This is a genomic window from Bacillus sp. AFS012607 (genome assembly GCF_002558005.1).
GTDB lineage: Bacteria > Bacillota > Bacilli > Bacillales > Bacillaceae_G > Bacillus_A > Bacillus_A thuringiensis_S.
The window spans coordinates 403,698-461,368 of sequence record NZ_NTVM01000002.1; the positions used below are offsets into that span (position 1 = coordinate 403,698).

Below are 57,671 nucleotides of genomic sequence, written 5' to 3' on the forward strand. Positions count from 1 at the left end.
TCATGAAGTTGATGCATAACTGGAAAAGCATCATACATTTTTCTCGCATGCTTAGCATCTTTCCGCCAATCAACCCCGTTAAATGTAACTTGAGAAATCTTCTGCCCAGCGCCGAAACATTCAAATACTGTACAACCTTTATAACCTTTTCCTCTAAGATTTTTATGTATACTACATTTAAAATCTGATTGTAAGTTGGAACATGGTTTACCACCATCTTTATTCACTGCAAAATCTACCGATGCTGCGAACGGTAATGCAACGCAACATAGACCGAAGCATTTTTCGCAGTTTGCTTTTAAATGATCATTATGATTAGTCAAAATCTATACCCCCTGTTGTCTTTTGACTATTTCATAATATTCCAACTGTAATAAATAATCAATTTTAAAATAAACCGGCATCTTTCGTTTCAATTCATAACTTTATCATTCGATTTCCTTTCAATTGAAAAGGACTATTTTTATTTAATGAATTATAATTAAATTATAAATTTTCTAACTAAAAGGAGACTTATTATGGCACTACAAATGAAAACAAACTGTCAAATTTGCAATCAATCGCTCGAACAAGATTCTGAAGCATACATTTGTGTATATGAATGTACATTTTGCGCACCATGTACAGAAGAAAGACACAACGTTTGTCCAAACTGCGGCGGCGAATTAGTACGTAGACCGAAAAAGAAACAATAAAAAGCAAAGCGATATCGCTTTGCTTTTTATTGTTTTCTGAGTATATGAAATTATATCGAACACAACTTAAACATTTAAAAACTTCACACAAACAGGCTCTGGCACAGCAACATCAGATTGTAAAAGTGTTAACTTTCCTGTAGATTCATCTCTTGAAAATAGCACAAGATTATGTGACTTTTCATTTGTAGCAACAAGAAACTTTTCAGTGGGATCTAATACAAAGTCCCTCGGCCAATTTCCTTCTGTAGATGTATGTTCAACAAATGTAAGCTGACCTGAATTTTGATCTACGCTATAAATAGCGATACTATTATGACCACGATTACCTGCATATACAAAACGGCCGTCAGAAGAAATATGGATAGCACTTCCTTGACTATTTTCATCAAAGTGTTCTGGAAGAGTAGAAATATACTGTACTTCTGTAAAGGATCCTTCTTCCGAGTTATATGTTAGCGCAATAACCTCTGAACTAAGCTCCGTCATTACATAAGCGTATTTTCCATTTGGATGAAAAGTAATGTGTCTTGGACCACTCCCTGGATTTACAGATAAACTATTCACTTCTGTTAATGTACTATCTTTTATTTCATACGTAATTAACTTATCAATTCCTAAATCAACACCTATCACATATTTTTCATCAGGAGTATATCCCGCGTAATGTGCATGTGGTTTTTCTTGTCTTTCTTTATTTGGACCTGAACCTTCATGCGCCATAATAGATGAAGCAGGATTTACAGTTCCATTTTCTTCATTTATTTCAAAAGACTCAATCGTTCCTTTATGGTAATTTGCTGTAACTACCGTATGATTCCCACTATCAACGCTCACATGACAAGGAGAAGCCCCTTCTACTACTTGTCTGTTTTCTGCCTTTAACTCTCCAGTTTTACTATCAATTGAATAGGCAGCTACACCACCAGATTCTCCTTCCTTAACAACGGAATAGAGATACTCATTATTTCGGTTAATCGTTACATATGTAGGGTTATCCAGCTTAGCGGCAAGTGTTACATTACTAATTTTTTTTGCTTCTGTGTCTAAAGTAATCTTATATATTCCTTCACTATTTTCTTTTGTGTAAGTTCCAACATATCCAATAAACTCTTTGTTATCCTTCATTTTTATAACCCTCTCTCCCTATATTTTTCGTTCATCATACTTCTTAAAATATTTTATGTTGAAAGAGTATCCTAAAAAATCGGAGTACCTCTTTATACGTTACCATATTTTCTTGATAAATAGCTTTTAAACCCACTTTTTTTGGTACGCTGCTATACTTTCATATTCTTCTTCCAATTGACGAGACAGACGAATATAGATTGGTGTTAAATCTTTATATTTTTCCACACTTTCCATGTTTGGCCCATGATGAAAATCTGCCCCTACCATTTCAGAAACTACGCATAATGTATCTATTTCACCTAAACTATATAAACCGAGGATTGCAGCACCTAAGCAAGAGCTTTCGAAACTTTCAGGAACATATACGTCTTGATGGAAAATATCTGCCATCATCTGTCTCCAAAGTTCCGATCTTGCAAAACCGCCTGTTGCTTGAATTTTTTTTGGTTCGCCAATTAGCTCTTTTAAAGCGAGAAGAACGGTATATAAATTATAAATTACTCCTTCTAAAACAGCACGGATAAGATGTTCTTTCTTATGATGCAATCCGAGTCCAAAGAAAGATCCCCGTGCATTTGCATTCCATAAAGGAGCTCTTTCCCCTGCTAAATACGGATGAAACAATAAACCGTCAGATCCAGGATTCACATTTGCTGCTATTTCAGTAAGTACTTCATATGGATCTTTTCCTAAACGCTTCGCAAGTTCAATCTCTGAAGTGCCCAATTGGTCACGAGCCCATCTGAAAATCATACCACCGTTATTAACTGGACCACCGATTACCCAATGGTCTTCAGTTAACGCATAACAAAAAATTCTACCTTTTGGATCTGTTACAGGACGATTTGTTACAGCACGTATCGCACCGCTTGTACCAATTGTAACAGCCACAACGCCAGGGTCTATTGCATTTACACCTAAATTAGATAGTACTCCATCACTCGCTCCTACTACAAAAGGCGTAGAAACAAGTACATTCATCTCTTTGGCAAGCTCTTCATCTAATCCTGTTAAACTGTGCGTTGTTGGAACAAGTTTAGAAAGCTTGTCATCTGTAATTCCCGCAACATGTAAAGCCTCTTCATCCCATTTTAAAGATTTCAAATTAAACATCCCTGTCGCTGATGCTATAGAATGATCAATTACATATTCTTTATATAACTTGTAGAAAACATATTCTTTAATAGAAATGAATTTATAACTTCTTGCGAACAATTCTACCCGCTCATTCTGTAACCAAACTAATTTCGAAAGTGGTGACATCGGATGAATAGGTGTCCCAGTACGTAAATAAATTTCATGACCATTCATATCATTCTTTATTTTCTCCGCCCAGCTTGCACTTCTATTATCTGCCCACGTGATACATTTCGTTAACGGATTTCCATCTTCGTCTACAGCGATAACGCTATGCATTGCCGAACTGAAAGAAACACAGAGAATATCAACCGCTTGTATATTACTTGATTGCACAACTTCTTTAATCGTATGTATCACCGCTTGAAAGATTTCTTCTGGATCTTGTTCTGCTATTTCAGGCGTAGGAGAATATAAAGGATATTCAATTCCATGACTTGCAATAACAGATCCATCAATTGAAAACAAAACCGATTTTGTACTAGTTGTCCCAATATCTACACCGATCATATATTTCGATCTCACTATGTAACCCCTTTCAGAATATACCATTAAAAAAGAACACTCTCAATTCTTTACTAATTATGCATACATACTTGGGAGCACCATGGTTTATACGAAAAAAGACTCTCCCTTATGAGAATTACGTGCTAACTAACTTTACTCTCATAAGGGGGCCTTTTCATATCTATTGTACTAATTTGAAAATGAATCGTTTCTATATGATATTGCTGTTTTCACGTAATAAGATGTCAAAATCAAGATTAAGTTTATAGGATGAAGTCACATAGAGATTGACCCTCTCGTAAAAAAGCAATTAGTGAACATTTCACTTCATTATAATTTAGGCGCTTTCGCCCAATCAGCAGCAAATTTCTCAATACCTTGGTCTGTTAATGGGTGCATAGCAAGTTGTTCAATTACTTTATAAGGAATTGTTGCAATGTGAGCACCTGCCATCGCTACACGAGTTACATGATCTGGATGTCTAACAGAAGCCGCAATAATTTGTGTATCTAGTTGATGAACATCGAATAATTCAGCAATTTTAGCAACTAATAATACGCCATCTTCAGAAATATCATCTAAGCGTCCTAAAAATGGAGAAACGTACGTTGCACCTGCTCGAGCAGCTAAAAGTGCTTGGTTCACCGTGAAAATAAGTGTAACATTCGTTTTCACACCTTTTTCAGTAAGGTAGCGACAAGCTTCTAATCCAGCTAACGTCATCGGAAGTTTAATTGTAACTTTTTCATCGCCACCGTTAATTTTAATCAGTTCTTCTGCTTGGGCGATCATCTCTTCAGCTGTAACAGCATCTGGCGTTACTTCTGCCGAAACAGATTCAACTTTAGGAACTGCCTGACAAATTTCTGCAATACGGTCTTCAAATTTAATGCCCTCTTTTGCTACTAAAGAAGGATTCGTTGTAACACCAGCTAAAACTCCAAGTTTATATGCTTTTTTTATATCCTCAAGATTTGCAGTATCAATAAAAAATTTCATGATTAATTCCCTCCAGTTTTTAAACGTTGATGAGTTACATGTTTAATATGCTTATCCCGTAAAAGCCCGATTGGTGTGGAATGAAGCCCCTACTTATTAAAGTTTCACTTTATTTCTTTTCTACTGCATGTCCGCCAAATTCATTGCGCAGAGCTGCTACAACTTTTCCTGTAAATGTATCATTGTCTAATGAGCGGTAGCGCATTAATAGAGACATTGCGATAACAGGAGTTGCTGTTTGAAGGTCTAATGCTGTTTCTACTGTCCATTTTCCTTCACCAGAAGAATGCATAACACCCTTAATCTCATCCAATTTTGCATCTTTAGAAAATGCATTTTCTGTTAATTCCATTAACCAAGAACGAATGACTGAACCGTTGTTCCATACTCTTGATACTTTTTCATAATCGTAGTCAAATTCACTTTTCTCTAGAATCTCAAATCCTTCACCAATAGCAGCCATCATACCGTATTCAATTCCGTTATGAACCATTTTTAAGAAGTGACCACTACCAGCTTTTCCAGCATATAAGAATCCATTTTCTACAGCAGTATCGCGGAAGATAGGTTCAACGATGTCCCAAGCTTCTTGATCTCCTCCGATCATGTAACAAGCACCATTACGAGCGCCTTCCATTCCGCCAGAAGTTCCTGCATCCATAAAGTGAATGCCATCTTTCTTTAATTGCTCATATCGGCGGATAGACTCTTTATAATGTGAATTACCAGCTTCAATTAAAATATCTCCTTTTGATAAAAGTGGTGTAACCTCATCAATAACAGAATCAACAACAGCGTGTGGTACCATTACCCAAAGAATTCTTGGTGATTGTAATGACTGAACAAGTTCACTTAAACTAGATGTACCCGTTGCCCCGTACTCTTTCATTTCTTCTACTGCGCTCGTATTTAAATCAAATGCTACTACTTCATGTTTATGATCCATTAAATTTTTCCCTAAATTTAATCCCATTTTACCTAACCCAATTAATCCTACTTGCATAATATAATTCCTCCTCAAATCATCTTTTATTAAAAATCCATATCACTACAATCTGGAATACCTTTCAGCACTGAAATGTTAGTATGTACAGAAAGGTATTCACAGTCATAGCTTAAGAATTCAACACATTTTTTGTAATTTGAACAACATTTTCTGTCGTAAATCCAAATAGATTCATGACTTCAGCTCCAGTTCCTGAAGCTCCAAATGTTTCAATTGATAGTACTTTTCCTTCTTGTCCTACATAACGTTCCCAACCTAGAGATACACCCATCTCAAGAGATACTCGTTTCGTTACAGAAGACGGAAGAACGGATTCTTTATATTCGTTCGATTGGCGATCGAATAACTCCCAGCTCGGCATTGCAACGATGCAAACAGAAACTTGTTCTTCTTCTAATTTTGCTTTCGCACTAGCAGCTAAGGATACTTCAGAACCTGTCGCAATTAAAATTACATCCGGATTTTCATTTGTTTGTGTTAATACGTAAGCTCCTTTAGAGAGATTCTCTATGTTCGCTTTCGTTTCATTAAACACCGGTAAATTTTGACGGCTCAGTACTAAAACGACTGGACCATCCGTTTGCTGTAAAGCATACGCCCAAGCACTTGCTGTTTCATTTGCATCTGACGGACGGATAACTGTTAGACCAGGAATTGCTCGAAGCGCTGCCAATTGTTCAATTGGTTCATGCGTTGGACCATCTTCTCCTACAGCAATCGAATCATGTGTAAATACGTAAGTAACAGGTAACTTTTGCAGTGCAGCCAGTCGAATCGATGGACGAAGGTAATCATTAAATACAAAGAATGTACTTACGAAAGGTTTTACTCCTCCATGGAGAGCCAGTCCATTCGCTGCCGCGCCCATTGCATGTTCACGTACACCGAAGTATATATTTCGTCCAGCATATGATTCTACTGCATATACTGCTTCACCTTTTATATCTGTCATCGTAGAATGAGAAAGATCCGCACTTCCACCGAAAATAGAAGGAATCGATTTCACATAATGATTAATAGCTTCCCCACTTGCAACACGAGTGGAAATTGTTTTTTCAGTATCAAAAGATAGAATGTCTTTCGCTTCAATTAAAACCTCACCTGTAATCGCTTTTTCTAATTCATCTGCTAGTGCAGGGTTTGACTCTCTGTATACGTTAAATTGCTCATTCCATTCGTTCTCTTTTTCAATACCTTTTTGTTTCAGTTCATTAAAATGAGCTGTTACTTCTTCAGGCACAAAGAAGTCTTCCTCATAGTGCCAACCATACACTTATTTTGTCGCTGTCGCTTCTTCTACTCCAAGCGGATTACCATGTGCTTTATTCGTTCCAGCAACTTTTGGACTTCCATAACCTATAATGGTTCTAATTTCTATAAGAGTAGGTTGATCCGTATTTTCTTTCGCTAATGTAATGGCTTTTGTAATAGCATCGACATCGGTTCCATCTTCAACTCTTACATATTGCCAATGTACAGATTCTGCCCTTTTCTGAATATCTTCAGAGAAAGCAATGCCTAATTCACCATCAAGTGAAATTTCATTTGAATCATACAGTACAATTAACTTGCCAAGTTTCATATGTCCTGCCATTGACATCGCTTCATAAGCGACACCCTCCATTAAGTCACCATCTCCGACTAAAGCATACGTATTGTGATCTATAATAGAGTGACCATCCTTATTAAACTTCGCTGCTAAATGAGCTTCTGCCATTGCCATTCCGACAGCATTAGCAATCCCTTGTCCTAACGGGCCTGTAGTCGCTTCAACTCCAGGAGTATGACCAAACTCAGGATGTCCTGGTGTTTTACTATTTAACTTTCTGAAGTTTTTCAAGTCATCAATTGAAACGTCATATCCAGCTAAATGAAGTAGGCTATATAACAGACTAGATCCATGTCCTGCCGATAAAACGAAACGATCACGGTTAAACCATTCTGGGTGATTAGGATTGTAATTTAAATGATTCGCCCATAATGCATAAGCCATTGGTGCTGCTCCCATCGGAAGACCTGGATGACCTGAGTTTGCCGCATTAATAGCATCAATCGATAACGTACGAAGTGTATTCACTGCTAATTGATTTATGTTTTGTGCCATAGTAATCGTCCCCCTAAATGCTTTCATGAAAGAAAGTACTTATTTTTCCGTCTCTTGATCTAACCACCATTTAAATCCACTTTCTTGCAACAGTTCATTAGACGCTTCTGGACCATATGAACCAGACTCATATTCATGAAGCGGTAATAAGTTTTCCTCGAACGCTTCAAGAATTGGTTGTACCCATTCCCATGACAATTCAACTTCTCTCCAATGTGCAAAGAATGTAGCGTCTCCACTCACCGCATCATGAATGAGTCTTTCATACGCTTCAGGTACTCCCACATCCACTTGCTCGCAAGTAAAGTTAATACGCATCGGTTCAATCTCTCCATTTTTCAATGGATTTTTACTATTTAACTGTAATGAAACATTCTCACCTGGGCTAATTTCAATTATTAATAAGTTAGGTGCTGCATTTGGATTATTATCTTGATATTGCTGTTTTAACGTATTTTTAAATTCAATTACAATACGAGTAGACTTTTCTTTCATTCGTTTTCCTGTTCGTATATAGAAGGGAACGCCAGTCCAAAATGGATTATCGATCCACAAACGAGCAGCAACAAATGTGTCTATGTTAGAAGAAGGATTTACTCCTGGCTCCTCTTTATACGCTACAACTTGCCCGCCTTTTATCTCTCCTGAAGAGTATTGACCGCGAATGATATGGCTTTGAACGTCTTCTTTTTTCACTTTACGAAGCGTCTCCATTACTTTTCGTTTTTCCTCTCGAATTTCACACGCATTAACCTTTTCCGGCAGATTCATAGCAGTCATCATTAATATTTGTAACATATGATTTTGAACCATATCTCGAATGGCTCCTGCATGATCATAATATCCGGCTCTTTCTTCAACCCCAACTGTTTCACTAGCTGTAATTTGTACATTTGCTATATGTTCTTTGTTCCAAATCGATTGGAGAACAGGATTTGCAAATTCTAGTGCTTCAAGGTTTTGAATCATCGGTTTACCTAAATAGTGATCAATACGGTATATCTCGTCTTCTTCAAACGTGCGACTAAGCTTATCATTAAGCTCACGAGCAGATGTAAGGTCGTGCCCAAACGGTTTCTCAATCATCAGGCGTTTCCATCCATCTGTTTTATCAAGTCCGCTTTCCTTAATATTTAAAGCAATGGTCTCGAAAAATTCAGGAGCAACTGAAAGATAGAACATTCTATTACCTTTTATATGTAGTTCCTCTTCCCTTTCACGAACGACTTGTAATAACCTCTCATAGTCTTCCGGTTTACTCACATCTAATGGACAATAGCGAAAATTATCTAAAAAACCTTCGAGTTCCGGAGTACCTTCTTCCCTCTGACGAGAAAACGTCTCTATTGATTCTTTTATTCTTTTTTGAAAATCTATATGAGATACTTCACGTCTTCCAAGCCCGATAACAGATATTTGCTTTGGAAGCTGTTGATCTCTATATAAGTTATATAGCGCGGGGTAAATTTTGCGTTTTGCTAAGTCCCCTGTCGCTCCAAATAAAACAAAGGTCATTGATTCCAAGTTCAGTCCCCCTCGTGATGTATAGTCATTGTCACTATAGTAAAAATGCATTGTACAGAAGCTACTATCATTGTTGATTCACTCTTGCTTCTTAACTTCAAATTTTTTATATTTGTCGCTTTCTCATTGTCCCCAATATTAATAGTGGCAATTCAAAGCATTTTTACCACATACTACTTAATTACTATAACTTATATAAAATAATTTAATTATTAAAAGTAATTAAGTTATTTTATATCTATCATATTAACTACATAAATTATCATCGTCAAGAAAAGTGTCTCGGATTAAAGATTCTTCATTCCCTAATATCTTTTAGTACTCATGTATTTATTAGAAAAAGATTAGATCTATGTTCATTACATGAAATGAATAATAAAAAGGCCAAAATGAACATATTCTTGTTCGTTTTGGCCTTTTTATTATTGCTTCAGATGATTCTTAACTGCTCTTATAACCAATTCGTGATCTTCTTCTGGTGGTAATCCCGAAACTGTTATCATTCCAATAACCCCTACGTCTTTTATTCTGATAGGAAAGCAGCCACCAAACGCAGCATATTCCGAAGTATCTAAAAGATATTTTTCATTATATGAGATTCCAGTTATTTCACTTTGTATCTGCATATAATACGAGCTATGATCATGCAGAGAAACGACTCGTTTTTTACGCTCAATCCATTTCGTATTTTCCTCATTTGTCCCTGTCATTTTGAAATGAAACAATTGCACACCGTTTTTCGTTATATCAACAGCAATCAATTTCCCCTCTTTCTTCGCTGTTTCAACGATAAATAAACCTAGTTGCAGTGCATCTTCATTTGTAAAAGAGGAAAATTGAAGTGTTTCCTCCTCTATTAAAATTCGTTTACTTATTTCATTCAAATTTGAAGTACTCATATCTTTAACCTCCATAATTGTTTTATGCCACACCGACATTTTTTCGAAATTATTAGGCCATATAGTACAACCTTTCAATCAATCTGATTCTAAATAAACTACTGTAACATCTTTGGTGACTAGTACCGTAAAGCTTGTTTTCTTCTTACTGGTGCTATTATGAATGATATTCAAAGTTATAAAAAGTACTATTCTAGTTACCCTTATCTTACAGAGACTATTATGAAATATATTTAACATCTTAAAAATGTATGTACTAAAGAATAATATTTTTAATCACTAGCTTTTTTGATCAATCATTATAATCCAATTTCATCAAAATTTTTATCAATTATTACACTATCCAACAATAGGAGGAAACAAAGATGGATGAAAATATATCCAAAAGCTGAAAAGCAGTTGAATCCCTTGAAGGAATAGTTGTAATTCACTACATATAGAAATAGACATACAAAAACGCTATCCTTTCCTATAATTCTAAAGAAAGAATAGCGTATTTTTTCAAAAATGAGTTCTTTTATTGAGAAACTTTGATTCTATATCATACATAAAAGAGCAACTAGTGCTAAAACAGCTGGAAGTCCTTGTTTCACAATAATTGATTTATTAGATGTGAAACCTCCGAAAATAGCTGCTATCACCACACAAATCACGAAAAATAATTGGACCATATAACCAATTGGATTGAGCCCAAGTACAAGTCCCCAAATGAGACCAGCCGCTAAAAATCCATTATATAAACCTTGGTTTGCAAACATAATGGCTACGTTTCGATCTCCTTCTAAATGCTTCGGTAATTTGAAAGCACGTTTCGCTACTTTTGAATCAATAAAAAACATTTCAAGGATCATGATAAACAAATGTTCTAATGCTACGATCCCGACTAAAATAGCTGCGATTATTTCCACACTATTCTGCCCCCTACACTCTCTATTCTTTAATATTCTCTACATTTTTTTGTATCTGTAATAGAACATGAATAAGTATTTTGCGTTCTTCTCCACTGATATTTACGAACATTTCCTTCATAAAATGTTCCTTTTCTTTCTTGTCAAAATATTAATTGATGTATCAATTATTGATACATCAATTAATATACATCTCTCTTTTTATTTTTGCAAGTTTTTTTGCTCAATTGGTTTTATTTTGTTCCAGCAACTTTAAACCAATTCAAAACATCAGTTCGTATTTCTAGAAATCATAATTACTTTAAGTTCATTCTGACAATCATATTTAACTAAATATATAAAAGAATTGAGTTATATCTCCATCAATTTATAAAAATTATTTTTTTCTAAAAACAGATACTTTACGTTTTTTATAGTAATAAAAATCATTTTTTGTTTCAGAGGCAATCCATTTTGTTAGCTTGATGGGCATAGGATAGCACCATATGACGAACCAATTATCTTTCAAGAAGACGGCTAGAAATCTGGATTTGGTACAGGAGTTGCCTACTTCCCCGATCCAGATGGTACTAATTTAGAGCTAATTGCTCCAAAAGGGCCATTCAGACATGAATAGTTAAAATAAATTAATACCGAAACAAGCCACCTTCTGCCTGGAAGATGGCTTGTTTGTCGGCAAGTTGATAGAATGACTAAAAAAGGACAAACTCTCCAATGTGAGAAGTTTGTCCAAAAAGTTTTTCATGTTAACTATTTTTACACTAATACCAATAATAGTGAATTAGAATAATGACTTAATACTTGCTAAGACAGTAAGTACACCTACAATAATAACAAATACGTTGCTCATTTTCCCTTTGTATTTAGCTAGTACTGGCACTTTTTGAATCGCATACATCGGTAATAGACATAAGATAGCAGCAACTAAAGGACCGCTTAGAGAATCAATAAGTCCAAGAATACTTGGATTTGTATAAGCAACAAACCAACATGATAATACAACAAAAGTAAGGACGATTGTCTTAATTGTTTTTTCTTCAATATCTTTTCCACGTGATTTACCGAACTTAATAATCATGTCACGCATTACTTCAAATGCTCCGATATAATGGCCAAGGAAAGACTTTGTAATAGCCACAAAAGCAATAATTGGAGCTGCAATCGTGATTACAGGTGAATTAAGTTCATTCGCAAGATATGAAAGGATTGATAAGTTTTGCTCTTTTGCCATTTTTAAATCCTCTGGAGTTAAGCTCAGTGCACTACTCCAAACGAAGAACATAACAACAGCGAATGTCATGATATAACAAACCTTTTGTATTTGCGCACATTTAGCATCAGTGGCTTCGATTCCATACGTAGCTCTCTGTTTCACAACAAATGATGAAATCATAGGTGAATGATTAAATGAGAATACGATGATTGGTAGAATCATCAATATCGTCCCAAAATAGCCTGTTCCTGTTGAAGCAGTTGAAACAGCTGAAAAACTAAGCATTGACGTATTCCACTGTGGAATTAAAGATATTGCGATAAAAAGTAGAGAAACTATGAAAGGATACACTAACATACTCATTACCTTTACAGTAATATCTTGACCAAAATTTAGTATAGCGATAAGACCAAGAACTAATACAAGTGATAAAATAGCCCTTGGAGGTTCTGGCATGTGCAATTGATGCACGATAAAACTACTTGCAGTATTTGTAAGCGCAACCGAATACATTAGTACGATTGTATAAATTGAACTGAAATATACGATGTTAAAAATGATACTCGCTTTATTTCCGAAATACTCTCTAATTGTACCTGTGATCCCCTCATCAGCAGAATTAGAAGCGTATATCATTTTAGCAAGCGCCCTATGTGAGTAGTACATAACTGGATATGCAAGTAATGTAATTAGTAGTAAAGATAATAAACCACCTGAACCTGCATTAATCGGTAAAAAGAGCACCCCTGCTCCAATTGCAGTTCCAAATAGACTGAGTGCCCATGTAGTATCCTGCTTATGCCACTTTTTCGGATCTGCATATTGCTCATTTTTTCGTGCGGTATTTTCAGCTTGAACTTCTATTTTCTTTGCAGTATTCCCGTTCATATAATAACTCCCCCTTGTATCTATTCCTACATCTCTCTTTGCACCTAACAAATATTCCCTTTTCGGAAAATGAATTCCTTACAAGTTGCCCCACTTTGTATGTCCTTCATCATAATGAATCCAAATTGAAACATTCGCTAGTTAGCGTCCTAATATAATTGTTAGCGTTCACAAAAAAGTTTACTCGTAATATCCGCTCTTTATATAAAGACCTCTTAAGAGAACAATATAGAATAGACTTCATAAATACGTTGCAACATTTCTAATAACAGTGTATTACTTTAATGGTTTCTCTTTTTTTACTTTTAACAGTAATTTTAGCTAAACCGGCCTCTCTTAATTTGCGAGGCATTTCTTTCTCAATTCTATACATTACTTTAATAACTTCGGCAGCACTGATGATATTGCTTACACAAGCCACTGAAGCACTTTACATACATTTCGCCTCTAATCACACACCTTTCTTACTAGTAATCGCATTTTTTATATTTTCTCCAGAGATAATAAAATTTCTCTCGACGCCCTCATTATAACGTGTATATTTATAAAATTAATATTTTTATATTTTCAGAAATATTAAAGGTGAATAATTTTATATGGATAATATTTTACAGTTAGCATGTAGCCATTGTTTTTATCGCTTAAAGCTGAATTAGTTAGTAAAAAAATACAATAATACATTGTTTTTCTAGGTTACTCATTATAAAGATACTTATATCCCCTTTATCAAAAAATTTCATTTTAAACATAAAAGATATTCTAATAAATAATTAATGTAGGTAAAAAGAAAAAATTCCAAAATAAAAAAAACCAAATTTTAGGATATATATTATTAATATTGAATTCATATACATTTTAAAAAGATACACTGAGTAAAAAAACAAAAAAGCTGCCCAATATGGACAGCTCATTTACATAATTATCATTATCAAGGATGCACAAACAAATCACTTCAATGTTATCTTAATTGTAGTTTGTTCGACTCTTCTTCAGGAATATCTCTATGTTTATAATGAATCGTTTTTAGATCATTTCCTTTTATGCGAAAAGTAATTGTGTCCTCTCCATAAGGCGGGTTGTGTGCACCCTCAAAAGTTTGAATTTGAACAGTTACATAAAAAGTATAGTTTGTTGTATCTTTTTTTATTTCAAGTATTTTTTCACAACCTCGATACCAAAGTTTTGGTTCCTTATAATAGTTTTCAACCTCTTTACTTATTGGCTCCAATAAGAGCTCAATTACTACTTCTTTTAAAAGCTGTTTTGATACAGTTATTCTGCTGATTTTCTTTCTTTTTACATCTATAATTCTCCAAAAATCCCCGCTCTTTTCAACGGTATAAAGAACATTCGTACCGTCCGCTTTCAAAAGATGAAAATAACCTTTATTTCCCTTAATATATAATCGTGGTTCATTAATCCACTCACCTTCTGTTTGCACTATTCCTAAAAACAACTGAGTAAGTGGTGTTATCTTATAATCTAATTGGTTAAATTCACCAAACGAATAAAGTTTATAACCAGTTAAATCTATGCCAAAATTTCTGTTTATATCATTTTCCTTTTTTACAATTGCTTGAGCAGAAATGCAGGGTAATAAAAAAATAAACAGACATATGATGCTAACCATTGTTAATCTTATTTTCATAACATCCATCCCCTCTTTTATTAAGATGCAACAAAAGAAAGGATATTATTGATTAGGGTATAAGCTAAAAAATTAAACTCCCCCATTAACTAGCTCGTTTATCGAGTTTAATTTTGAAGAAAGTCCGATAAACCATTCTTCGTCTCCTGTTAATAATGCAAGGTCTATAAGGTAAAGAATTTGTTCCTTATTTATTGCCTTTGATTCAGGGAGTTTTTTTACATGTTTACTTAAAAAGGACATTGTTTTATTTATTGTATCTCTGTTGTCACATTTCACAACATTAACCTTAACTACTTCCCCTACATTATCAAATGATTCAATATAACCAAGTATTAATTCACCCTCTACTGATATTCCTCGAACCCAATCGCCTACTTTTAAAACAGGATTATGCTTTGACATCATACTCTTTCACCTTCCTACAAATTATTTTTAGTGACGATAAACAACATAAAAAAATAAATTTAACTGTAATATTTTTCATTACATTTATGTGTTAAGAACTCACGGCTATATAATAATTAAGCCGCTTAACGCTCTTGATTAATAAGGTCAACAACTTCTTTCATTGTATAATTCTTTAAGTATTCACCTAGATGTTCTTCAGCACCTAAGAAAATAGCAAAAAGAACTTTTCGCATGTTCGAACCTACAACACACTGATCGTTTGATTCCGGACACTTCGGCTGCAAAGCACCTTCAGAGGTTATCTGATAAATATGCCAAAGATTAACTTCACCTAAATCGCGAGCGAAAATAAAGCCTCCACCAGTTCCCTCTTTTGATTGTATAAACTTATGTTTTTTTAACAAACTTAGTACTTTACGAATACGTACTGGATGTACACCTGCACTTTCTGAAATAGCATTACTTGTTGACATCCGGTCTGGCTGTAAAGCTAAATAAGTTAAACTGTGAATGGCCAAGGTAAAGTCGCTGTTCATTGTTTTCCTCCTACGATTAAAAATATTGTTTCTCATATATTAACATACTGTAGCCATAAATATTACAGATAGGTTAGAACGTTAAAACATATAGAATACTTCTTACCATAAAAAATTAATTCCTTTATATTCTATCCGGTCTGGCCTATATCCGATAACTTCATTTAGCTTTTTAAGTTGAAAATAAAATTAAACACTCCACTGTTTCTTCACTTGTTCTTCTGCCAGTTGTTTAATTTTTGTCCAAATCGTATCTTTACTCACAATAACATTTGTTTGATAATTTCTATCATTATAATTAACTGTAACACATACTTCAATCATCTTCTGCTTCCTCCTTTCAAAAAACTTTTTCTAAAAAATATTACTTATTAATTGGCCAATTTTTGCAGTTCAATGTTTAAAAATGTTCGAACGCTACGTGGTAAAAACTTGCGAATTTCTTCATCATTAAAACCAATCTGTAATCTTTTCTCATCCAGCATAATTGGGCGACGCAACATTAGTGGATACTCGATTATTAATTTATAAAATTCATTAAGCGAAAGCTCCTCAATATTTATATTTAAGTCCTGAAAAGTTTTGGATCTAGTTGAAATAATTTCATTAGCCCCCTCTTCAGTTAAACGAAGAATTGCTTTAAGCTCATCAACTGTCATAGAATTTGATACGATGTTTTTTTCAATATAATCAATTTGATGCTCTTCAAGCCATGCTTTCGCTTTTCGGCATGAAGCACAGCTTGCTGTTGTATATAGAATTACCATATTTAACTCACTCCTTTAATGTTTTTTATCAAACGTACATTTTACATATCGGTTATTGAAATGTATTAAAAAAAATTACAGTTTAGAATCAAATTCACGTAATGTTTCGTTTATCTCTACTATTCATTTCTTTTCAAAATGCTTCTTCTATAACATTGTTGAAACTACATTTTACAGACGATGACAACTCACTTCTAAAAATCTTACTGTAATTTTAAACTTTACAGTTCGATTAATCAACTGTTAAGTCTTGGATTAATTATTGTAACGCAACAAATCGTTTTCTTTTGTATGAATGTCCTCATAGTATTACAGCTAACCAATCTCAAATGCACTTCAAAGCACATTTTATTCATTTCTTGCTTACAAGTGCTATTATGGAATATATTTAACATAATAAAAAGTACGTACTTTAAAGTGTTATAGGTACTAAAAAGTAATATATACACTTTAAAGTGCAGTTCTGCTTACTTCTCTCTTACATCAGTTATTATGAACGACATTTCGCACAATAAATAGTACGTACTTTAAAGTGTTATCGGCACTAAAAAGAAATAATTTTAGTATTACAACGTATTTAGGCTCAAAACTATAATCTAAATTCATCAAAGGAGTTTTTTTATGAAAACATACAATATTCCTGTAGAGGCGACTTTAGAAGTTATTGGCGGAAAGTGGAAAGTTGTTATCCTTTGTCATTTAAAAAAAGGGACAAAAAGAACGAGTGAATTAAAACGATTAATGCCTGGTATTACGCAAAAAATGTTAACGCAACAATTACGGGAACTAGAAGAAGATGGTGTAATCCAAAGGAAAATATATGACCAAGTACCACCGAAAGTAGAGTACTCTTTAACCGATTACGGTTCGTCTTTAGGAGCTATACTCGATTCCCTCTGTTCCTGGGGAGAAGTTCATCTTGAAAAAACCGGGAACACATCCATGCTGATTACAGCCGATGAATAATAACTGCTCCTACTATATGTGTAAATTCTATCCAAGATAAAAAAACGGTTGAGACAATACTTGCCTCAACCGTTTTTTATGTCTCTTTATAATTTTTTGCCGTAATGACTGTTTCAAACTCAAAGGTTTCTGGTAGATGATCTGCATAAGAATATTCAAAAGTTCGTCCATCCGTTAAGTAAGCTACTTGTTCAACTCGCATTAGGAAATCCTGATTTGTTAAGTTCATAAACTGCTTTTCCCTATCATCTGGGCGAATTCCTTTAACCCTGACAACAGATGTCCCTACTTCAAGGCCAAGTTTATTTTGAATATGTGAGTATATCGACTCCTCTAAAACAGAAGCCTCAACACCTGGGATAACCGAAATTGGCATCCATGTATGCTCCATAATCGTCGGAATGCTGTGAATGATGCGGAGGCGAATGATTTTATAGACGAAATCACCGATTGAAACTCCCAATTTCTCAGCAACTACTTCATCAGCCCCAACAATCGCAAACTCGATAATTTTACTTTCTACCTCACTGCCGTATACAGCTTTCGTATCCGTTAAAGTTTGAATCATTCGTGCCTTTTCCTGTTGACGCCAATCTTGCACCACTGTTCCGCTTCCGCGCCGGCGGATGATGTAGCCATCTCTAACTAATAGATCCAGCGCTTTCTTAATAGTAAGGGCTGAAACACCAAATTCTTCAGCAAGGACGGGGCTACTCGGAATTTTTTCGTTGATTTTATATTCACCGTCTAAAATTTGCTGTTTAATCTTTTGATAAATGCCGAGGTATTTTACTTGTGTTGATCCGCTTGCCATTTTCATACCTCCTTTATACTGCAAACTCTCTTCTATTCATTCAAATGTAAAGCCTCAAGTTTGTAAACTGAAGGTGATGGGGCAGCAAATCCATTTTCTAAGATTTCAATATTCGTTACCGCTTCTTCGTCTTTCACAAGTTTTGGTGCACCATTTATAATTGTTTCATACGCGGAATCATAGAAACGACCGTAATCACCAAGCGGCGTTTTAATTTGTTTTTCAATCCAGTCACCATTTGCATTACGATATTTAGCAACTCCATAGTACATCGGTGAATCTTCACCAAACCCTGCACTCTCAGGCATAATCCCCGCTTTCAAATCATTTTCCTGCTGATCTTCACCATATTTAATAAATGATCCATTTGTTCCATGGACGATAAAGCGTGGATAATCTTTTGCTACGACATGGTTCGTTTTCAGTTTAATTTTCAACTGATTTCCGTAATGTAGACCAACATCGAAATAGTTATCAACCGCACCTTGCACTTCATTATTACGAATATCGTATGTCACCGTATCTGGACGGCCGAATAGTGAAATCATGCGGTCCATCGTATGAATACCTAAACTGTAGAATGAACCTTCTTCTTTTGGAGCTTCATGAGTGATTGAACCCGGACGGAAATAATCAATATGCGATTCAATCTCAATAATATCACCAAGGAATCCTTGTTCAACAACCTGTTTCACAGCTAAGAAATCACCATCAAAACGACGGTTTTGGTAAGGCATAACGACTACACCTTTCTCTCGTCCTAAAGCTAATAATTCTTTAGCATGCTTTACTGTATCGCAAAATGGTTTTTCAACGATAACGGATTTTCCGGCTAGTATAACTTTTTTCGCCAATTCGTAATGCGTATGTGCTGGCGTACAGATCGTCACTACTTGAATTTCTTTGTCATTCAACAATTCGTCCAAATCAGTAGTGAAGTAAACATCTTTTTCCTCATATGGATCCGCTAATTCTTCATTTATTTGACGTACAAAAATCGTTTTTATTTTTATATTATTACGTGTGTTTACATAAGGTAAGTGATAGCGGTTAGCTGACTTTCCAAATCCAATAAAGCCCATTGTTAATGTCATGTTTTTCAACTTCCTTGCTCATAAATTTTCGTTTCTATATTTATTATATAATTTAATCATTAAAAGTATATAGTTTTAATTTTTTAATTATATATTAAATAAAAAATCCACGATTAAATTCATTTTCACTATAAGTTATGGACCTATAAATTTATACATTGCTAAAAACTATTAGAGGGCATCAAGTATTACTGCCGTTGTTCCTAACGTATTGTAGAAGATCAAAACGCATTAAACATAGTAATTCCAGTAGCATTCTGAGAAGAAATGCGCCAACAAAAACTAGTAGCACCTAATGCACCACTACCAACCAACGTAAAATAAAGTGAAACTTTAATCAGTGGGGCGGTTTATCCCCCTACTGATTATTTACCCGTAAATACCGGGATGAAAAGGAGCGTAATGAACATGACATATACTACTACATCTATGGAAATTTTCGGTTCACCTGAACAAGTATGGCAATTAATCTGAGGTTTCAACTCCCTTCCAGACTGGTTACCTTATATACCTAGTAGTAAATTAACTGAAGGCGGTCGTGTACGTCATCTAGCTAATCCAGATGGTGATACAATTATAGAACGCTTAGAAGTATTCAATGATAAGGAACGCTACTACACGTATTCAATCATGAATGCACCGTTCCCGGTCACTAATTATTTATCTACAATCCGGGTGAAAAAAGGTACTGAAAGTAACACATCATTAGTAGAGTGGTCTGGTACGTTCACTCCTGTTGAAGTTAGTGATGAAGAGGCAATTAATCTGTTCCATGGTATATACAGCGATGGGCTCAAAGCATTGCAGCAAGCATTTCTAGATTAATTAATATAATTGATTGAGAAGAAAAAGTTAATTAACAGTCAAATATTCGACTTTGTGGTTAAATTCATTATGAAAGATAAACAAATACAACTTTCATGCCTGCTTGTTAATGACAAGAAATAAAAAATACTACCTCCAAATGGAAGGTAGTATTTTTTTATTAATCAGGAAAAACAATTAATCCCTCTTCTTTTTCCTCCTGTTTTAAATCTTCTTCTGGGAAGGTTACAGTTGAATTTTTATCACCTGTTCTTTTTGTTTCTTCACCTGGAAATACGAAAGTTGAATTTTCTTTTCCTTCATTTTTTTCTATGTTATCTGGAAATACCATAGGATCATTGGTAGTCAAATCACTATTATATCCAAGGTTAGACAAAATCGCCCTTAAATCTGGTAAAACCCCTATTTTATCAGATGATGGGTTATTAGACTTTGTGCCTGTATTTGGATTACTTAAAATTGCTCTCAATTCTTTTGGTGAATATGCCTTACCTAAATGTTCTTTAGCAATCCCTTGAATCGATACAGCAGCCCCAGCAATTATAGGCGAAGCGCTAGAAGTACCACGGAAATTAGGAGTATAACGATTAATTATGTTCTGATCTGTAATTTTTTGTCCTTTACTATTTTGATTTTGATATGTATCTAATGTATCAACATATTCTCCCCAACCATATACATCAATTCTACTACCATAGTTAGAGAAAGCTAAACGTTTATGAGGAACTCTTGCAGTAGATGCTCCAACTATAATAGATCCTGAATCTTTAAAGTCTGGACTATTTCGATTTAAAATCTGTTTACCATTACGGTCTTTAAATTCATCTAAATCAATCCCACCATTACCAGCTGCTTCTACAATAATAATGCCTTTATCTGTCCCTTTGCGAATTGCGTTAAATATACTAGGATACACTTCGACTGGTAAAGGGTCATCTCCATATCCATCATATTTAAAGGATTCTTCAATTAATAAAACATCTCCAGCCTGTAAAGAATCTACGGCACTTAAAATAGCATCTCTTACATCGATTCTCCCATTATCTCGGATCACTGAAATTACTTTTGCCTTTGCTTTTGGTGCAATCCCAATGTTCCCAATTCCATTGTCAGCTGCAGAAACAACACCTAGAACTGAAGTACCGTGAGAAAGATCATTACTCATTTTTCCAGACATAAATTCAATATTTTGACCGACTAAATCTTCATGATTTAATAACCAGCCTTCTTCCAAATCTACAAAAGTTGCTCCCTGACCATTTCCTCCTTTAATTCCCCAAGCATAAGGAGCATTAATTCCTAAAGGTGCCTCTTCAAGATATCCCTGTCTCGAAAATCTAGGTTCATCATAAGGATTGACTGATAATACAGGCCCTCTCGAGCCAGTTGTTGTGTTTATACTCTTATTAGAACGAACTTGTATTTTACTAGAATCGTTATTAGCAGCATGTACTGTATTTGTTACAAATGTCGTACCTACCCCAGCAAAAGTTGTAATTGCAAGTGATGATATCAACATACCCTTAAAATTTTTCATTTTTCCACCTCTAGTTTTCTATTAGAAATAACATATTTAATAATTTGTGCGAACAAAAAACATTTTATCTCATTATAAAAATTAATAGATTTTTATAACTTTTTGATTTACATAAAAACTCCCTTCATTCTTGTAATTCAATGTGTACATTTCAAAACAACGAACTTACTGTAACTATTATAGTTACACCTTTATTGATTTTCAACTACGAAATATAAATTTTAAAAAATAAATTTATATTACTTTAAAACAGTACTAGCCTTTTACACACATACAAATGCAAAACGTTTGTCCAAATTACAGCAATCAATAAGTTTATGGACTGCGAAAGAAATAAGAAAAAGCAAAACACTAAGTGCTTTGCTCCTTATAAAATCCCTTTTAACTTTTCACCAATTAACTTCGCTACATACTCATAACCTTCTGGTCCAAAGTGTAATCCATCTTTTTCATCATTTTCTACAAATCTTTTATAATCCCGTTCTTGAATCATTTCAGCGAATACGTTTAGAAAATAACTTCCTGTTTCCCTCACCACTTCCTCCACCACGTCTGCATACTGACCAAGTACTCTATTTGTTCTGTTATGCTGTCTTTCTTCATCAACTGGTGCAGGACTAATCAGTAGTACTTTATTTGATGAAATTTGGTTCACAATCTTCTCTAAGTTTTCTTTATATGCTTGTAATGACACTTGAGAAAAAGGGACTGCATCATTCGTACCAAGAAAAACTGTTACGAAATCTGGTTTATATGATATTACATCTTCTTCAATTCTATTTAACGCATCAAATGTATTATCACCTGGAATACCTGCATTCACTATTTTCCAGTTCGGAAACACCTCTTGCAAACGTGGTGTTAATCTCGGCATTCCATTAAAAAATGTTTCATCAGCTGTAATACTATCTCCAAAGCATACTAACGTTTTCATTAAGCTATTCTCCTTTTACGTATGAAACAACTTTCCTTCTATTGCTTTTATATATCTTTCAGCAGAACGTTCAACTGCCTCATTTGCATTTTCTTTTACTACTCGATGAAAAGCGTTGTATAAACGATTAAACTGTAACGGCTTCACTCGATTCACCATTTCTTCCACTTTTCTCGCTGGTAGTGGAATTAAGTTTGGATAGCTGTACATGAAGCTTACCCACCTTTCATCCGCTACAACTTGAATAATATCACCTGTTAACAAAATCCCTTTTCCATCATTACCTTCTTCCCAATGTAAGACAGATCCACCTTTAAAATGTCCCCCTAAACGATGAATGACTAATCCATCAGCTAATTGTAATGACTCTCCAGACCAGTAAATAATACGACTACTCGGGCGCATTACCCACTCTTTATCATCTTCATGTATATAAATTGGTACATCAAATGTCTCCGCCCATTCTACCTGCGTTGAATAATAATGCGGATGAGACAATGCAATTGCATCTAATCCACCAAGCTCTTTTATCTTCTCAATTGTCGTTTCATCTAAATACGTAATACAGTCCCATAGTAAACGATATGACTCTGTTTTCACTATAAATGCAGTTTGACCGATCGCAAATCCTGGTTTTGTCGTAATACTATAAAGTCCATTTTCCTCTTCGATTATTTCATTTTTATATGTATCACCTGTTTGTAAGCTTTCTAGTGTCGTCCAAGATTGTCCTTTTTGGTTAACATATTGCCTCTCTTCATCACAAATATGACAACTCACCGGTTCTTCTACACTCGCTGCATACTGCACACCACACGTTGTACAAACGAAATTTTCCATAATAATTCCCCCTATCCCTATTTCTTTATTAAGCTGACTTTTGTTGATAATGATCTGCTTTTTTATTTTCAATTAACAAACTTATAAAAGTAAGTAAATAGACAACTGTAACCGATAATGGAATTACAATAAATCCTTTTTCTGCAAAAAGAATCCCACAAACTGACGTTACAAATACAGTCCCTACTGACAATAAACCATAACTTTTACTTTCATAAATCCATACGTACGGAATAAAATGAACACCTATTAACATCGCTACTACAAAAGGTAACCATTCTGGAAATTGAAAATAGGCAAGTAATACAAGTGGAATATTCAATACATTTATCCCACCAATTAAGCCTGCCAAAACCCCTAACGGATTTCCTTTCGCAAACATATCAATTTTCAATATAGCAGCTATCATTAAGCCAAAAGGAAACACACAGCCCATACCGATTAAATATACCCACACCACTTGTTTTTCAGAAAGAACAAATCCCGTTATACTCATAACTATCCAAAATAAAACGCCGGCTAATATAATCGGTAAGCCTCTCTTCGTTTTTATTGCTAAATCCTTTTTCGCTTCTGCAACATTCATTTCACTATCTCCCCCAAAAATATTTGTGCTATAAAGCCGGCTTAATTTCACCCATCCAATAACGCCAAGCTATTAAATAATCTTCTAAATCTTTCGGGTGGTGTCTTAAACATGTGTCTATACGTAAATATAATCCTATGACTATTTCTTCATATAAATCACAGTCTTTTTTATGAAATACACACTGTTTCATCGCATAATTAATTGTTTCTTTTGTTAAATTTTCCGGAGTTGAACAAAACGCGTAAATTAAATCGTATATAGGATCTCCTAACACTGGTAAAGGATCAATTACACCGTGCAGTTTATTCTCTTTAAATATAAAGTTATGAAATCCAAGATCACCATGCAATAAAAATGGCTGATTTATTCCAGCATCCCTATTTGCTAAATTAAGAACCGTTCTATACTCTTCTTCACTTATGTAACGTCTTACATTTTCATGAGCTTCTATCACATTTGTTGTTAAAAATTCACTCCAAGATTGAAGCAGATTTTCTTTCCATCCCCAGCCATCAACCTCTGTAGCCACTTCATACTTATTGATAACTTCCTTTACAAGTTTACAAAGAACACTCCGTTTATGGCCTAGTTTGCAAGACGTTGTGCCCTCAAGGAATGAGTAAACAATATAGCGATTTAAAGGTTCCTTATATAAAAGCTTTGGAAATAATTCGTCCTTTTTATAAAACTGAAGAAAATAAGCTTCTTCACGTATGACATCCGATTCATTCAACTTTACAACGTATTGTTCATCCAACAAATATACAGTACTTGTCGTTCCCCCGTTTAATGCTTTTACGCTATTTGGATAATGTGAAATAACTTTTTCCTTAATTAGTTGTGCAGTGATTATTGAAATTTCCATTCTCTCACCCTTTAATTCGGAATATTCCCTTAATTCAAAAGACAACTTTACTATTATTTGACAAACGTGAGGGGAATCCTGCCAACCATCCTAATATAGCAAACAACAATTTTATTTTATTACAATGGCTTTCTTCAATATTCCATCATATAGTTCATTCCATTTATGGTAATGTGATGTGATTTCATCACTCTAAATGCTCTTCATATACTCTAATAATTTCTATTGCCGGGTCTCTGTCTTGTAATTTATGAGCCAAACTTTCTACACCAAACACTTCTGTAAAAGTATGACTGCCTACAATTAAATTAATCCCTTTAAATTTCGCATGTTGCACTGTATATAATGTTTTTTCACCTGTTATGTACGTGTCACATCCTTTTTCTAATGCACGTTCAATTAAATTTGTATTGTTTCCTGCACCGGTTAAAATCGCAATCCGTTTTACTGGTTTATCATGATTTCTCCAGCTCTTCACTTTCTCTTCCATTTTTTCTTCCAGTTTTCCAACTAAGTTTGAAAAAGGAATCGCTTCTTTATATTCTCCTATTCCCGGTAGTTCTTCTTCCTCATACGTGGAATATTCTAGTATTGTATCTATCCCAATTCCGTTAAATAACGACGTACACGTGCCAAACTTTACAAAATCTAACGGCAAATGAATCCAAAAATGATTCATTTCATATTGCTTCAATTTCTCAATACAAGCCTTTTCCATACCAAATAAAAAACTCCACGGCGCATGATGTGTAACTATCATATCGACTCCATTTTTATACGCTTCTTCAATCGTCTCTAATGTCAGATTTGTTGTGTAACCGATTTTGTGAAATTCATCTTTACTTATATGAGTAAAACCATATTCATCATCGCCATATTTGTGAAGATGCTCTTCAAATAATGATGTTATCTGTTCGTTAAACTGCGTTATATTCATTTTATTTCTCCTTTCATTTACTTTTATATTTCAAAAATAAGGAAATACTAAATAACAACGTTACATACATATAGGAGGACACCATGAAACCTGAATTTTTAAAAGCTGTACATGATGCTATCGGAAATGTCGAACACATTCATATAGAAGAAAGCGGTGCTGACAGCTTACTTATCCATCATGATGATGCACAGCAGTTACAACAAGTTGCTGTGGCGTTAGAAAATAATAATTTCCGCTCCGCTTTAAGAACAACCGGAAATGCTTCGTACATTGAAGTATTGAACAGATAATGAAAGTCCGGATGTATTCCGGGCTTTCTTTTTTATCTTGCTATTCACCGGGCAGTAAAACCCCCACTGATTAAAGTTTCACTTTATATTGAAACTTCAAACTCTTTCACATACACCGCTGTTCCAGCAATATCTATTTGTAACTTCTCGTTTTCTATCTCTTTCGTTACATAAACAGTTACACGACCATCTTTATTTATTTCCTGTCCTTGCTCAACGATTAAATCCAATTCATGTTCAAAATCTTTCTCTAAATACTCCGCATAATACGCTCCCATTACACCTGAAGCTGTTCCTGTCACTGGATCTTCAATCGTCCCAGCGTAAGCTGATGAAAAATGACGGCCGTGCATTTGTGCTAGTTCATCATAAGTTTCTAGACAAATTGGGTGAATAGAAGCATTAGGTATTTCTTTTAATACTGATGGAAATGCAGCATTATTAGGTTTCATTCTCTCGCATGCATTAAGATTTTTAATCGGTACAATTACAGTCCAATTACCAGTACTTCCATATACAATCGGTAAACTTACATCTAAATCATTTATTTCTAAACCAATACTATGAGCTAATTTTTCTTTTGAACCTGTAAATTCTTTAAACTGAGGTGCTGCCTGTCTCATTTTAATAAAGGTTTCTCCATTTTTATTTACACCTATTTGTATCGGTAAAATCCCAGCCTTCGTTTCAATCGTAAGGTTACTTTTCTCTTCTAATAAACCTTTTTCGCGCAAAGCATATATCGTCCCTACTGTCCCATGACCACATAAATCCATTTCAAAACCAGGTGTAAAATAACGCATTCTTATATCTCCTACTTCTGAAGAAAGAACAAAAGTTGTTTCGTTATATCCAACTTTTTCAGCAATAATTTGCATTTTCTCTTCCGTTAATCCATCTGCTTCTAATACAATACCTGCTGGATTTCCCTTATTTGGTTTATTCGTAAATGCGTCGTAATGAAATACGTTTATAGTCTTCATTTTCTTTTCTCCTTATTTGTTCATTTCTTTATTTTTATAATAAATAAGAAAATCCATCCACTTACCATTCTCTAAAGAAAACGCCTCTCTCTCGCATTCAAAAGAAAAACCTGATCGTTCCGCAAGACGAACAGATGGCTCATTATCAACATGTATATGTAATTCAATTCTATGAAAATGAAGACTATTATAAAATAACGATAACGCAGCTTTCACGCTTTCTATGCCATATCCATTTTTCCAGTATTGATTATGTATGGAATACCCCATCATCGCCCATTGGTAATCCATTCGTAAAATTTTTATCAGCTCTAACTTTCCAATATTAGCTCCGTCTTCTTTACGAAAAATGCCTAATACATACATCTCATCTCTATGTGCTGCTTCATCAAAACCTCTTATCCATTCCGTGAACCATGCTTTTGTTGATGATACCAGAACTTGATAGCCATCGTCATATTTATACTGCGATGGCAGTCTCTTATTAAATCCATCTAACCAACTTTCGTAATCATCTTTTTGAAATGGACGGATAATGAGTCTATCCGTCTCTACTTCTAATAACGGTAGCTTCATTTAATTTCATCCCTCGAATTATTAATTGAATATTCTTTATTATCTTACACGAAATACAAAATCTAGTAAATTATTATGTTTTTGATACATAAAAACCCAGTCATGCTTTATACATAACTGGGTTCTCCATCGTTTCATAATTTTCTATTTCATAAGAACTACATCTCGTAATTCCCTCTTCAACACTTTTCCTAAAGCATTTTTCGGTAATTCTTCTATGAATACCACTTCTGGTATTTTGTAACTGGCTAATTTCTCCTTACAATACTGAGTAATACTTTCTTCTGTTAATGTTGTTTCGCCATCCTTCACAATGTAAGCTCTTGGAACTTCTCCCCAAAAGTCATCTGGAACTCCAACTACTGCAACTTCTAAAACACCATGTATTTCATGAATAACATCTTCTACTTGATCTGGATATACATTGTCACCACCGCGTATAATAACGTCTTTATATCTTCCCATAATATGCAGGAATCCATCGTCATCTATCATGCCAGCATCACCCATGTTAAACCAGTTATCTTTTACTACCTTCTTTGTCGCCTTTTCATTATTCCAATACCCTTTAAACATGTATGGACTTTTCACATGAATCTCTCCGACTTCATTTGTTGTTAGTTCATCACCTGTTTCTGGATGAACAATTTTCACCTCTACATGTTTCAGTGTTTTTCCTACAGAAGACATCTTTTCTTTTCCCATCATTGGATGCCATGAGGTTACAACCCAACCTTCTGTACTGCCATAGCCTTGCACCATATATATTCCTTTTTCCATATATTTTTGAATGAGTGTTTCTGGCACTTTTGTACCACCGCTTTGTGCTACTTTAAAGGTTGAAATGTTACGTTCTTTTTTATTTAGCTCATCAAGCATGTAACTATAAACAGCTGGGAACGCAAGCATCGTAGTAATTTTCTCTTCTTCAATCTTATCCCAAATAATAGCAGGATTCGAATCAGCTAAGAAAATCATCGTAACGCCATGATAAATACAATTTAAAATAGAAAGCACGCCACTCATATGGAACAATGGATGCACGGATAAAAAACGTTCACCTGCTGGGATTTCTCTTTGGCCCGCAATTTCAGCAAAATAATGATGCAAGTTTTTATGTCCAATTACACATGCTTTCGCCTGTCCAGTCGTTCCTGAAGTAAATAAGTAAATGGCATCGTCTTCTTCATGAACTTCTACGTTCGGTTCTGACGTTGGCTGTTTTTGCAACTCTAATTCAAATGAACCAAAGCCTTCTTTTGTCGTTTGAATTACATAAGGGATTTCTTTAACAGCATCAATCTTTAATAATACTTCACTAAATTCTTCATCAATAACTAATACTTTTAATTTCGCTTCTTTTACAATCGTTTCTAATTCATAAGCAGTAAGCTGATGATTTAGCGGAATACATACCGCTCCAATTTTTAAACTTGCCATCATAACGCTTGGAAACGGGTGATTATTTTTGCATAGTATTCCTATACGGTCTCCTCTTTGCACACCATTATGTAACAAATAATGTGCAAGCTGATTTACTCGTTCATTATACTGCTGAAACGAATACCTTTTCTCTCCGCCTACAAGCGCTTCCAAATTTGGTGATTGCATTGCTCTTTTTTGTAATAATTTTTGCATCGTTCTCAAGTAAAACTCCCCTTTATATATGTTAGGTTTTTTATTTTACCAGATTAACTATTAATTTACTAAAGATTACACTTAGTGAATATAAGAAGAATATAAAATAGCCATTTACTTCACAAGTAAATGGCTATTTTTCATTATATATTAGAATACTTCTTGTTTATCACATATTGCACATATTCAGGTGCACTTTTATCAATCTCTTCATCACTTAGTTTATATTCTGCACCATATAAATAAAAGGAAGGTATAAATTCCATACCTGTATATAAGCATGTAGCTTGGAATGGTTTCGTCAACTCATCCATTGTAATCCCACTATTTTCATAGTCTTTTTCTAATCCACCTATAGAAATAGCTACACCAAATTCTTTTCCCTTCACTTTATCTCCTTGTGATCCGTATGCAAACCCATATGTTAATACATCATCGAACCATTTTTTCAATAAAGGTGGTGAGCTGTACCAGTAGAGAGGAAATTGAAATATATATCGGTCATGTTCTACTAACAGCTTTTGTTCCTCTTCCACATTAAACTCCCAATTCGGTGCCACTTTATACAATTCATGCACCGTAATTTCATCCGAATATTTCTCAAGTTCTTCAATCCATCTTTTATTAATTTTTGATTTTTCAATATCAGGATGTGCTACAATTACAAGTGTTTTCATCATTTTTCATCCCCTTTATAAATTATTCAACCCTTTACGTATTAGTATGAATGAGTCACATATAATTGAAAAGTACGTACTTTAAAGTGCTATAGGAACCTTAAAGTACCTGTGGAGGTGTTATATGAATCAAAATGATGACTGCCCAATTGCAACGACACTCGATGTAATCGGCGGAAAATGGAAAGTTCATATTTTATGTGTCTTAATAGATGGAAAAATGCGAACAAATGAAATCCGACGAGAAATTCCAAACATTACGCAAAAAGTTCTGACTCAACAACTTCGGCAACTTGAAGCTGATGGAATTATCCATCGTACTGTATATCAAGAAGTTCCACCAAAGGTTGAGTACACAATAAGCGAATATGGGAAATCTTTAATGCAAATTATGGATGAACTATGTGAATGGGGAAAAGATCATCAATTGAAAAGATTACATGACTAAAAAAACATTACCGTCTTTATTAAATCTTCTACATTCATATTAGTAGTTCAATATTTCTACTGAAATTTTATATTAGAGGGACTCCAACAACTCGTAATTTAGAACCCCAAATCTTTCAGAAATAAAAAACAATAACATTCATCTATAAATACTCTTTATCACAAAAGTATCTTATACTTTTCACCTTATATTTTGCTCGGACACTTTTTATTAATTGAACCGCATCCTAGTTGTTAGACATATAGTCAACAATTTGAGATGTGGTTTTATTAGTCGAATAACAGCTCTCATCAACTTTAATAATCATGACTGCAGACAAAATACTTTGCAAAGAGTTCCTGTACAAGGTGATTTTTCACATAGACTTACCAAATAGCATTTTTATAAAAAACTTCTCACATTTAAATTGGACAAGCATATTTTATTATATGAGGACTCCCTACTCATAGAAAACTACCTTTCTATTCTAAGAGCGCGCATATTTGTGTGCTCTTAAATTATTTACAATAAAATAAAGAGTTTATTAATTTTCTTAATTCACTATCGGAAAAGTACCCATAATAATATCTTTATATTTATCTATTTTTTTTTTTGATTTTTATAAAACTATATTATTTTGGAGTTGGTTAATACGTTACAAAAAACTGACCGTGTAATCATTATGGTCCCTCCATTTTCACAAGTGTTTGTTACATTTTACTCCTCATCAGGAGCACTTCTTTCATCACAAGTCTTATCTAATACCTCTCCACACCCTGTATCAATGTATGCACTTAATGAAATTGAAAGCGAATTATTTGAAGTCGAGTTAAAACCACTACTACTTCATTAAAACTACGAATAGCGGAAAGACCTTTACAACTCCCATATGGAACTACAGCAGTAGCATTTTTAGCAAAAATAGCACAAGCAGAAGAAGCTGCAGAAACGATATATAGCTTTAACTACACACTTACTATGTAGACTTCTCCTAGGAACTTCATTTTAGTTTCCGAAGAAACTAAAATGAAGTATAATTATATATGTACAATAGATATCATTAATCTATTTACAATTTTTCACATTAGCTCTTAAACAATTAAATAAATGGAGGGCATGATATGGACAATTATTATGATGTAGCGGTAGTTGGTGGTGGTCCAGTTGGACTTATGGCAGCATGTGAATTAGCTATCCAAGGCGTAAAAGTTGTTGTTTTAGAGAGAAGATTAGACCGGGTACGAAATTCTAGAGCACTCACACTACACCCTCGTTCCTTAGAATTGATGGCTATGAGAGGTATTGCAGATAGATTTTTAGCTAGAGGACAGAAATTAAATACAAGTCATTTTGCTGCCTTAGATACAAGATTAAACTTTAAAAATTTAAATACTGATTTTCCGTATACACTTTTTATTCCCCAATCTATTACAGAAGAAATATTAGAAGAACATGCATTAGAATTAGGCGTAGTCATTAAACGCGGGCATACTCTGAAAGACTTAAAACAATATGAAACATTCGTACAACTAGAAATAGAACAAAGAGAAACAATATATAAAATAGAAGTTCCATATGTAATAGGAGCTGATGGAGCAAGAAGTATAGTTCGTGAATTATCAAATATACCGTTTAATGGAACAAACACAACAACTACCGCTATATTAGGTGATGTTATTTTAGAAGGTATACCAGATAATCCATTTTTATCTACTTCTAATATAAATGGGATATTAATGATGGTACCTATTACACCTGATGTATTTCGTTTTGCAATTATTGACCCTAAGAATCAGACAATACCTGTTCATGTTGCTGTTACAGAAAAAGAGTTTATAGATAGTATTTATAGTATTACAGGTAAACATCTTCAAATTAAGAGCACAATATGGCTTTCTCGTTTTGGCAATGCAACCAAACTAGCAAATACTTATCAACATAAGCGTGTATTCTTAGCTGGGGATGCAGCACATATTCATTTCCCTGCTGGAGGACAAGGTTTGAATGTAGGTCTACAAGATGCTTTTAATATAGGATGGAAATTAGGACTCGCAATAAAACAAAAAAAATATGAAAGCCTATTAGAAAGTTATCATATTGAAAGACATGCTGTGGGAAAACAATTTTTCAAGGAAGTACAAGCGCAAGAACAATTAATGATAAACTTTTCAAACGCAGGAATGGAATTGAGGGATTTATTTTCGTACCTACTTACATACCCCGAGATAAATCAAGATTTATCTGAAAGAGTAAGTGGCTTAGGGATAATGTATTCGTCGATGCACGATATAGAAAGGCATCCATTGATAGGAAAAAGATGTACAAACCTCACTATTTCTTCTCTAAATAAGAAAAGTTATAAACTCTTTGAATTAATGCAGGATGGTAAATTTATTTTATTAATACACCCTACTTATATAGATAAGATAAATAAAATAAATATTGATTCACACATAAAGGTGATAATAGGAGAAATACAAGATTCCAAGTTAAAAAATATAGATACCGTTTTGATTCGACCGGATGGTCACATAGCCACCATTGAGTATACCAAGATAGATAACTGCGAATAGTCCGGAAAAATAATCATCCATTGTATTAGTGATACAAAATAAGTTCACTTTTATAAAACGAAAAGAATCCTATTTATTTAGGACTCTTTTCGTTTTGCCCATCTCACTATTTATAAAAACATATCTACAAGGGAAGAAACACTATATTTACAGTTAACTATAAAATCCCGTTCCAAAGGACTACCCAAAACTCCTCACCTATATACTCCCATGATCAAAAATATTTGTCTCTATTTCATATAAAGTATGAAAAGCATCCATAAAGATAAAGCACCAAGGATAGCAAGCACTATACGAGTAGATAGTACTCTTACTTCAAAATCGGTTTTCTTGGATGGTTCAGGATATGCAATTACATAAATCCCTTTTAATAGTGCGAGCCATGCAATAAGTGTAATGAGTCCCTGCCAATTAAGTGTCCAAACATTATGTAAGATAACAGTACCTAACCCGAGGAAAATTGATAGAAAGCCATACATAATTCCAAATCCTCTGTCTTCTACCACTAATTTTTTCAGTTCACGTAGTATAGATGGTCGTACAAAAAGTATTCCTGAGATGATAACCGTTATCCACCCCCAAAAAAATCCTAAAAAAAGGCTTACCTCCATTGTTACTCCACTCCTTTCAATTACATTTATATTTCAGTTATTTTCCCTTTAGTATTAGATCTATAGATAAAAAACTAAAAATGTAACTTTGGAGTAAAGTCGTACTCTTTATAAAATATTTCATGTGTACATAAATAATCCTTCACCTTACTAATTTTTAATAAAATAAGCTAATTAAGAAGTATAACAAATTAATAACCACCCTACATACAACTTATGTTAGTAAGAAAATCACATGCACTTATACATATTACTTTTGTATAAAATCTTAAAAATTGTAGTCAAAGAATTACTTTTGCATCCTCTTCTTAATGTCTAGACAATCAGTATTTAAACTAAACATGCTAATATTGATTTTGTGCGATTGTCCGTTACCTCATAATAAATTTCTAATCCTTTCCGAGTACCTGTAACCATTTTAGCAGCTTTTAGTTTAGATAAATGTTGACTAATTGTACTTTGAGGCATTTGTAAATCCCCATACATTGTTGTTACATTAGTAGGGCCTTTTGCAAGCATTATTTTTACTAAAGATAGACGAACGGGATGCGCCAATACCTTTAACACCTCAGCAATTTCTTGAAACATTTCTTTTTTTTCTCTCATCTTATTTCTCCCCTTTTATATACATATTTATGTTATCCATATATATAATTCGAAGGTATATGCGTTTTTATGTCCGTCATTTTAAAAAAATATAAAAAAACTTTAATCCGAAACTAAAGGAGAATCTTAACATAATGTCTCACCACTACTCTATATTCAACTTACTAAAATCAATAAAAAAAGAGCAGATAGTCTGCTCTCTTATGATGCCTCCTTATGTTCCGTGGAATGTTTAACACTCCCCATTCTCTTTAGTTTATTCCATCCTACCGCTACTCCTCGAAGCGATGAACATATAGATTTAATGACAACATAAGTCATAAATTGACGATAAATAAAGCGTTGTAAAATTAACCACACTAACGGTTTAGGGTTCTCTTCCTCTAATTTAAATGCAAACAGAGATGCGAGCAGATCTAATAAAAAGAATACAAAATAAAATCCTAAAACTTTTAGCGGATCGCTACCAAATAGCCCCATGATCATTAATATATCCGCTAAAGGAGCAATGAATTGCAGAACATATTGGAATAACCACATGTTAGGCAATGCAATAAACCCTAATGTTTTATGTTTTGAATTACACAAAGCTTTTCGATGTTTCCAAAGACATTGGAGCGTACCATATGACCAACGATACCGCTGTTTAATAAGACTTTTCACATCTTCAGGTGATTCCGTAAAAGCATACGCTTTTTCTTCATATACAATTCTATGCCCTTGACGTAAAAATGTAATAGTAAGATCCGTATCTTCTGCTAATGTATCTTCGCTTAAATATCCAGATTCAACTACATTCTTCTTGCGCCACGCCCCAATAGCCCCTGGAACAACTGTAATACAATTTAACTCATCAAAAGCTCTACGTTCTAAATTAAACCCTGTAATATACTCAACATGTTGCCAAGTAGTTAACAAATTTCGTCTATTCCCCACTTTAACATTACCTGAAACTGCTGCTACATTCTGATCTTCAAAGTGTCTAATCATTAGAGAAATGGCGTCTTGCGCAATAATAGTGTCCGCATCTAAAGTAACAATGATTTCTCCTCGCGATTGTTGAAACGCTAGGTTCATTGCCGATGATTTCCCGCCGTTTTCTTTCTGAATGAAACGAACTTTAGAGTGTTTATAAAATGTTTCTTTCATTACTTTTGACGTATCATCTGTCGATCCGTCATCCACAACAATAACTTCAAATTCTCTATAATTACTATCCAAAATTGAGCGAATCGTCTTAGCTATCACCTTTTCTTCATTATATGCCGCTATGACAACACTAACAAAAGGTTGATATGACGAATTAATATAGCGAGATAGCGTTTTTCTTTTCTGCTTCCATGCAAAATAAATTAAGAATAAGAATCGAAAAATCCCTAATCCAATAGCAACATAAAAAATAGTTGTTAATATATGTTTAAAGTATCCTGCCCCTGAAAAGACAGCTTTATTGTAAAGTAAATATTGCTTCCCCTCTGAAGAAACAGGAGGCATAATTTCCTCTCGTTCTTTATTCATTAAATCCGAGATTGTTACAAAACTATATCCATGCTTTCTTAGGTCTTTAATAATGATTGGGAGCGCCTCTACTGTATGGGTACGATTCCCTCCCGCATCATGAAGAAGAATAATATTTCCCTCTCCCTTATAAACGGGATTAAGAGCACGCTTTACTAATTCATTTGTTGATGGTGTTGCCCAGTCTTCGGGATCCACTTTTTCTGCTACCATTGTATAGTTCATATTTTGCGCCCGTAAAATAGGCACTATTTCATTTGAGGAATCCGGGTTAGCATCCGCTTCGTATGGTGGCCTAAACAAAACTGTAGAATGCCCAGTTATTTCCTGGATCAGACGTTGCGTCGTATTAAGTTCTACTTTTGTTCGTAGTAAAGACGTATCAGCTACGTTAGGATGCTTGAAAGTATGATTGCCAATTTCATGCCCTTCATCGTATATTCTTTTTACAATACTAGGATTTAGTTGTGCGTTTTCACCAAGGACAAAAAAAGCAGCTTTTATTTTATTCTCTTTTAATATATTTAAAATTTCTGGCGTATATTTCGGGTCTGGTCCATCATCAAATGTTAATACTACTTGTTTCCCTTTCGGTTTTCCATATCGTTGCACTTCGTATGCAGATGGTAAGGATTGATATACTTCATCTGTAAGATAACCATCTTTGCCTACTTTAAAATCTCTCAATCCATTTTTTCTTTCATTCTCAATCTGTAAAATTTCACCTTGTCCAGAATAATTTACTTCATCTAAACTATTGATTTTATGTAATACATTAGGATTTTTTTGTGCCTCAATAGGATTTTTTAAAACTTTCCATATTGTAGGATCTTCTGCTCCCAATCTCCATAACGCAACCCCCTTTGCATTGTTGTCCATTGCGATTTTCACTTGATTATAGAGAGTAACACCGTCTAAGAACCATGCAGTATGTTCTTTCTCTCCTGTTTTATATCTAAAATAAGGATTTCCACTCATGTTATCCCATTGAATTTTCATATTTGAATCATGAGCCATTGCCATAACTTCTGAGAAAGTTAAAGACTTCGCAGCTTCTTTACTATTCACTTCCCAATCATATCCATAGTTACCGAAAGCAACTATAAGCTTATTAGACGGAATATTCAGTTCTTTTAATGTATGTTGGAACCATTTATTTGAAGCAATTGGTCCTGGTTCCCCGGCTCCATAGTGCTCATCGTACATCATTACAATCATTCGATCTATTATTTTTGCTAACGCACTATAATCAAAAGCCTTATCATTAGCTGGAACATCTTGTGTAACGAGCAAATCATGTTCATGAAATTCCGTAGTAAGTTCTTTCATAAAATTTGTTAAGTTTTCTCTATCACTTTCAGGTACGGCCTCAAAGTCAATATTAATACCTGAAAACTGATTCTTTTTAACTTGGCTTACTAAATCATTAATAAATTTCGTCTTCACATCATTCGGCGAATTCAGTAACTTATGGATAAGCTCACTATCAGGGCCAGAAGCTTTTTCTGTATAGTTAGTAAGTAACGGCATAATTTTCACATGATTTTTTTTTGCTAGTTTTACAATCTCAGGTTTTATCTCACTTCTAATCGTTAAATCTTCTTTTAAATGATACCATTCTGGTACTAACGTGGTTAATGAATCGATATTTTCTTTTAAAGAAGCGGTACTATTTTCATCCCAGTTTACATAAAAACCATACACTTCTTTAGGTTGTTTACTATCGTTTGTCGAATTCACCAAATTTTTATTATCCTTCATTTCGGTATTTGGCTTGAATTCTTCGTTCTTTAACTGCTCCTCACTAAGTTTTTGATTAATTGGTACAAGTTTCGTATCTTGTTTTACAGTAGGATTCATGTTTGGAATTTCTGGTGTTGAAAAAATACTTTGAAAGAAAAAATAAAATACAACACCTACACTAACTATTGAAATACATAGAAACCAAATAAAGGCTATGTTTCTCCTTCCTTTCGGATCATAAAAAACAGGTTTTTCTTTATCTTTCTCTTGTTGAATGTTTTTCTCCATTATATTTTTCACATACTCCTTCTTAATAGAACTATAGAATAATAAAGTGCAACTTTAATCAGCCCTCACCAATTGGGCATTTACAAGCAGCCCAACCCCCACCTAAATTCTTTGCCCAAGCCAAATTTTGAGATGGGAGTTTTACTGCCCACAATAGCGAGAGAAATCCTTTTAGCTTTGAAATGAATCTCTCACTTCCATATTCTATTGATTCTTCTTTTCATTCCCTTGCTGGTGGCCTCTATTTTCTTGTTGAGACCCCCTACCATTGTTCCCTTGCTCGTTTCCATCATTTTCTTTCTGGGGTCCTCTTCCATTGTTTCCTTGCTGATTCCCATTATTTCCTTGTTGAGATCCTCTTCCGTTGTTCCCTTGCTGATTTCCATTATCCCCTTGTTGAGATCCTCTTCCGTTGTTCCCTTGCTGATTCCCATTATTTCCTTGTTGAGATCCTCTTCCGTTGTTACCTTGCTGATTCCCATTATTTCCTTGTTGAGATCCTCTTCCATTGTTCCCTTGTCGGTCCCCATTATTTCCCTGTTGAGATTCTCTACTGTTATTCTCCTGTTGATTCCCTCTATTTTCTTGCTGGGATCCTCTTCCATTGTTTTCTTTTATTTGCTTCGATGGCTGTTCTTCTGTTTTCTTTTGTTCTTTATGCTCTGGCTTCTCATATTTTTTTTCTTGTACGGGAGACAAATCCGGTGATGCATCAGGAGATGACTCCGGCTGCAATTGTATCTCTTCTTCGTTTTCCACCGGATTAGACGGCGTGGCAGGAGGCGTAAGCGATTTGTTCTTCTCACTCTCTTGCTTTATATAGACACCTGTGCCAATTCCAGCTTTTCTAGCATTCTCTCGTACTTGCATTGTGCTACTTTGATATTCAACTGTAATATGTTTTAGCTCATATTCTTTCTTTAATTCTTTCATCGCCTTTTCCAACTGTGGTTCTAATGCCTTGTCCTTTGCAACAGCTGTTAGCATAACTTGCTTATCATTCGTTAAATACTTATCCTCTTGACTTTGCTTTATAATCCTACGTATTACTTCTTGCAATTGTTTATTTTCCCATTGCTTCAATTCTTTTAAAATACGCCTTCCATCATCATTACAAGCCTGCAAATCTATAACACGAAAATCCTTTGTTACGCTCACCTCTAAACTTGGATTTATATCAACTGAGACGTAAGCAAATACTTTTTCTTCTGGTTGGTTGTAGAAAAACAGCACTGCAAATAGAAAACAAGCAACAAGTATTGATGCAGGTTTTAAAAAGGAAGGGATCGAAAAATGCGATGCTTTTTGTTCTTGCTCATCAAATAAGATTTCCTCCCCGATTATGCAAGAATCCCCTTTTCTTTTACACGTAATAAACTCTCCATTTGGTGTTAAAACAACTACGCTATGCTTTTTTATATCCATCACAATTCCTTTATTCATCATGCTTTTCCCCTCTTATGTAATCCAGAATATATGTATAGTTGTTTGCAAAAATAATACACATTGCAATAATGTATTTTCTATGTCGTTCCAACGTTTTACGACTTACCCTAACACGTGGTTCTATATGTTTAAGCGGTAACTTTTTCTTTCGGAACAGCTCTTCCATCATTTCCTCTTCTTTTATAATAATTTTTACAATTTCTATTAAGTGCTCACGTGTATCACGATGCTTAGGAGATTCTTTAGCAAGCTCTGAGAATGTGATTTTAAACTCAGCTAGCACACTTTGAAAATGAAGAATTTCCTCCTTACGGTTACTATTTTCCATCTCTTTCATATACTCCGTAAGCGATACTTGCATTTCTAACATTTCCTCTTGCTCATCTTCTTTTAAAAAGACAAAGTTATGTTTAGACTCCTTACGTATATAGTCAATTACATCTCTTTTTATAAGAAGATCAGCAAACGCTAAAAAGGATTTTCCTTTTGTATATGAATACTGTTCAATTGCTTCGTTAAACGCAAACAATCCAATGCTATATTCATCATCCTGTTCTGTAATATATCGGCGGCAGACAGATGAGATTGATTTTCTAATAAAAGGCTGATACTGTACGATAAACGCTTCTTTGTCTTCTTCGTTGTTTTGTATGTTACATACGATATCTTCTATTTTCGGTTTTCTTAAGATCTTCATTACTAAACTCAACACTTGTAATCTCCCAGCCTCCTTCAAATAGCAAAATGGCCACTACACAAGTGACCATTTAACCAGATTTTCTTGGTACTTTTCTTCGGTCTTGTCTTCTTGCTGTTAGTTATATTTTTCGATTCTAACTTTTCCTAACGTTTTCTTAATGATTTTCCTTTTCTCTCGGCACAAAAGTTAAGTTTTAATTTTTATCTACTTTCTTATTTTCTACCGTTCGTTTTGCTTATTCTTTTTCTATTTTATCTGCAATCCTTGAATAACTCTTCTCTATATCATTGGTAATTTCATCCTTTTATTTCGGATGCCCACTTAATCTAGTAAATTTATTAATGCTTCTATATTCTTTCATAGTCATTTTTCTTCTATTTATTTTCTTCACTATACATATTCGGAGGAATACATAGTTTTATGGGGGTCAAAAAATATTTTTTTAAAAAATACATATTTATTTCAAAAATAAAAACCATCAATTTGAAAAAGGATAATCAAATTGATGGTTTTCTTATAATATCTATTAAATTGGATTCTCATTTTGTACATTTTATCATGATTGAGGAGAGAAAAGATTAATATAAACCGATGCAGCTAAGTCATATTATCGAATCGAATGTAGTGTAATCACATATTTCTCATTCTCTTAAGTAAGGACTAAAAATAACCTATCCATAGAGCTACTAAAACCACTACGAATAAAGCAAAGCAACATGTAATATTTCGAATCCACTTTTGTATATCATCAAAATACTTTTCTATAAATGCAGTGTAAATAGAAAGCATAAGAAGTAGCACAATGAAAGTAAAGGATCCCAATTTATCGTTAAATCTTTCATTAGTAAATGTACTTACATGAAGGAATAGAAAAACAAACGTTACTATGAATAGCTCAAATAGCCTTTTTTATTCTCCCCACCACCACCTTACAGTAATTCCCTTTTATTCCATTTTATCAGAACATACTGTGTAGCAGTATATGAATATTATATTCATTTCAAAAAGGCCAACAATACAAGATCATTAGCCTCTACTTTCCATATTCGCACCTTTTATCACTTTACTTCCTAACAACCGGAATCCACATTTCACCAAATACTAGGCCATTTCTCTGTCCCATCTCAACCGTTGTATTCGGTCCACCAACATAGGCAAAATCCTTTGCTTCTGGTAAAGCTTGACCGAAGGCGATGCCAGTAAGCTTATTACTTAGCTCTTTAGCCGTTTTGTCTTCCCCTTTCACTACTAAGTATTCTCCCCTCGGAAACTGAATCACTCTAGATTCTTCTTCTATTTGTGCTTCTGTCATGACACCCGCATAATACATCATTTTGTTATTCACCGCTTCGCTCACGGAAAAAATGTATTCATTTGTAGCTAAAGCTTTTAAAGTGTCCAGCCTTCCATCTTCTTTAACAGCCGACCAAAAGTCTTCCTTTTCTTTATTTATCCCAGCAAAGTCTGTATAGTCACTCTTAATTTCAGTTCCAATACCTAACACAATAAAGCTATCTTTTTCTTCAATCGTATAATTTTTCATATTCAAAACCTTCCTTCTTTTAAAATGATTCAAATGATTTATCTTTTCATCTGATACGTTTATAATACCTTTAAACCATGTCAAAAAATGATACTGTTTAGGAGACCAAAATGAAAAAAGTTGAACGGATTAATACAATTATGCGGTATATCAACAACCGCTCCCACTTTACAATATCTGAAATTATACAAGAATTTAACATATCACGGTCGACAGCTATTAGAGACATTAGAGAAATTGAAGCTATGGGAATGCCACTTGTCGCTGAAGTTGGGAGGACCGGGGGATATTTTGTTATGCACAACTCTATCCTGCCCGTTGTTCGCTTTACTGATAATGAAGTGAAAGCTCTTTTTATTGCCTTTATGGCTACGAGGAATCAACAACTTCCCTACCTAAAGAGTCGTCAATCTTTAGCCGAAAAACTACTAGGACTCATCTCAGAAACCCAGCAAGATGATCTCGTTCTTTTAAATCAACTCTTGCTTTTCCAAGGGACTAATCCTTATAATCCCGATCTACTTGAGCTTTCTGATCTCCCCCATCCTATGTTAGAAAAACTCATTCAAATCCTTCTTTTAGATAACCATTTATTGATTACTATCAAAGAAGATGAAGAAATCAAGTCTTATCCAATTTATCTATTGCACCTTTATCAAGAAAAAAGCCATTGGATCATTGAAGGGTTTGACTTAAAAGAAGAAAAGAAGATGATGTTTCCTGTCGATGATCTCATTAATATCGAACCATACACGACGAACAAAAGGCTAAATAAGAAAAAGATTTTAGAAAAACTAAGTAAGAAGGACGAAGCAATTAACCTTGTATTTGAACTTGGTCCGACAGCAATTGCCCAGTTCAAAAAATACCATCCTTTAAAAATTTCAATATCTTATACTAATCCTTACCAATCCACAGCCATTTTAAAAACTTTTATCAATGTTAACAATCCCGATGAAGTGATGGAAATAATAAATTGGCTGCTTTTTCTAGGGAAGGATATTAAAATCAAAGAAATACCCGATGAAGTATTAGCAGATTTACAAAAACGAGTGTGCTTATACATTCCATAAGCAGTGAGCCTCAAATATTAAGCTTTATCACTGGATAATTATCCTATTTTTAAATACCATTTCATTTACTACAATGAGAGCATGATAAATAATAAAAGCACGGAAAATCTCCCGTGCTTTTCTAAATATATATTATTCCTGAAGGTTTCGTTTATCTCGTTTCTTACCCTAACTGACGTTTAAATGCTTTACTGGCGAAAAAGTAAGAGATGACCATTATACCTACGCACCAAGCGAGTGCAATCCAAATATCGTTACCCACAGTTCCTTCATATAAAAGAGCACGAATCGCATTCACGATTGAAGTTACAGGCTGATTCTCTGCAAACGCACGAACAATTTTTGGCATCGTTTCGGTAGGCACAAAGGCCGAACTAATAAATGGAAGAAAAACTAGCGGGTACGAGTAAGCAGTCGCCCCTTCCATAGACTTCGCTTTCAATCCTGGAATGATAGCTAGCCATGTTAGCGCCAGCGTAAACATCCCAAGTATTCCAGCTACCGCGAGCCACTCTAGAATATTAGCACTGGAACGGAAACCCATTAATAATGCAACAAGAATAACCACCACGATAGTAAGTACATTAGCAACAAAAGAGGTTAAAACGTGAGCCCACAATATCGATGAGCGCTTAATAGGCATCGTAATGAAACGTGCCATCAGCCCACTCTTTACATCCGTAAATAGTCGCACGGAAGTGTAAGCTACACCGGATGCGATAGCCATTAGCAAAATTCCCGGCAATAAATAATTAACGTAGTTATCCGTTCCTGTCTTTATAGCCCCGCCAAATACGTAAACAAATAATAGCATCATCATAATCGGTGTAATTGCTACCGTAATAATTGTATCCGGACTACGCATAATATTGCGCATTAAGCGCCCTAGTAATACCCCTGTTTTGCTTTTCATTTACATCTCCTCCTTTTTACCGATAATCGCAAGGAAAATTTCTTCCAACGTCGGCTGCTTCTCGATATACTCTACTTTTGCTGGCGGGAACATCTCCTTCAGTTCAGTAAGAGTACCTGTCGTAATAATTTTTCCGCCATGCAAAATAGCGATACGGTCCGCCAGTTGTTCCGCTTCCTCCAAGTACTGAGTAGTGAGCAAGATCGTTGTGCCGCTGCCGGCAAGTTCCTTGACGGTATCCCACACTTCGATCCGCGCTTCCGGATCAAGTCCAGTCGTTGGTTCGTCAAGAAAAATAACTGCTGGCGCCCCAATCAAACTCATCGCGATATCAAGTCGGCGCTTCATCCCGCCTGAATACTGGTCTGCCCTCTGGTTGGCCGCATCAGTCAGGCTAAATCTTGCAAGTAGATTATCAGCAACTTGTGCGGGATTGGAAACACCACGTAACTTAGCGATCATTATCAAGTTTTCCCTTCCAGTAAGCATGCCGTCTAAAGCTGCGAACTGTCCTGTCAAACTGATGCTTTGACGAACATGATCTGGTTGTCGCTGGACGTCAAAACCGCAAATACTCACTTCACCATCATCTTGTTTCATTAACGTCGAAAGGATATTGACCGTTGTCGTCTTTCCCGCTCCATTTGAGCCTAGCAGCGCAAAAATTTCGCCACGCTGCACCTCAAAATCCACTCCCTCTAAGACTTCTTTATCTTTAAAAGATTTTTTTAACCCTTTTATAGAAATTGCTGCATTGCTCATACTTTTTCCCCCTTATAAAATTAGATTACATACACCCTCTATTTAGTATCACTGATAATCTGTATTACTTAGTACTAGTTTAAAAATATAACTGAATAGCGATGGCGGCAATTCACATTTGTAACCAGCTAATCAGTCGGTATTACTAATTGCATTTATTTTTTTCTCAATTTCTTCATAATACTTTCATTCAAATCTTCACGATACTTGGAGACATACGTTTTAGCGTTTGCCACTAGTTCGTCAGCAAAGGAAGCCACGTCATCCCCAGTAATGTCAAGCACTTGTCTTCCTTCCGCTGCACCCGCTTCGAACAAATCGATTAATTCATACTGTATGTGTAACATATCCATCCCGTTACCCGCTGAGAAATTCCACATGTAGTTTTGAATTTTCTTAAATACAAATTGGTAGTCCTCTGGCAGAGCCTCAACTCGTGCCATCATCATTTTGTACTCTTTTTTATCACCAATTAACTTTTTGAACATTTCTAACATCTTATTTTCCTCCTTTTTTATAAAACCGAACAAGAAATTCTCAAAATATCGGCCGGAACATTTTATCTTATGAACCTATTTTGACTTCAAGACGTTAATTTTTGACGATACAAAATCCCATTTTTTCCAAAACAATTCAAGCTCCTGGCGGCCTTCTTCATTTAATGAATAAAACTTACGCGGCGGTCCCATATCTGATGGTTTCTTTTCAATATTCACAAGCTTTTTCTTCTCTAATCGTACGAGGATGGTATACACCGTACCTTCCACAACTTCGGTAAACCCAAGATCATTCAGGTGGCGGGTAATCTCATAGCCATACGTTTCACGGCGACTAATGATTTCCAGTACACACCCTTCCAGTGAACCTTTCAGCATTTCAGTTAAATTTTCCATGTCCTGATCCTCCTTTACCCCCTATTCTATCTGACTTATATTTAGTATCACAGAGTACTAAGGCGAATTTTTTACTGAATAGTTTTTGAGTAAAACTACACTATTCAGTATTACTTATTACAACTACATTGTATGACTAAGTAGTTGTGGATGTCAACCTTATTTTCAAAAAAATTAAAAATCCGCTTTACCCTAACCGGATACAGTCTCCTTTTTTTGTTGTAAGGGCCATCAAACTAGTAAAACAGCGCTGATTCAAAGTGTAATTTAAATCAGCTCTGCTTTATTGTTTTCATACCGATATATCATGTTTTTTCACGATACAAATTGTTTCTCACTACCATTCCCATTGCATATAAAGCATAAAGGCAAGTGCGGTCAGAGAAAATTCCCAGAGATTATCCGTACATGATACGAGCTCCTAAAATACAATTCTGTTAGAAATTTGTTCTCTATATTCTCTTTTATTTTATTTCTGATAGTTGATTCACAACACTATCTAAAAATTTTTCTACCTTTTCTTTTGATGTATCCGGCGCATGATAACCAATCGTAAATGTAAGTCTTCCATTATAAGAGCTTACTCCCATTGAAAAGAATGGTGCATACATAATAGGCGATGCCATATACCCGTCCTCAGCTTGAATTTGACCAAACTGAATAGGTTCCTCAGCGATCACTCCCAAATTTGTCAGTAATGGCAACGCCATCCCCATCTGTACAGCCTCTTCATATTGCTGATTATACATTTCCTTCACTGTAGATAGCTTCATTTCTGCCAGTAGCTCCATTCCTGCTGCTGAAGAAAGACCTGGATTTTGAGACTTTATTTTATCCATTGATTGTTTAACTCGAACAAGAGTCTGCTTAAATGTTTCATCGTCTTCCATTTTAATCACTGGCATTTCCATACCGGATAAGTTGCAAATAGCACCAGTTGTATTATTAGGCAGATATCGACGTAAATCAATTGTCAAGCCAATCATTTTTTCTGCAGTGCGAGGTTCTGCATACACAGTGAAATGTGATAAAGCTCGGAAGTATGCAGTCATGATTACATCATTCAAGGTAGCCTGTTGTGCTTTTGTCCATTGGGTTAAACGTAGAGTTTGCTCATGGCTCAATCGCCGTACGGACATTTGGGGAAATTTATTTTTGTTAGGTTGAGATGGAAAAGACCATAACGATGCCTGTTGTTCTTGGTTAGGACGATACGCACTTTTTATGTCCGATATTCCAGCGTATTTGAATACATGTGATTGATCTCGACAACTCTCATTTCCCTCATCAAATTCCTTTATAATTTGCTTCTTAGACCGTCCCAATGAAAGGTGCGTATATATTGTTCCAAGCAATTTAATATATTCCTTGACTCCTGCACCATCTGAACATAGATGAGATAATTTCACAACTAACATATCTGTTGTAGTGCCCCGTAATAATTTCGTTTGAACCATAGGCCCCTGTATACGATCACCAGGTTCTTTAATAAAATCTATTGCCATTATTTCAAGTTCTTGATTATTTCCTTCTGCAAAAAAGCAAATAGATGAGTTAGTGTCAGATGAATGTTCCTCCCAGTAAGGAATATCATTTTCTACAAACCGGCTGTTCAAAACTGGTTGCAATTGCAACGTTATCCTTACTGATTCTTCAAGTATTTCCTTGGATATACCTACAGGAAAATAAAGAACTGCATTAATTTGTTGATCTGCAGAATAAAGACCTAATACATAATTCATTCGATCTTGTGGTGTTACTGAATACTTTCTTTTCTCCATAATTCCGTCCCCCTTTAGGACTTTTTGTATAACCCTATTTTCCATATGCTTGTAATTTTTCTAGTCATTTTTCTTCAAGAGCTAATAACGCTTATTTTTCGAATTTTTAACGAAATCATCTTCTCCGTATTGGTTTCATTCTTTTTGCAGGTGATATATCCATTATTTTATTGTTATTAACACTGCCTAACCTCCCAATTAAACCAAACAAAAATAAATTAAGTTTACATATACACAAACATTTTATTATAACGTCTATAAATTATCAATACAGCAAATAAATCATTTTTATGTCTGTCAATAAAAAACAATATATTTAAGGGCTACTTCATAATAAAAGATTGATGTGCATGTATATGTACCCATATCACTATCAAAATAAGAATGAGAATTTTTTCAACAAAAATAAGCTGCAGATATTGATTTTACAGTAAAAAAAGCCCCTCCATTTTGAAAATGAGTAGGGCTATTTCCAATTTGAATTTTATAAAAGAATGATTATCATAAATAATATTTTACTTTTTAGTCTACCTTATTATTTTTAATCCATTTTCCTAATAAATGAATGGATTTTATTCATATAATTTGAGGTGGTATCGTTGGTTTTTAAAAATAGAAAGCTTATTTTCAAATCAAATGAAAAAGAGGTGAAATTATAGATATTCATGTAAAAATTTCGTTTTGGGGATACTTAAAATCTTAAGGTGATGGGCATGTGGTGTTACACTTTAAAAGCTTTATAAAATTATAAAATTTATAGATATAGCAAATTTTCTTTATTAATAATCATTTGTATGTATGTACGTTTACTCACACACATACAAATGATTTATAAAGCCACAATTAAGTGAAAACATCTTTTCCGTTACGATAACATCATAGCCATATCTTCTGCTGCATTTGTAATTAGTTTTAAACCAAATGTTTCTTGTAATACATCAAGCACGCCAGCTGAAATAAATTCAGGAGCCTTTGGACCGATGCGAATATCTTGAATCCCAAGACTAAATAGCCCTAGTAAAATGGCAACCGCTTTTTGTTCAAACCATGATAGGACAATACTTACTGGCAATTCATTCACTTCACATTGAAAAGCATCAGCTAAAGCAGCCGCTATTTTCACTGTAGAAATTGAATTATTGCACTGTCCTAAATCAATGTAACGCGGAATTTCCGTACCAGGTACAACACCGTAATCCACATCATTAAAGCGGAATTTCCCGCAAGAAGTTGTTAAAATAACCGTTTCTGGCGGAAGTGACGTTGCTAATTCACGATAATATTCTCCGCCTTTTCCCGGTGCATCACAACCGGCGATAACAAAGAAACGCTTTATTTTCCCTTTTTTTACTGCGTCAATAATTTCTGGAGCTAATGATAATACTGTATTATGATGAAACCCTGTCACTAACTGTTCATCCGACTCCATATGTACTTCTGGAAGTTCTAGCGTTTTTTGAATTAACGTTGTAAAATCATCATTTTCAATTTTTTGTACACCTTCTAAACCTGCAATGTCATATGAAAAGAATCGATCAGAGTACGAGCCTTTAATTGGCATAACACAGTTCGTTGTAGCTAATATGGCACCAGTAAATTTTTCAAAAAGGCGTCTTTGATCATACCATGCCTTACCGATGTTTCCTTTTAAATGTTTATATTTTTTCAGCTGCGGGTATCCGTGTGCTGGTAGCATTTCAGAATGCGTATAAATATTAATGTCTTTTCCTTCTGTTTGCTTTAATAGTTCTTCTAATGCAAATAAATTATGGCCCGTAACTACAATTGCTTTACCTTCTACACGATTTTGTGTAATTTGTACAGGTTCTGGCACACCAAAATGATTCGTATGTGCCTCATCCAATAACTCCATCACCCGTAAAGCTGATTTCCCAACTTTCATAGCCATATCAATATGCTCTTGTTCGTTAAAATTAGAATTTGTTAATGTCATATATAAAGCTTCTTGTGTTGTAGCATCTACAAATGCATCCGTATACCCTAGCTGAGCAGCATGTGTGCGATAAGCTGCAATTCCTTTTAGCCCAAACACAATCGTATCTTGTAAACTCGCAATCGTTTCATTCTTACCACAAACACCCATCACTTTACATCCGCCTGTTGGCGTTTGTTCACATTGATAACAAAACATATCATCCCACCCTCTCCCAATCATTTATTACACCTTAAGCATAATACCCATTGAAAAAAAGTGATGTGATATCAATCACAATAATATATAAAGATTTGTGACAGTTCATATTGTTGACATAATATTTTTATTGACACTAAAAAATGTACATTAGTGTGCACACATCTTTCGATACTTTTAAATAGCTAAATAATTAATTTGGAGAAATATATACAACGAAAATTTTTTGAACCCTTATACAAATAGTTGCAATTCATCACATATGAAAATAGACATACAAAAACGCCATCCTTTTCTATCATTCAATAGAAAGAATAGCGTACTTTTTATTTTAAGGAACTATCATTTTTTATTAAAGCCTTTATTGTAAAGCTTTTTATTTACAATACATTTACACTATCTTAACATTACTTACATTATTTATATGATATATTTATATAGAAACTACTTAAGAAATTTCATATACATTTTATCTTTATGATCTCTTATCTAATCAATAAAAAGATCATGTTATATTTTTATAACAGGGGTGAATTAGAATTACTGAAACTTTAAAAACACTTATAATGCTTGATGCTACTTACGTTGTTATAGCAATTATGACAGTTCTAGTATTTGTATACTTGGAATTAAAATCTCAGTAATACATGCTGGCGTAATCGACAGATTCAGCATTTAAATATAGTTAGAAGAAAGAGAGGAGAAAATTATTTCTCCTCTCTTTTGTATTTCTACAATTTCTTATTTTAATAAATCCAGTGTATGTAAAAGTAATCCTCTGTCTCCTACTTCTCCATGACCAGGTACTACCGAATCTATATTTCCATATCGCTTCAGCACATTCTCAATCGATGTAGACCATTCATTTACGTATGCATCTGCAACATTTCCTAAATCTTTTGCTTCCGCAGATTTCACTAAACAGCCTCCAGCTAAAATTTTATATTGTGGCAACCAAACAACAATATTATCTTTTGTACGTCCTTTCCCTGGATGGAACGTTTCTACTTTTGTATTGCCAAACTTCAAACTCGTAATTGTTTGTAAATCTCCAAGCGGCTCTTCATATCCATTTTTCTTTGCTAATTCTGCAGTTAATGCTGTACTATGCGCTTTAATACCTCTTTCTTTCAACGTTTTTATTCCGCCAATTCGATCAGCGTGCGCATGTGTAATAATGAAATCCGTTACGCGCTTCTGAAATTTCTTTTCTACCATTTCTATTAGTTCCTTCGTTAATTTGTCATCCCAATCTGAAACTCCACAATATTCATACTTAATCTCCCCTCATTACAAATACTCCATTTTTCTATTACATTTAAAATCAAAATTGTATTTTGTTAAATTATAACATTCAGACTATATTTTATTTATAGCCCATTAACGGAGGTGTTTGCAATGACTCTCTTCGCTTCACCATCATTATTCATAGTAGCAATCATTTCATTTGCACTAGCTTATTTCATCGGAGTAAAACAATACACTTGCCTCTTATCAGGATTCAACGAACGCCGCGTGCTTGATAAAGTGACACTATCAAAAATAGTAGGTCTTTATAATTTAATTGCTGGTGTCATTGCGACAATCGGTAGTGTCTTCACTACTCCTAATGCCAAAATCTTATTTCCTATCATTATAATTGGACACGTTATAATCGCGGCTTATGTAAATACACGCATGGTGCAGTGAAAAAGATCACCCAAATGGGTGATCTTTTTTATAATTTATCAACATATTGCTTCGCTTCTAGTAAGGAAAAACCAAAAGCTTCTCTTACTCTCTTAACTGCTGTAATTTTTTTGCCTTCTTCTACAAGCTGGCGTAGTTCTTTATTAATTTCAGGTTCTCTTTCTACAATTCCCAATTCTTTCGTAATTAATTGTAATCTATCTTCAATTCTCTTTAAACGCGCATCATTTTTCTTTTCAATTGTAGTTAATTTTTCAGCGATATAAATGAATCCAAAGGCTACTATCGGTATAACCATCCAGAATTCCATGAATGTTCCCCCTTACTAACTTTCATTTGTTTTATTTCACTGACTTATCAGCTTTAGTCATTGAAATCATTCATTCCTTACAAGGAAAGGGCAAACTAAAACTTTCTCAAAAATTAGTACTAGACATGATTTCTCCTCAAGGTTGCTCAAAATGGACTGGATTAGGTGTTTTTCTAGATGATTCTAATGAAGAATTACAGATTTATTCACTCGGATGGGGCGTCGGATTTCAATGTATGATGGTTTGTTATCCATACTGCGGGAATGGCGCTGTTATTATGACCAATTCCGATTTAGGTGTTCATCAAATGGAAGGGATCATTGGTGAGGTTGTAAAAACGTTATCCTTATAATGAAAATAAAGAAGCTGTTCCTTCCAGCTTCTTTATCTATATAACATTTTTCGCAACAATTTTTATATGTTCTGGTGCGATAATCTCCGTTATACTTTCCTGGAAATCTTCATGTAACATTTCTTCCAAATGTTCTAACTGCACTTCAACATGAGTGCATTCTAAATTATGTATATTTAATAGTGCATAATGATCTTTTTTCTTAATTACTAAATATTGATTTTCCTCTGTCACAAGTACAGAACCTAATCGGACTCCTAGTAAGCGTTGATCATCAAACTTCATAATTACTTCTCCTTCCCTTATATAAACGAAACTACAATGAAAATAATTACATTTATGGAAAAACACACTTATTTAGACTATATCATAATTTACTAAAATATAAATATCATTTTTCCTTTTAATAAAGTGAAACTTTAATCAGTGGAGGCCTTACTGTCCGTTAATGTGGGATGAAAATCCCTATTTTTTCATATATTTCGATACAAAAAACTTTCTCAACATGAAATTTGAATTTTCAGTTTTTAATTCTGTGAAAATCTATTATAATAAAGTTAATAAATGTTTGACCTCTCCTAATTCATGTACATATGGATGATCAGTAGTTATTGCTACTGATCTATTTTTTTGATTTCAGAAAGCAAATATACTGCATCCTTTCCTACACCACAAATAAGCGCAGAGCCTCTTTGAGATTGCCACGGCAATCCGATATAATACAATCCTCTTACTGGACTAACTCCCTTTATATGATTAGGAAACCCTTTCTCATTCACTGCCTGTTCAATTTCAATCCAATTATAATTTTGAACAAAACCAGTTGACCATATAACGCTTTCTGCACTATAAATATCACCATTCTGAAACATAATGTTATTTCCTGATGCACTTACTACTTTTTCTTGTAGTTTGATTGCTCCATTACGAATAAGTTTCTTACCTTCAAAACCGAAAATAGGGTCCTTTCTCTTCTGAAACCATCTTCCCCTCTTTGTATTTATTTCAGCGTACAATAAACCCACTTTTTCTAGCAGATTAAAAATACTTTTTCCAAAAAGTTGTAACGGTAAAAACGTTAAGGGATGACTAATAGACACCGTAACTTCATGCGTTTTTGCAAGTTCTACTGCGATTTGCATTCCTGAATTTCCGCCACCTACTACAAGTACCTTCCCCTGTGGAATTTGCGATGATGATCTATATTGTGATGAATTTATTTGAAAAATATGTGGTGAAAGATTTTCTGAAACTGAGGGAATAAATGGTTGCTGAAAACCACCTGATGCAATAATAACTTTTTTCGTTTGTAAAATTTCTGTAGGAGTATGTAATTCAAATATTTCTTTTTCTTTCTTTATTTTTAGAACTTCCGTTTGTAATTGTACCGGTAATTGAAAATGTCTTGCATATTCTTCTAAATAAGTTGCAATTTCATCTTTATGTGGAAATTCATTCCTTGCTCCTTTTAATATCCTACCTGGTAAACTACTATATTCACTCGGTGTAAAGAGCCGCAAAGAATCATATCTATTTCTCCATGAATCACCAATTCGGTTTCCTGCCTCGAGTAATAAAAAATTATATCCTGCCTGCTTCAAGTAGTATCCTATTGTCAATCCCGCTTGACCAGCTCCAACAATGATTGCATCTAACATCTTTTCCCTCCTCCTTACAACAAATGAATACATGCTCATTTGTTCATGTATTTTATCATACGATTTATTTTTCAATAATTCAATCTGTTTAACAACATGAAAAAGAGCAGTTCACTACTTTATGAACTACTCTTCATTACATTTACCACGTAACTACACTACTTAACCCATGAATATTTGTATATGAATCCTTTCTACTCCGACAATTTTTCCTCATAAAATATAATTCTATTTAAAAACGGATCAATCACAGTTAATTCAATTGTACCCCAAGGTGTTTTTTCTATATTCGGCTTCGAATAAGCATATTCTTTACTTAATAATACAGAATGATAATCCTTTACATCATCTATTTTGATCCGAATCGTACCACCTGGTGAGGCATCACCATGATGTTCTGATAAATGTATCACAGTATCATCTAACGAAATTTGTATATATAATGGCATATTTTCCTCATACCGATGTTCCCAATCCAGTTTAAATCCTAAAAAACCTATGTAAAATAGTTTTGCTTTTTCAATATCAAAAATTCTAAATATAGGTGTAATCATTTATAACTTCATCTCCTATTTATAAACATCCGCAGCCAATTCCCTCAAAACATCCACATTCACTACTTCAAAGCAACCATTGTTTTTCTTTATAATCTCTTTATCACAAAAAATATTTAATGTACGTAATAGGTGCCGATAACTCGTTCCTAACAATTCAGCTGTTTCCGTTAAATTCCCACTAAACACAATTCGATTTCCGTGCTGCACCGCTCGTTCCCCTGCTGCTAACATGTAACTTGCAAGTCTATTTTCAAGTGGATATAGTAAATTAATTGTACTATTTTTTGAAAGTCGATTTAACTTATGTGCTAACGATCCACAAATACATCTTAAAAATTTCGCATCATGAAATAGCTGATTTCTCACTTTTCCTAAAGGTAAAGCAACACAATATGAATCTGCCATTACTTGTACGTTTGAAGCAGTCTTTTGAGAATGAATTAACTCAACATCTCCTAACAGCTGCAAACTATCATAGAAACATAGCAATACAGATTTCCCGTTACTTAATGTATTAAACGCTTTCGCTTTTCCTTCAACGAAGAAAAATAAATACTCTATTTCTTCATTTTCTCTACAAATAAACTCATTCTTTTTAAAAAATATAAGTTCCATATATGGCTTCATATCATGACTAAAAAATGAATCAATATTATTTTTCTTCATATACTCTGCTAGTTTAATAGAATTACATACTTTCTTCATAGTCCCCCACCTTTACAACTCATCCCCATTGTAATTAAAATTTTCTTCTTCCACTATGACATATGTCATAACAATACACAATTTCAGCATGATACAGTCATTACAAATATGAAATATAAAGGGGATATTACATTGTATAACTTTCTTTCTGTCTTTATTGGTGTGCTCATCGCCGTTATGCTCCCATTGAATGGAATTTTATCCGAGTTAATTGGGAAGTATACAGCAAGCGTTGTCATTCACCTCGTCGGTTTAATTGCAGTTATCTTCATTTTAATCTTAAACAAACATAAAATTCATTTCGATAAAGGTATTCCGATTTTTTTATATAGCGCTGGAGCGATTGGAGTATTCACTGTTCTTTTTAATAATATAAGTTTCTCCGTCCTCGGTGCCTCTATTACGATCGCATTAAGTTTACTCGGTCAATCTATTGCTTCCATCGTTATTGATCATTTCGGCTTATTAGGAATGAAAGTTGCAAAGTTTGAAAAGAAAAAACTAGTTGGATTAGCATTCATCTCTTCTGGGATTATTATCATGACAATTTATTAATGGGGGCAAAAATATGTTATATATTACGATCGCTATTTTAGCTGGTGTTTCTATCGTCGTTGCTAGAATTATTAACGCGAATTTAGCAAAGGAAATTGGAAACTGGGAAGGCACGTTTTTCAATTATATTACTGGATTATTTTTCTCTATGTTATTTTTAATTTTCAGTTCAGATTCATTGTATATCCCTATTCATACGTTGCAATCTATTCCTATCGCCGTGTACTTAGGCGGATTAGTAGGCGTTATCGTTATTTCATTATCCAACTATATTACTCCTAAAATATCAGCCTTTTATTTAACATTACTCATCTTTATCGGACAATTATTTGCGGGGACTATTATTGATTTCTTCCTGACAAATGAACTCTCTATCGGTAAAGTTATCGGTGGCATTTTCGTATTAATTGGGCTCACTTACAATTTACTCATAGATCGCCCGATAAAAACTGTGAAGCATAACCAAGTTCAACTATAATACTTTACGCTTACCTATCATATATTAATAGAAAAGCTCTTCACACAAAGTAATAGAGAGGAGAAAATCCTATTAAAAAAATTATTTTATTGTTAGGTAGCGTATTAATTATTTCTGGAATTGTATGGTTTGTAAACTCGGGAAAATCTATTCAAGATCTGTATACTGCAAATAAGCCGAAAAAGAAAGCTACTATTATTTCAAGCTCCCGAGATCCAAATGAGCCTCCTGTTTTTTTAGGAAAACAGGAAATAAAAGATATACATGTCGAATCAATTAAAACAAAAAAGGATATCTTTCTCACAAAAACAGATGAGTTAAAAACGTTTATTAACAGTATGAATACCGCAAAAAAAGGCAAATTAACATTGGATGAGGAAGGATCAGATTTAATAGATTGTGATATGTGGATTACTTTCGAAGATGGAACTTATAAAAAATATTTCATATGGGTAGTTGATCATCACAACAGCGAAGTGATGATTGCTCAGCAAGATACTCCTGATGATGTAAACCTTACGTACTATCAGTTAAACGAAGATAGTTCAAAAAAAGTTTATAATTTATTTAAAAAAATTATTTAAACGAAAAAGTCATGAGCACGCGAGCTCATGACTTTTTGCACTATATATACTCCGGGAACACTTTACATCCCTTTTCCTGCTCTATATCATGACCAAAGAAAATAATTGGTTTCTCTTTCGCCACAACTTCTTTTAAACGTTTAATTGAAGATAAAGCTAATTCTGAATCAAATCCTGCAAACGGCACTTCATCTTCAAAATTCTCTTTCGTATAAGATGCATCAATCGTTAATAATATCGGACCGGATTTTTCTGTCTCAATTAACAGTGACTGATGCCCTGGCGAATGTCCTGGTGTATACAATAACCGAACACCAGGTACCACTTCATAATCCCCTTCAATAATTTTGTAGTTCAAATGCGGCAATATACACTCTTTCAAATATTCTTCTCTATATTGCGCCGCCTCATATTCAGCACGCTGTATAATGATTGGCGTATTCGAAAAAGCACCATTTCCTCCCGCATGATCAAAATGCAAATGTGAACTAATAATATATAGGAGATCATCTGGCTCATACCCTGCACGCTTTAAAATAGTTATGATTCTATCTTCTTCAGTCATTTTCGGTAAAATCTGTCCTTCAACAAATGTACCGTTAAAAAGACCTTCATTATTAACCGCAATTTCTGGCATACCTGTATCTACTAAAATAGGCCCTTCTTCCGTCTCCAAAAGATAACACCATACAGGTAAGTTCAATAAATTTCCCGGTGTGAGCGTACTATTAACAGAAGAATGGTCTAACATACAACGACCTGCTGGGATGAAATAAAGCTTTTTTACTGTCATTATGTATCCACCTTTACATTTAATTTAAGATAAAGTAACACAATAAAAAATTCTGCTTTTTAGAAATAAACTCCTTCCACACTTTCATACCAGCATAAATAAAAAAGAGTGTACTTTTTTACATAATGGCATTTCACCATCTATAATAAAAGAGTAAATGACTCTTACTTTAATGGAGGGAATAGAAATGAAAGCAATTGGTTTACATGAATACTTACCTATTGAAGAAGAAAACAGTTTAATTAATATTGAAGTTGAAAGACCTGTTGCTACAGGAAGAGATATACTCGTTAAAATTAACGCAATTTCCGTTAATCCAGTTGATACAAAAGTTCGCTCTCCGAAAGATAAAAAAGAAGATATAGCAAAAATACTCGGCTGGGATGCGAGTGGTATTGTCGTACAAACGGGCGAAGGTTGTACGTTATTTAAAGAAGGCGACGAAGTGTTTTACGCTGGAAGCATTACGAGACAAGGTACATATAGTGAATATCATTTAGTTGATGAAAGAATCGTTGGTAAGAAACCAAAAACGTTAAATGATGCTGAATCTGCCGCAATTCCTTTAACAGCGATTACAGCTTGGGAAGGTTTATTTGAACGTTTAGGCATTGATCATACTAAAAAAGATACGAACTCATTTAAAAACATTTTAATTATCGGCGGAGCTGGTGGTGTCGGTTCAATTGCAATTCAACTGGCGAAATGGGCTGGACTAAATGTAATTGCAACTGCTTCCCGCGGCGAAACGATAGACTGGGTTAAAAAGCTTGGAGCTGACCATACAATTGACCATCATGCCCCTTTAAAAGGGCAATTACAAAGCCTTGGATTCAGCGATGTAGATTATATTTTCTGCTTAAACAATACAGATCAACATTGGCAAGCAATATGTGACCTTATTAAACCACAAGGCAAAATTTGCTCTATCGTAGAAAATGAACACCCTCTTGAAATGGGTATTTTAAAAAGTAAAAGTGCTACACTCGTTTGGGAGTTTATGTTTACAAAAGCAATGT

General features: G+C 34.2%; 56 protein-coding genes and 6 pseudogenes (2 of these 62 cut by a window edge). 15 read left to right on the forward strand and 47 right to left on the reverse strand.

The window, feature by feature from the left end; translation table 11 throughout:
- Positions 1 to 323, reverse strand: the 5' portion of a protein-coding gene (locus CN409_RS02470; RefSeq protein WP_000181441.1) for a pentapeptide repeat-containing protein. The gene continues 499 nt to the left of window position 1, outside the view; 323 of the gene's 822 nt are visible here — the first part of the coding sequence; its start codon is at positions 321 to 323; its stop codon lies beyond the left edge, outside the window.
- A 195-nt stretch (positions 324 to 518) separates the two neighbouring features.
- Here CN409_RS02470 and CN409_RS02475 point away from each other — a divergent pair, with 195 nt between their 5' ends.
- Positions 519 to 695: a DUF1272 domain-containing protein gene (locus CN409_RS02475; RefSeq protein ID WP_001207878.1), complete on the forward strand. Its 177-nt coding sequence runs from the start codon at positions 519 to 521 to the stop codon at positions 693 to 695.
- 66 nt (positions 696 to 761) lie between these two features.
- Here CN409_RS02475 and CN409_RS02480 read toward each other — a convergent pair whose 3' ends face one another.
- The 8 genes and pseudogenes from CN409_RS02480 to CN409_RS02515 all read right to left on the reverse strand — a co-directional run bounded on the left by CN409_RS02480 (position 762) and on the right by CN409_RS02515 (position 10,910).
- A complete protein-coding gene (locus tag CN409_RS02480) occupies positions 762 to 1,823 on the reverse strand; it encodes a lactonase family protein (RefSeq protein ID WP_000654322.1) in 1,062 nt (353 codons plus the stop codon).
- Between the two features lie 126 nt (positions 1,824 to 1,949).
- Positions 1,950 to 3,473 (reverse strand): gluconokinase, encoded by a 1,524-nt coding sequence (gene gntK, locus CN409_RS02485; protein WP_033669680.1) that lies wholly within the window; start codon positions 3,471 to 3,473, stop codon positions 1,950 to 1,952.
- Between the two features lie 327 nt (positions 3,474 to 3,800).
- Positions 3,801 to 4,469 carry a fructose-6-phosphate aldolase gene (gene fsa / locus CN409_RS02490; RefSeq protein WP_000667676.1) on the reverse strand — a complete coding sequence of 223 codons (669 nt, stop codon included), beginning with the start codon at positions 4,467 to 4,469 and terminating at the stop codon, positions 3,801 to 3,803.
- A 109-nt stretch (positions 4,470 to 4,578) separates the two neighbouring features.
- Entirely contained in the window at positions 4,579 to 5,472 is an 894-nt protein-coding gene (gnd, locus tag CN409_RS02495) for a phosphogluconate dehydrogenase (NAD(+)-dependent, decarboxylating) (RefSeq protein WP_001195925.1), read from the reverse strand.
- A 112-nt stretch (positions 5,473 to 5,584) separates the two neighbouring features.
- A pseudogene (gene tkt / locus CN409_RS02500) lies at positions 5,585 to 7,579 on the reverse strand (transketolase).
- 39 nt (positions 7,580 to 7,618) lie between these two features.
- Positions 7,619 to 9,103 (reverse strand): glucose-6-phosphate dehydrogenase, encoded by a 1,485-nt coding sequence (gene zwf / locus CN409_RS02505; protein WP_044784246.1) that lies wholly within the window; start codon positions 9,101 to 9,103, stop codon positions 7,619 to 7,621.
- A gap of 422 nt (positions 9,104 to 9,525) precedes the next feature.
- The gene (locus tag CN409_RS02510) at positions 9,526 to 10,041 is read right to left on the reverse strand and encodes a heme-degrading domain-containing protein (protein ID WP_074789785.1); all 516 of its coding nucleotides are present in this window, start codon (positions 10,039 to 10,041) and stop codon (positions 9,526 to 9,528) included.
- Between the two features lie 497 nt (positions 10,042 to 10,538).
- Positions 10,539 to 10,910 carry a DUF1304 domain-containing protein gene (locus tag CN409_RS02515; RefSeq protein WP_000402472.1) on the reverse strand — a complete coding sequence of 124 codons (372 nt, stop codon included), beginning with the start codon at positions 10,908 to 10,910 and terminating at the stop codon, positions 10,539 to 10,541.
- A 487-nt stretch (positions 10,911 to 11,397) separates the two neighbouring features.
- Here CN409_RS02515 and CN409_RS02525 point away from each other — a divergent pair.
- Positions 11,398 to 11,526, forward strand: a pseudogene (locus CN409_RS02525) (VOC family protein); the annotation flags it as partial.
- 165 nt (positions 11,527 to 11,691) lie between these two features.
- On the opposite strand, the gene CN409_RS02530 reads toward CN409_RS02525, so the two are convergent.
- The 6 genes from CN409_RS02530 to spxA all read right to left on the reverse strand — a co-directional run bounded on the left by CN409_RS02530 (position 11,692) and on the right by spxA (position 16,373).
- Positions 11,692 to 13,011, reverse strand: a complete 1,320-nt coding sequence (locus CN409_RS02530; RefSeq protein ID WP_097981021.1) for an aromatic amino acid transport family protein — start codon at positions 13,009 to 13,011, stop codon at positions 11,692 to 11,694.
- A gap of 958 nt (positions 13,012 to 13,969) precedes the next feature.
- Positions 13,970 to 14,659, reverse strand: a complete 690-nt coding sequence (locus CN409_RS02535) for a DUF3888 domain-containing protein (RefSeq protein ID WP_141527678.1) — start codon at positions 14,657 to 14,659, stop codon at positions 13,970 to 13,972.
- Between the two features lie 72 nt (positions 14,660 to 14,731).
- Complete coding sequence (locus CN409_RS02540) at positions 14,732 to 15,064, reverse strand: IDEAL domain-containing protein (protein ID WP_033669682.1); 333 nt, start codon at positions 15,062 to 15,064, stop codon at positions 14,732 to 14,734.
- Between the two features lie 128 nt (positions 15,065 to 15,192).
- Positions 15,193 to 15,606, reverse strand: coding sequence for an Rrf2-family transcriptional regulator SaiR (gene saiR / locus CN409_RS02545; protein WP_001083469.1), 414 nt, complete (start codon positions 15,604 to 15,606; stop codon positions 15,193 to 15,195).
- Between the two features lie 189 nt (positions 15,607 to 15,795).
- Positions 15,796 to 15,930, reverse strand: a complete 135-nt coding sequence (locus CN409_RS02550; protein ID WP_000573532.1) for a BA3454 family stress response protein — start codon at positions 15,928 to 15,930, stop codon at positions 15,796 to 15,798.
- Positions 15,931 to 15,977: 47 nt separating this feature from the next.
- Positions 15,978 to 16,373: a transcriptional regulator SpxA gene (gene spxA / locus CN409_RS02555; protein WP_000236187.1), complete on the reverse strand. Its 396-nt coding sequence runs from the start codon at positions 16,371 to 16,373 to the stop codon at positions 15,978 to 15,980.
- A gap of 621 nt (positions 16,374 to 16,994) precedes the next feature.
- On the opposite strand from spxA, the gene CN409_RS02565 reads away from it, so the two are divergent.
- Positions 16,995 to 17,339 (forward strand): winged helix-turn-helix transcriptional regulator, encoded by a 345-nt coding sequence (locus tag CN409_RS02565; protein WP_000860826.1) that lies wholly within the window; start codon positions 16,995 to 16,997, stop codon positions 17,337 to 17,339.
- Positions 17,340 to 17,415: 76 nt separating this feature from the next.
- Here the strand turns inward: CN409_RS02565 and CN409_RS02570 are convergent, their stop codons facing one another.
- Together CN409_RS02570 and CN409_RS02575 are read right to left on the reverse strand one after the other, a co-directional pair.
- Positions 17,416 to 18,153 carry a GntR family transcriptional regulator gene (locus CN409_RS02570; protein ID WP_097981024.1) on the reverse strand — a complete coding sequence of 246 codons (738 nt, stop codon included), beginning with the start codon at positions 18,151 to 18,153 and terminating at the stop codon, positions 17,416 to 17,418.
- A gap of 32 nt (positions 18,154 to 18,185) precedes the next feature.
- Positions 18,186 to 19,247 carry an oxidoreductase gene (locus CN409_RS02575; RefSeq protein ID WP_097981025.1) on the reverse strand — a complete coding sequence of 354 codons (1,062 nt, stop codon included), beginning with the start codon at positions 19,245 to 19,247 and terminating at the stop codon, positions 18,186 to 18,188.
- A gap of 207 nt (positions 19,248 to 19,454) precedes the next feature.
- Between CN409_RS02575 and CN409_RS02580 the strand changes: the two are divergent.
- A pseudogene (locus tag CN409_RS02580) lies at positions 19,455 to 19,571 on the forward strand (aldo/keto reductase); the annotation flags it as partial.
- Between the two features lie 84 nt (positions 19,572 to 19,655).
- A pseudogene (locus tag CN409_RS02585) lies at positions 19,656 to 20,072 on the forward strand (SRPBCC family protein).
- Positions 20,073 to 20,232: 160 nt separating this feature from the next.
- Here CN409_RS02585 and CN409_RS02590 read toward each other — a convergent pair.
- The 6 genes from CN409_RS02590 to CN409_RS02615 form a co-directional block, all read right to left on the reverse strand.
- A complete protein-coding gene (locus CN409_RS02590) occupies positions 20,233 to 21,609 on the reverse strand; it encodes a S8 family peptidase (RefSeq protein WP_000787690.1) in 1,377 nt (458 codons plus the stop codon).
- 367 nt (positions 21,610 to 21,976) lie between these two features.
- A complete protein-coding gene (locus CN409_RS02595; protein ID WP_044784237.1) occupies positions 21,977 to 22,543 on the reverse strand; it encodes an SGNH/GDSL hydrolase family protein in 567 nt (188 codons plus the stop codon).
- 15 nt (positions 22,544 to 22,558) lie between these two features.
- Positions 22,559 to 23,383 carry an MBL fold metallo-hydrolase gene (locus tag CN409_RS02600; RefSeq protein WP_016077434.1) on the reverse strand — a complete coding sequence of 275 codons (825 nt, stop codon included), beginning with the start codon at positions 23,381 to 23,383 and terminating at the stop codon, positions 22,559 to 22,561.
- Positions 23,384 to 23,411: 28 nt separating this feature from the next.
- A complete protein-coding gene (locus CN409_RS02605; RefSeq protein ID WP_001099747.1) occupies positions 23,412 to 23,969 on the reverse strand; it encodes a DUF7010 family protein in 558 nt (185 codons plus the stop codon).
- A 28-nt stretch (positions 23,970 to 23,997) separates the two neighbouring features.
- The gene (locus CN409_RS02610) at positions 23,998 to 24,837 is read right to left on the reverse strand and encodes an aminoglycoside phosphotransferase family protein (protein ID WP_000406146.1); all 840 of its coding nucleotides are present in this window, start codon (positions 24,835 to 24,837) and stop codon (positions 23,998 to 24,000) included.
- Positions 24,838 to 25,024: 187 nt separating this feature from the next.
- Positions 25,025 to 25,774, reverse strand: coding sequence for a Nif3-like dinuclear metal center hexameric protein (locus CN409_RS02615; protein ID WP_001027990.1), 750 nt, complete (start codon positions 25,772 to 25,774; stop codon positions 25,025 to 25,027).
- Between the two features lie 83 nt (positions 25,775 to 25,857).
- Here CN409_RS02615 and CN409_RS02620 point away from each other — a divergent pair, with 83 nt between their 5' ends.
- On the forward strand, positions 25,858 to 26,067 hold the full coding sequence (locus CN409_RS02620) for a hypothetical protein (protein ID WP_000801655.1): 210 nt from the start codon (positions 25,858 to 25,860) through the stop codon (positions 26,065 to 26,067).
- An 83-nt stretch (positions 26,068 to 26,150) separates the two neighbouring features.
- Here the strand turns inward: CN409_RS02620 and CN409_RS02625 are convergent, their stop codons facing one another.
- The 4 genes from CN409_RS02625 to CN409_RS02640 form a co-directional block, all read right to left on the reverse strand.
- Positions 26,151 to 27,050, reverse strand: a complete 900-nt coding sequence (locus tag CN409_RS02625) for a PhzF family phenazine biosynthesis isomerase (protein ID WP_000849331.1) — start codon at positions 27,048 to 27,050, stop codon at positions 26,151 to 26,153.
- Positions 27,051 to 27,062: 12 nt separating this feature from the next.
- Entirely contained in the window at positions 27,063 to 27,626 is a 564-nt protein-coding gene (locus CN409_RS02630) for a GNAT family N-acetyltransferase (protein WP_000775342.1), read from the reverse strand.
- Between the two features lie 144 nt (positions 27,627 to 27,770).
- A complete protein-coding gene (locus CN409_RS02635) occupies positions 27,771 to 29,273 on the reverse strand; it encodes a class I adenylate-forming enzyme family protein (RefSeq protein ID WP_141527679.1) in 1,503 nt (500 codons plus the stop codon).
- A 134-nt stretch (positions 29,274 to 29,407) separates the two neighbouring features.
- Positions 29,408 to 29,941 (reverse strand): NAD(P)H-dependent oxidoreductase, encoded by a 534-nt coding sequence (locus tag CN409_RS02640; RefSeq protein WP_033795218.1) that lies wholly within the window; start codon positions 29,939 to 29,941, stop codon positions 29,408 to 29,410.
- Positions 29,942 to 30,065: 124 nt separating this feature from the next.
- Here CN409_RS02640 and CN409_RS02645 point away from each other — a divergent pair, with 124 nt between their 5' ends.
- Positions 30,066 to 30,389, forward strand: a complete 324-nt coding sequence (locus CN409_RS02645) for a winged helix-turn-helix transcriptional regulator (RefSeq protein ID WP_001072962.1) — start codon at positions 30,066 to 30,068, stop codon at positions 30,387 to 30,389.
- Positions 30,390 to 31,489: 1,100 nt separating this feature from the next.
- On the forward strand, positions 31,490 to 32,941 hold the full coding sequence (locus CN409_RS02650; protein ID WP_000371167.1) for an FAD-dependent oxidoreductase: 1,452 nt from the start codon (positions 31,490 to 31,492) through the stop codon (positions 32,939 to 32,941).
- A gap of 230 nt (positions 32,942 to 33,171) precedes the next feature.
- Here CN409_RS02650 and CN409_RS02655 read toward each other — a convergent pair whose 3' ends face one another.
- The 7 genes from CN409_RS02655 to CN409_RS02685 form a co-directional block, all read right to left on the reverse strand.
- Positions 33,172 to 33,552, reverse strand: a complete 381-nt coding sequence (locus CN409_RS02655; protein ID WP_000453955.1) for a hypothetical protein — start codon at positions 33,550 to 33,552, stop codon at positions 33,172 to 33,174.
- 330 nt (positions 33,553 to 33,882) lie between these two features.
- The gene (locus CN409_RS02660; protein WP_001208312.1) at positions 33,883 to 34,158 is read right to left on the reverse strand and encodes an ArsR/SmtB family transcription factor; all 276 of its coding nucleotides are present in this window, start codon (positions 34,156 to 34,158) and stop codon (positions 33,883 to 33,885) included.
- Positions 34,159 to 34,359: 201 nt separating this feature from the next.
- Complete coding sequence (locus CN409_RS02665) at positions 34,360 to 37,707, reverse strand: trifunctional glycoside hydrolase family 18/polysaccharide deacetylase/glycosyltransferase family 2 protein (protein ID WP_000414294.1); 3,348 nt, start codon at positions 37,705 to 37,707, stop codon at positions 34,360 to 34,362.
- Between the two features lie 204 nt (positions 37,708 to 37,911).
- Positions 37,912 to 39,153 (reverse strand): anti-sigma-I factor RsgI family protein, encoded by a 1,242-nt coding sequence (locus CN409_RS02670; protein ID WP_097981027.1) that lies wholly within the window; start codon positions 39,151 to 39,153, stop codon positions 37,912 to 37,914.
- Positions 39,143 to 39,865: an RNA polymerase sigma factor SigI gene (gene sigI, locus CN409_RS02675; protein WP_002082432.1), complete on the reverse strand. Its 723-nt coding sequence runs from the start codon at positions 39,863 to 39,865 to the stop codon at positions 39,143 to 39,145. Before sigI ends, CN409_RS02670 begins: the two co-directional genes overlap by 11 nt.
- A gap of 648 nt (positions 39,866 to 40,513) precedes the next feature.
- Positions 40,514 to 40,741: a DUF3963 domain-containing protein gene (locus tag CN409_RS02680; protein ID WP_082180115.1), complete on the reverse strand. Its 228-nt coding sequence runs from the start codon at positions 40,739 to 40,741 to the stop codon at positions 40,514 to 40,516.
- Between the two features lie 175 nt (positions 40,742 to 40,916).
- Positions 40,917 to 41,396: a GyrI-like domain-containing protein gene (locus tag CN409_RS02685; RefSeq protein ID WP_000801030.1), complete on the reverse strand. Its 480-nt coding sequence runs from the start codon at positions 41,394 to 41,396 to the stop codon at positions 40,917 to 40,919.
- A gap of 110 nt (positions 41,397 to 41,506) precedes the next feature.
- Here CN409_RS02685 and CN409_RS02690 point away from each other — a divergent pair, with 110 nt between their 5' ends.
- Entirely contained in the window at positions 41,507 to 42,469 is a 963-nt protein-coding gene (locus CN409_RS02690; protein WP_000755023.1) for a helix-turn-helix transcriptional regulator, read from the forward strand.
- 163 nt (positions 42,470 to 42,632) lie between these two features.
- Here CN409_RS02690 and CN409_RS02695 read toward each other — a convergent pair whose 3' ends face one another.
- The 7 genes and pseudogenes from CN409_RS02695 to bla form a co-directional block, all read right to left on the reverse strand.
- Entirely contained in the window at positions 42,633 to 43,382 is a 750-nt protein-coding gene (locus tag CN409_RS02695) for an ABC transporter permease (protein ID WP_000837798.1), read from the reverse strand.
- Positions 43,383 to 44,144 (reverse strand): ABC transporter ATP-binding protein, encoded by a 762-nt coding sequence (locus CN409_RS02700; RefSeq protein ID WP_000063306.1) that lies wholly within the window; start codon positions 44,142 to 44,144, stop codon positions 43,383 to 43,385.
- A gap of 155 nt (positions 44,145 to 44,299) precedes the next feature.
- Positions 44,300 to 44,641 (reverse strand): DUF1048 domain-containing protein, encoded by a 342-nt coding sequence (locus tag CN409_RS02705; protein ID WP_000891986.1) that lies wholly within the window; start codon positions 44,639 to 44,641, stop codon positions 44,300 to 44,302.
- A 75-nt stretch (positions 44,642 to 44,716) separates the two neighbouring features.
- Positions 44,717 to 45,037 carry a PadR family transcriptional regulator gene (locus CN409_RS02710; RefSeq protein WP_000429488.1) on the reverse strand — a complete coding sequence of 107 codons (321 nt, stop codon included), beginning with the start codon at positions 45,035 to 45,037 and terminating at the stop codon, positions 44,717 to 44,719.
- Between the two features lie 464 nt (positions 45,038 to 45,501).
- A complete protein-coding gene (locus tag CN409_RS02715; protein WP_000415486.1) occupies positions 45,502 to 46,818 on the reverse strand; it encodes a condensation domain-containing protein in 1,317 nt (438 codons plus the stop codon).
- 865 nt (positions 46,819 to 47,683) lie between these two features.
- Positions 47,684 to 48,970, reverse strand: coding sequence for a hydroxylamine reductase (gene hcp, locus CN409_RS02720; RefSeq protein WP_002082429.1), 1,287 nt, complete (start codon positions 48,968 to 48,970; stop codon positions 47,684 to 47,686).
- Positions 48,971 to 49,711: 741 nt separating this feature from the next.
- Positions 49,712 to 50,227: pseudogene (bla, locus tag CN409_RS02730) on the reverse strand (subclass B1 metallo-beta-lactamase); the annotation flags it as partial.
- A 141-nt stretch (positions 50,228 to 50,368) separates the two neighbouring features.
- Between bla and CN409_RS02735 the strand changes: the two are divergent.
- Positions 50,369 to 50,659 carry a DUF3784 domain-containing protein gene (locus CN409_RS02735; RefSeq protein WP_000171767.1) on the forward strand — a complete coding sequence of 97 codons (291 nt, stop codon included), beginning with the start codon at positions 50,369 to 50,371 and terminating at the stop codon, positions 50,657 to 50,659.
- 28 nt (positions 50,660 to 50,687) lie between these two features.
- On the opposite strand, the gene CN409_RS02740 is transcribed toward CN409_RS02735, so the two are convergent.
- Entirely contained in the window at positions 50,688 to 50,969 is a 282-nt protein-coding gene (locus CN409_RS02740; RefSeq protein ID WP_000397727.1) for a hypothetical protein, read from the reverse strand.
- 38 nt (positions 50,970 to 51,007) lie between these two features.
- Between CN409_RS02740 and CN409_RS02745 the strand changes: the two are divergent.
- Positions 51,008 to 51,322: pseudogene (locus tag CN409_RS02745) on the forward strand (serine hydrolase domain-containing protein); the annotation flags it as partial.
- Between the two features lie 36 nt (positions 51,323 to 51,358).
- Here CN409_RS02745 and CN409_RS02750 read toward each other — a convergent pair.
- The 4 genes from CN409_RS02750 to yeiL form a co-directional block, all read right to left on the reverse strand.
- Positions 51,359 to 51,607, reverse strand: a complete 249-nt coding sequence (locus tag CN409_RS02750; protein ID WP_000666947.1) for a hypothetical protein — start codon at positions 51,605 to 51,607, stop codon at positions 51,359 to 51,361.
- A gap of 329 nt (positions 51,608 to 51,936) precedes the next feature.
- A complete protein-coding gene (locus CN409_RS02755) occupies positions 51,937 to 52,980 on the reverse strand; it encodes a flavin-containing monooxygenase (protein WP_097981028.1) in 1,044 nt (347 codons plus the stop codon).
- Positions 52,981 to 53,174: 194 nt separating this feature from the next.
- A complete protein-coding gene (locus tag CN409_RS02760; RefSeq protein WP_000632390.1) occupies positions 53,175 to 53,534 on the reverse strand; it encodes a glyoxalase superfamily protein in 360 nt (119 codons plus the stop codon).
- Positions 53,535 to 53,549: 15 nt separating this feature from the next.
- A complete protein-coding gene (gene yeiL / locus CN409_RS02765; protein WP_000754833.1) occupies positions 53,550 to 54,242 on the reverse strand; it encodes a transcriptional regulator YeiL in 693 nt (230 codons plus the stop codon).
- Positions 54,243 to 54,350: 108 nt separating this feature from the next.
- Here yeiL and CN409_RS02770 point away from each other — a divergent pair, with 108 nt between their 5' ends.
- The 3 genes from CN409_RS02770 (at position 54,351) to CN409_RS02780 (ending at position 55,859) form a co-directional block, all read left to right on the forward strand.
- Positions 54,351 to 54,797 (forward strand): DMT family transporter, encoded by a 447-nt coding sequence (locus tag CN409_RS02770; RefSeq protein WP_002082423.1) that lies wholly within the window; start codon positions 54,351 to 54,353, stop codon positions 54,795 to 54,797.
- Positions 54,798 to 54,810: 13 nt separating this feature from the next.
- Positions 54,811 to 55,275, forward strand: coding sequence for a DMT family transporter (locus CN409_RS02775; RefSeq protein ID WP_000965812.1), 465 nt, complete (start codon positions 54,811 to 54,813; stop codon positions 55,273 to 55,275).
- 89 nt (positions 55,276 to 55,364) lie between these two features.
- On the forward strand, positions 55,365 to 55,859 hold the full coding sequence (locus tag CN409_RS02780; protein ID WP_000901705.1) for a YhfM domain-containing protein: 495 nt from the start codon (positions 55,365 to 55,367) through the stop codon (positions 55,857 to 55,859).
- Between the two features lie 40 nt (positions 55,860 to 55,899).
- Here the strand turns inward: CN409_RS02780 and aiiA are convergent, their stop codons facing one another.
- Positions 55,900 to 56,652 carry a quorum-quenching N-acyl homoserine lactonase AiiA gene (aiiA, locus tag CN409_RS02785; protein WP_000216598.1) on the reverse strand — a complete coding sequence of 251 codons (753 nt, stop codon included), beginning with the start codon at positions 56,650 to 56,652 and terminating at the stop codon, positions 55,900 to 55,902.
- A gap of 187 nt (positions 56,653 to 56,839) precedes the next feature.
- On the opposite strand from aiiA, the gene CN409_RS02790 reads away from it, so the two are divergent.
- Positions 56,840 to 57,671: the 5' portion of a zinc-binding alcohol dehydrogenase family protein gene (locus tag CN409_RS02790; protein WP_097981030.1), read on the forward strand. The gene runs 188 nt beyond the window's last position; only the first 832 of its 1,020 coding nucleotides appear in the window; its start codon is at positions 56,840 to 56,842; the stop codon falls past the right edge of the window.

Coding starts and splice junctions, on each gene's coding strand:
- CN409_RS02710 (WP_000429488.1), bottom strand. CDS start 45,037: ATGGAAAATTTAACTGAAATGCTGAAAGGTTCACTGGAAGGGTGTGTA.
- CN409_RS02610 (WP_000406146.1), bottom strand. CDS start 24,837: ATGGAAATTTCAATAATCACTGCACAACTAATTAAGGAAAAAGTTATT.
- CN409_RS02660 (WP_001208312.1), bottom strand. CDS start 34,158: ATGAGAGAAAAAAAAGAAATGTTTCAAGAAATTGCTGAGGTGTTAAAG.
- CN409_RS02570 (WP_097981024.1), bottom strand. CDS start 18,153: ATGGCAAGCGGATCAACACAAGTAAAATACCTCGGCATTTATCAAAAG.
- CN409_RS02655 (WP_000453955.1), bottom strand. CDS start 33,552: ATGGAGGTAAGCCTTTTTTTAGGATTTTTTTGGGGGTGGATAACGGTT.
- CN409_RS02670 (WP_097981027.1), bottom strand. CDS start 39,153: ATGATGAATAAAGGAATTGTGATGGATATAAAAAAGCATAGCGTAGTT.
- gntK (WP_033669680.1), bottom strand. CDS start 3,473: ATGATCGGTGTAGATATTGGGACAACTAGTACAAAATCGGTTTTGTTT.
- CN409_RS02480 (WP_000654322.1), bottom strand. CDS start 1,823: ATGAAGGATAACAAAGAGTTTATTGGATATGTTGGAACTTACACAAAA.
- CN409_RS02750 (WP_000666947.1), bottom strand. CDS start 51,607: ATGAAGTTTGATGATCAACGCTTACTAGGAGTCCGATTAGGTTCTGTA.
- CN409_RS02590 (WP_000787690.1), bottom strand. CDS start 21,609: ATGAAAAATTTTAAGGGTATGTTGATATCATCACTTGCAATTACAACT.
- CN409_RS02665 (WP_000414294.1), bottom strand. CDS start 37,707: ATGGAGAAAAACATTCAACAAGAGAAAGATAAAGAAAAACCTGTTTTT.
- CN409_RS02550 (WP_000573532.1), bottom strand. CDS start 15,930: ATGATTGAAGTATGTGTTACAGTTAATTATAATGATAGAAATTATCAA.
- CN409_RS02535 (WP_141527678.1), bottom strand. CDS start 14,659: ATGAAAATAAGATTAACAATGGTTAGCATCATATGTCTGTTTATTTTT.
- CN409_RS02685 (WP_000801030.1), bottom strand. CDS start 41,396: ATGAAAAATTATACGATTGAAGAAAAAGATAGCTTTATTGTGTTAGGT.
- saiR (WP_001083469.1), bottom strand. CDS start 15,606: ATGAACAGCGACTTTACCTTGGCCATTCACAGTTTAACTTATTTAGCT.
- hcp (WP_002082429.1), bottom strand. CDS start 48,970: ATGTTTTGTTATCAATGTGAACAAACGCCAACAGGCGGATGTAAAGTG.
- spxA (WP_000236187.1), bottom strand. CDS start 16,373: ATGGTAATTCTATATACAACAGCAAGCTGTGCTTCATGCCGAAAAGCG.
- CN409_RS02645 (WP_001072962.1), top strand. CDS start 30,066: ATGAATCAAAATGATGACTGCCCAATTGCAACGACACTCGATGTAATC.
- CN409_RS02640 (WP_033795218.1), bottom strand. CDS start 29,941: ATGAAAACACTTGTAATTGTAGCACATCCTGATATTGAAAAATCAAAA.
- CN409_RS02625 (WP_000849331.1), bottom strand. CDS start 27,050: ATGAAGACTATAAACGTATTTCATTACGACGCATTTACGAATAAACCA.
- CN409_RS02700 (WP_000063306.1), bottom strand. CDS start 44,144: ATGAGCAATGCAGCAATTTCTATAAAAGGGTTAAAAAAATCTTTTAAA.
- CN409_RS02755 (WP_097981028.1), bottom strand. CDS start 52,980: ATGTTAGATGCAATCATTGTTGGAGCTGGTCAAGCGGGATTGACAATA.
- CN409_RS02540 (WP_033669682.1), bottom strand. CDS start 15,064: ATGTCAAAGCATAATCCTGTTTTAAAAGTAGGCGATTGGGTTCGAGGA.
- CN409_RS02595 (WP_044784237.1), bottom strand. CDS start 22,543: ATGAAAACGTTAGTATGCTTTGGAGATAGTATTACAGCTGATGAAACA.
- CN409_RS02715 (WP_000415486.1), bottom strand. CDS start 46,818: ATGGAGAAAAGAAAGTATTCAGTAACACCACAAGATCGAATGAATTAT.
- CN409_RS02775 (WP_000965812.1), top strand. CDS start 54,811: ATGTTATATATTACGATCGCTATTTTAGCTGGTGTTTCTATCGTCGTT.
- CN409_RS02705 (WP_000891986.1), bottom strand. CDS start 44,641: ATGTTAGAAATGTTCAAAAAGTTAATTGGTGATAAAAAAGAGTACAAA.
- CN409_RS02650 (WP_000371167.1), top strand. CDS start 31,490: ATGGACAATTATTATGATGTAGCGGTAGTTGGTGGTGGTCCAGTTGGA.
- fsa (WP_000667676.1), bottom strand. CDS start 4,469: ATGAAATTTTTTATTGATACTGCAAATCTTGAGGATATAAAAAAAGCA.
- aiiA (WP_000216598.1), bottom strand. CDS start 56,652: ATGACAGTAAAAAAGCTTTATTTCATCCCAGCAGGTCGTTGTATGTTA.
- CN409_RS02620 (WP_000801655.1), top strand. CDS start 25,858: ATGAAACCTGAATTTTTAAAAGCTGTACATGATGCTATCGGAAATGTC.
- CN409_RS02600 (WP_016077434.1), bottom strand. CDS start 23,383: ATGGAAAATTTCGTTTGTACAACGTGTGGTGTGCAGTATGCAGCGAGT.
- CN409_RS02740 (WP_000397727.1), bottom strand. CDS start 50,969: ATGGAATTCTGGATGGTTATACCGATAGTAGCCTTTGGATTCATTTAT.
- CN409_RS02530 (WP_097981021.1), bottom strand. CDS start 13,011: ATGAACGGGAATACTGCAAAGAAAATAGAAGTTCAAGCTGAAAATACC.
- gnd (WP_001195925.1), bottom strand. CDS start 5,472: ATGCAAGTAGGATTAATTGGGTTAGGTAAAATGGGATTAAATTTAGGG.
- CN409_RS02630 (WP_000775342.1), bottom strand. CDS start 27,626: ATGAAGCTACCGTTATTAGAAGTAGAGACGGATAGACTCATTATCCGT.
- CN409_RS02690 (WP_000755023.1), top strand. CDS start 41,507: ATGAAAAAAGTTGAACGGATTAATACAATTATGCGGTATATCAACAAC.
- CN409_RS02695 (WP_000837798.1), bottom strand. CDS start 43,382: ATGAAAAGCAAAACAGGGGTATTACTAGGGCGCTTAATGCGCAATATT.
- CN409_RS02735 (WP_000171767.1), top strand. CDS start 50,369: ATGACTCTCTTCGCTTCACCATCATTATTCATAGTAGCAATCATTTCA.
- CN409_RS02770 (WP_002082423.1), top strand. CDS start 54,351: ATGAAATATAAAGGGGATATTACATTGTATAACTTTCTTTCTGTCTTT.
- CN409_RS02510 (WP_074789785.1), bottom strand. CDS start 10,041: ATGTCGGTGTGGCATAAAACAATTATGGAGGTTAAAGATATGAGTACT.
- CN409_RS02615 (WP_001027990.1), bottom strand. CDS start 25,774: ATGAATATAACGCAGTTTAACGAACAGATAACATCATTATTTGAAGAG.
- CN409_RS02605 (WP_001099747.1), bottom strand. CDS start 23,969: ATGAATGTTGCAGAAGCGAAAAAGGATTTAGCAATAAAAACGAAGAGA.
- CN409_RS02565 (WP_000860826.1), top strand. CDS start 16,995: ATGAAAACATACAATATTCCTGTAGAGGCGACTTTAGAAGTTATTGGC.
- CN409_RS02760 (WP_000632390.1), bottom strand. CDS start 53,534: ATGATTACACCTATATTTAGAATTTTTGATATTGAAAAAGCAAAACTA.
- yeiL (WP_000754833.1), bottom strand. CDS start 54,242: ATGAAGAAAGTATGTAATTCTATTAAACTAGCAGAGTATATGAAGAAA.
- CN409_RS02575 (WP_097981025.1), bottom strand. CDS start 19,247: ATGACATTAACAATGGGCTTTATTGGATTTGGAAAGTCAGCTAACCGC.
- CN409_RS02475 (WP_001207878.1), top strand. CDS start 519: ATGGCACTACAAATGAAAACAAACTGTCAAATTTGCAATCAATCGCTC.